We start from the raw sequence: 53196 nt of genomic DNA on the forward strand, positions 1-53196 counted from the left end.
AAAAACAGAGTAATTGGAATGGGTGGAGCTTTAGATAGTTCTCGTTTCAAATATTATTTATCAAAAGCATTAGACAAACCAGCTAATGATGTTCAAGGTATGGTAATTGGAGGTCACGGTGATACTACTATGATTCCATTAACACGTTTAGCATCTTACAACGGTGTTCCAGTTTCTAATTTCTTGTCTCAAGCAGAGTTAGATAAAGTAGCTGCTGATACTATGGTGGGTGGCGCTACTTTAACAGGTTTGTTAGGGACTTCAGCATGGTATGCACCAGGAGCTTCTGTGGCTTATTTAGTAGACAGTATCTTAAATGATCAAAAACGTATGATTCCATGTTCAGTATTTTTAGAAGGCGAGTACGGACAAGAAGATATTTGTATGGGAGTTCCATGTATTATTGGTAAAAATGGAGTTGAAAAAATCGTTGATGTACAATTAAATGATGTTGAAAAAGCATTGTTTGCTAAGAGTGCAGATGCAGTTCGCAACATGAATGCTGATTTGAAATCAGTATTGTAATTTTACATCAAAATAAAAATTGAAAAACTGTCAAGTAATTGGCAGTTTTTTTTTGTTATAATCATTTTTAAAATAATATTTTTGGTAGTTCTTTTTTGCTAAAAATTCGAGTTTTTAACAATATTTTCTGTTTTGTGAAATACTTTTTTATGTTGCAAGTATTTCATTTTTAAGGAATAATGTGTTTTTTTAGTGAAACTTAGGTAAAAAGGTTACTTTAATCGAAAATAAAATTGCTAAATCCTATTGTAAATTATATATTTGTCCGTTTTTATAAAATAGAATAAATAAATTTTAGAATAATGCAGAATAGAGGACTTATTAAATTTTTCACAATTATCTTTGCTTTGGTATGTGTATACCAGCTTTCTTTTACTTTCGTAGCGAATAGTATTGTTTCTGATGCAAAAGCTTTTGCAAAAGGTGATACAGCTAAAGAATTACGCTATTTAGATTCTATCGGTAAAGAAGAAGTATACTTAGGTCATACTTACAAAGAAGTTACTAATAACCAAATCAACAAAGGTCTTGACTTAGAAGGAGGATTAAACGTTATTCTTCAAATTTCAGTTAAAGATGTTTTAAAAGGATTGGCTAATGATTCTAAGAATCCAGCTTTCAATAAAGCACTTGCTGATGCAAAAGCAAACCAACAAGGAAATCAAGATTATATTGATGCTTTCTTTGTGGCAGCCAATGCTGCTAATGTAAGATTATCAGCTGCTGATGTTTTTGGAAACAGAAACTTAGATGAGGTTATTAAGTTTGATATGACTAACAAACAAGTTGAGCCTATTATCAAACAAAAAGTTCAAGAATCGGTAGAAAGTGCTTTCAAAGTATTAAGAGAACGTATAGATAAATTTGGAGTTACTCAACCTAATATTCAATTATTAGGAAAATCTGGTAGAATATTAGTTGAATTACCAGGAGCAAAAGATGTTGATCGTATTAAAAAATTATTACAAAGTACGGCTCAATTAGAGTTCTGGGAAACTTATAAAGTTGAAGAAGTAGGTCAATACTTAATGTCGGTTGATGAGGCATTAAAGAAAACAGAAGTAGCTGTTAAAGCTGCGCCTGTAAAAACTTCAGGAATCGATTCGTTATTAACAGATAAAGCAGATACTATTGCTTCAAAAAACAGTCCTTTTTTAGGTAAAATGGTTGCTCCAGGTATGCAAGGTTCGCCTTACATAGGAAGTTTTGCTACAAAAGATACGGCAGTTATTAATGGGTATTTAAAAAGAGATGATATCAAGGCTTTATTACCAGCTAATTTGGCTAATGTAAGATTTGCTTGGGGAAAAACTAATGCAAAAACACCTGAAGTTACTGAATTATATGCTTTAAAAGGAACAAGAGATAATGTTGCGCCATTAAGTGGTGGTGTAATTGTTGATGCAAGAGATACTTTTGATCAATTAGGTAAACCTGCTGTTTCAATGCAAATGAATGGAAATGGTGCTAGAAAATGGGAACAAATAACAGGAGCCGTTTCGCAACAAGGAAATGCAATTGCAATTGTATTAGATAATATTGTTTACTCTGCACCTGGTGTAAGTAAAGGAGCAATTACTGGAGGTCAATCAGAAATTTCTGGAAACTTCACAATTGAAGAAACAAAAGACTTAGCAAACATTTTAAGAGCAGGTAAATTACCAGCTGCTGCAGAAATCGTTCAGTCAGAAGTGGTAGGGCCATCATTAGGTCAAGAAGCTATCGATAATGGTATGTTGTCTTTCGTTATTGGTTTCGCATTAGTATTATTATGGATGTTAGTTTACTATGGTAAATCAGGATTCTATGCAAACTTAGCTTTATTAGTAAACATTTTGTTCATTTTTGGAACATTAGCAAGTTTTGGTGCTGTATTAACATTACCAGGTATTGCGGGTATCGTATTAACAATTGGTATGGCGGTAGATGCTAACGTAATCATCTTTGAAAGAGCTAAAGAAGAATTAGATAATGGTAAATCAGTTCAAGAAGCTACTGATTATGCTTTCACTTGGAAAGGTGCGATGTCATCTATTATTGATGCTAACGTTACTACTGCAATTACTGCAATTATTTTATTAGTATTTGGTACAGGACCAATTCAAGGTTTTGCTACTACATTATTAATTGGTATTATAACTTCTGTTATAACAGCCGTTTTTGTAACTAGAATGTTCTTAGATTGGAGTTTAAGCAGAAATGAAAAATTAGCATATTCAACTTCATTAACTAAGACTTGGTTTAAAAATTTAAATATCGATTTCTTAGGGAAAAAGAAAATTGCTTATGTGGTTTCAGGTATTTTAGTAGCATTGAGTATTTTCTCATTAGCAACTAAAGGATTAAATCAAGGTGTTGATTTTGTTGGAGGTAGAACTTATCAAGTACGTTTTGATAAACCAGTTTCTGCTCCAGATGTAACGGCTGATTTAGTAGCTGTTTTCGGAAGTGCTGAAGCAAAAGTTTATGGTGGAAACGACCAGTTAAAAATCACTACCAAGTATAAAGTTGACGAAGAAGGTGAAGGAGTAGATAAAGAAGTAAACCAAAAATTATACGAAGGTTTAAAGAAATATTTACCAGCTGATTTAACTTATGATAAATTTGCAAATCTTTATGAAGGTAAAAAAGTAGGTATTTTATCATCTGCAAAAGTTACTGGTACTATTTCTAAAGATATTAAAACAAACTCTTTATGGGCAGTTTTAGGTTCATTATTTGTAGTATTTGTTTACTTAATGATTAGTTTCCGTAAATGGCAGTTTGGTTTCTCAGCTGTAATTGCAGTTGCTCACGATACAATCATTGTATTAGGTATTTTCTCTTTCTTCTATACAATTTTACCATTCAACATGGAGATTGACCAAGCATTTATCGCTGCTATCCTAACGGTAATTGGTTACTCGTTGAATGATACGGTAATTGTATTTGATAGAGTTCGTGAGTACTTAGATTACAATTCATCACCAGATTTCAAAGGATTAGTAAACAAAGCGTTAAATACTACATTAAGTAGAACTATCAACACATCTGCTACAACTTTAGTGGTATTAGTAGCTATCTTCATCTTTGGAGGTGAAACGATTAGAGGTTTCGTATTTGCTATCTTAGTAGGTATCTTAGTAGGAACTTATTCTTCATTGTTCATTGCAACTCCGGTAATGCAAGATACAATTGGTGAAAAAGAAGGTCGTAGAATGGCTGAATTTAAAAAAGAAGACTAATCAATTAGTTTCAACATATAAGAAAGTCCTGATTTGTTTCAGGACTTTTTTTATATATTTATATTTCTAGAATTGATACTTATGAAAATTAAATTTGTTTTGATTACGCTATTGTTTGTGTTCTTGTCCTGTAATAAGAACAAAGTCTATCATGATTTTGATTCCAATTTTGATAATAATCGTTGAAATGCATCTGATGTTAGAGTGTTTGAATTCGAAAATACGAAATCAGAAGGTATTTGTGACTTGAAACTTCATTTCGGTCATGCATTGGGTTTCAGTTTGAAGAAGTGCCTTTAGAAGTCGAAATTAAGGTTCCTGATGGTGAAATGGAAATGCTTCCTGTTACAATTAAACTAATTGATGATTCTGGAAAGGATTTAGGTGATTGTTCTGGTGATATTTGTGATGTTTTTCAAACCATAAAAACCTAGAAAAAGGAAAATATAAAGTGGCTGTCAAAAGTAAGTTTGCAGGGCCTTATTTACCGAATGTTCTCGGTGTTGGGATTGTAATTGAAAAGCAAAAATAAAAAAGGCGGTTAGTATTTCTAACCGCCTTTTTGTATGTATTATTTCATTAAGCTTCTTTAACTTCTTTTGCTTTCCAAACAAAGTAAATTCCAATAAATATAAACGGAATACTCAGCCATTGCCCCGTGGAAAAGGCATTGAATATTGGATATTGCTCAAATCCACCTTGACTTTCCTTAACAAATTCCACCACAAAACGTATTGACCAAAGTAAAATTAAAAACAATCCAAATAAGTAACCCGCTTTGTTTCTTGCTTCTGTTTTCCAATATAAAAACATCAAAATAGCAAAAACAAAAACATAACAAATAGCTTCGTATAATTGTGCTGGATGTTTTGGGGTTACAGCAGCTAAATATTCTGCAAATTGAGGGTTGTTAGTAATAGCACTGTAGGCTTCGTTTTTATCTCCAATTTGTGTTATTTGCATAGCATCGTTTGCACTATATTTATCTCTTAAAAACTTAATTCCGAAAGCTGAAGTAGTTTCAGTTCCTACTATTTCTGAGTTGAAAAAATTTCCTAAACGAATAAAAATCGCACCTAATGAAACTGGAATTACAATTCGGTCTAAAATCCATAAAAATGAACGTTTGATTACTCTTCTTTGGATGTAAAACATGGTTATAATAATTCCAATTGCCGCACCATGACTCGCTAATCCAGCAAAACCAGTGAAATGTAATGTAGGTTTGGTGCTAATTGGTAATAAAATACTCAACGGGTCTTGATTAAATAATTCTGGTTGATAAAAAATTACATGTCCCAATCGAGCTCCCAACATAGTGGCTACCAAAGTGTAAACAAATAACTTATCTAAAGATTCTACCGATTCGTTTTCTCTTAAAAAAATAGGTTTCATTACATACCAACCTAATCCAAAAGCCAATACCCAAGAAAGGCTGTAAAAACGTAACATGAAAAATCCTAAATCAATCCCTTCAGAAGGATTCCAAACCATATTGAGTGCGTGAATCATAATTTTTTGTTTCTGATTAAAGCGTAAAAATAAATATTATTATTGGGAAACTTGTTAAAATTCCGATAAGAAATTTTTTCAAGAACAATGACAATTTCAAAAATCAATTTCAAACCTGAAACCTGAAGCAAATAATCAGGAACACAGATTAAAGAAATTTAAATAATTTTAAAAATTAGAATAGCAAAACGCTCTGTGAATCTCTATTAAACTCAAACAAAGTCAAAAAAAGCTCTGCGAACCTCTGTGTAATAAAATCAAGGCACTGGATCATAACCGCTTCTTCCCCAAGGATGACAACTAAAAATGCGTTTCAAAGCTAACCAGCCACCTTTAAACAAACCATGTTTTTGCAAAGCTTGAATGGTATATGTAGAACACGTAGGTTCAAATCGACAAGTAGCCGGTGTAAAAGGAGAGATGCCAGCCTGATAAAATCGCACCAATAAAACTAATGGGTATACTAACCATTGTTTGACTGTTTTTGGATATTTCGATTGGTGTTGGCTATACATAAGTATTGATTAAAAAAAGAACCTCAATTGAGATTCTTTGTATTGTTAAAAGGTAAAACTAGTTCCTTCTTTTCCGTCTTTTAATTGAATGCCTAAAGCTAATAATTGGTCGCGAATTTGATCCGATAAAGCAAAGTTTTTGTTCGCTCTAGCTTCGTTTCGCATGCCGATTAACATATCCACTACACCGCTTAATTTTTCTGTGGTATTTGAATTTCCTGAAGCTTCATTGCTAATTCCCAATACATCAAATAAGAAACTTGAAATGGTATTTTCTAAAAGTTGAATATCTTCCAAAGTTAACGATTCTTTTCCGTCGTTTACCAAATTAATATAACGAGCACCTTCAAACAATTGGGCAATTAAAATCGGAGTGTTAAAATCGTCATTCATCGCATCATAACAACTTTGCTTCCAACTTGCAATATCTAAAGTAGAAGTAGTACTAGCTTTCAACATCGGAATTAGCTTATACGATTCCATCAAACGAGAATATCCTTTTTCGCTAGCCAACATCGCATCGTTTGAAATATCTAAAACACTTCTGTAATGCGCTTGTAAGAAACAAAAGCGTACAATATTTGGTGCAAATGGTTTTTCAAAAAACGTATTTTCACCCGTAACCAATTCCATCGGAAGAATATAATTTCCTGTCGATTTACTCATGCGCAAACCGTTCATGGTTAACATATTAGTGTGCATCCAAAAATTCACAGGCGAATGTCCGTTACAAGCTTTTCCTTGCGCTACTTCACACTCATGATGTGGGAATTTCAAATCCATTCCACCACCGTGAATATCAAAGGTTTCGCCCAAGTATTTGGTGCTCATTGCTGTACACTCTAAATGCCAACCCGGAAAACCTTCACCCCAAGGCGAATTCCAACGCATAATGTGTGCTGGAGAAGCGTTTTTCCAAAGTGCAAAATCTTGTGGATTTTTCTTTTCACTTTGCCCGTCTAAATCGCGTGTGTTAGCAAAAAGTTCTTCGATGTTACGGTTACTCAATTCGCCATAATTCATTCCTTTTTGGTTGTAAGCAAACACATCAAAATAAACCGAACCATTGCTTTCGTAGGCAAATCCAGTATCAATTAATTTTTGAGTTAACTCAATTTGCTCTAAAATATGTCCCGTTGCAGTTGGTTCAATCGTTGGAGGAAGAAAATTAAATATATCCAAAACCTTGTGAAAATCCACCGTATATTTCTGTACAATTTCCATAGGTTCCAGTTTCTCCAAGCGAGATTGTTTTACAAAACGGTCGTTATCCACATCACCATCATCGGTTAAATGTCCGGCATCGGTAATGTTTCTAACGTATCTAACTTTATAATCTAAATGTTGTAAATAACGAAAAATCACATCAAAACTCATAAACGTACGTACATTTCCTAAGTGCACATTGCTGTAAACAGTAGGGCCACAAACATACATGCCAATATTTCCTTCATGAATAGGAGTAAAGGTTTCTTTCTCACTAGAAAGCGTGTTGTATATTTTTAACGTTTGATTTTTATGTAATTCCATTTTTGTGATTGCTCAATATTTGTGATAGCTTATCTTAAAATTCTGATTTTAGAATCCTAAATTAAAACTGTGTATTTAACTTTATATAGTCTAAAAATTCTCTACGAACTTTATCTTCTTTGAATTTTCCGCCAAATTCAGCAGTAACAGTACTACTTTCGATATCGCGAATTCCTCTAGAATTTACGCATAAGTGTTTGGCATCAATCACACACGCTACGTCTTCAGTTCCTAGTACTTTTTGAAGCTCTTGAACTATTTGAATATTTAAACGCTCTTGTACTTGAGGGCGTTTTGCATAGTAATCTACAATACGATTCATTTTGGATAAACCTACAACTGTTCCATTAGATATATAAGCCACATGAGCGCGACCTACAATGGGAAGTAAATGATGTTCGCAAGTTGAATACACTACTATGTTTTTTTCAACTAACATTTCACCATACTTATATTTATTATCAAATGTAGAAGAACTTGGTTTTTTATTTGGATTTAATCCGCCGAAGATTTCTTTTACAAACATCTTAGCCACACGATTAGGTGTTCCTTTTAAACTGTCGTCAGTTAAGTCTAATCCTAATGTGTTTAAAATGTGTTCAACATCTTTTTTTATCAACACAATTTTTTCATCATCGGAAATAGAAAAAGCATCATCTCTTAAAGGAGTTTGAGCACTTGTAGCAATATGGTCGTTTCCTATTTCGTCTTGAAAATCTTCGTTTGGTATCATTATGAAAAATTAATTTTAATAGCAATTTTAAGTATTGCAAAGATAAATAATAAACTTTAAAAATAATTTGTAAATGTTAATTATTAAAAAAAAAGTGCATAGCTTTAAATTTTTGTTAAATTTGTGGTTCTATAAACTAATAATCAAACTATAAAAATGAAAAAAGTATTACTTTTTGGCATCTTTTTGTTTTTTCAATTCGGTTTTTCTCAGACTAATTTGAATGCTAATGATGCACTTCTAAAAGGAGTCAAACTTGAAAAGTACCCAGACTCAAAATTTAATTATATTGATAATGTTAAGATTTCTTGGGATTTTTCTAATGTAGAAATTACCAATAAAAAGGTTTCAATTGAAGTTGTAACAATTTATGATTGTTTTAATGGAGAAAATGCCTCTGATTTTAAGGAAACAATTAATGTTTTAAATGAAGATAATTTTACGGTGAGTGGATTTCGTGACTTAATTCATTTAGATCTCCTAGCAAAATGTTTTAAATGGAGAATACTATCTGTTGAAAACGGAGAAACAAAAGTTTCTGAATGGTCTTATTTATCATTTTTAAAATAGTTAAATCATGAAATTATTTTACAAAATTTTCTTTTTATTTAGTTTAAGTTTTGCCTTTGCACAATCTCCAGATTGTTCAACCGCATCAGCAATGTGTTCTGGGCAAGGTGGTCCTTACAATAACACACATCCTGGAACACCAGGTGGAAATCAAACTGGTTATGGTTCAATAACTGCTTGTGGTGGAAGTGGAAGTCATGGGAATAATGGTTCACTTGGTTCAACACCTAGACCAGCATGGTTTACATTTCAAATTGGTCAATCAGGGCCTATAGATTTAAATTTACAGCAGTTTAATATGTCTGGTACGGGAATTGATGTTGATTTTGCCTTATGGGGTCCCTTTTCAACTAGCAATTTGTCTACAATTTGTACTAGTTTGTCTGGTTTTAGTGCTCAAACTAATCCTGCAAATAATCATCCAAGTGTTGGTTATACAGGTCCTTGTAATTTAGTAGATGCTAGTTATAGTCAAACTTTTAATGAAACTGTTCATTTTCCTAATGCTATTGCCGGAGAAACCTATTTGTTATTAGTAACAAATTATAGTACTCAGCAAGGTACCTATACAATCAATCAAATTAATGTTACTCCAACATCAGGTCAAATTTCTTGTAATGTTGTATGTGGTGTTAATTTAGGTCCAGATCAATTATTTTGTAGTCAATTTATTACGAGTCATATTTTGATTGCAAATTTCAACCAAGCTCCAACGACACCGGGTACACCTACCTATTCATGGTATTTAGGAGGAAATTTACAGGCTACAACTACTACAAATAGTTATACGGTAAATCAAAGCGGAACATGGTCTGTAAGTGTAACAAGACCAGGATGTTCTGATATTGCAACTGATGAAGTTGAAATCAGATTTGCAGCTCCACCAATACTTAATACGCCAAATAATTTAAATGCTCCAAACGGTGCTTGTAGTCATACGTTTAATTTGCGTGATGTAGAACTTGATATGTTGAATCCAGCATTACCATCTAACTATGTTATTAAATACTATTTAGATGAAGGGGATTGTTTTGCAGGAAATGGTAATTTTATTGTTGATCCTACAGCCTTTACTGTTAGTATTACAACAACGATATATGTCAGAGTTGAAAATCTTGGAAATCCTTCATGTAGTAATTCTGAACAATATTTTGATGTAGTTATAAATTGTATTCCTACAGCATGTTCAATTAGTTTGTCTTCACCAGCTGGAACTAACAATCAAAATATATGTCAAGGAGATGCATTGACTAATATTTTATATACAACTTCTGGCACAGTAACTAATGTAACAGTTTCAGGTTTACCATCAGGTTTAACTACTAATTTTTCTTCTAATACTTTTACAATCAGTGGTACGCCAACTCAAACGGGAACGTTTAACTATACAGTAACTACAGTGGGTTGTTCTCCTGAGTTGTCACAAAATGGTACTATTGTTGTTAATAGTATACCTTCAGTACCTGTTATTAGCACGACGTTGCCAACTTGCTCCTCTGATGGTGTAAGTACTATTACCAATTATAATGCAGCAGCATCATATGTGTTTTCTCCCTCTGGTCCTACAGTTGGAGCTGGTGGACTTATATCAGGAATGACTATAGGTACATCATACACGGTTACAGCTACTGTTGGAAGCTGTACATCAGCAGCTTCATCACCATTTGTTAATAATTTAATATTAGCTACACCTAATACACCTACTGTTGCTGTTCAATCTGAAACATGTGCTTCAAATGGATTAGCTACAGTAACAAATTATGATGCATCATTAACTTATACTTTTAATCCAACAGGTCCTTCTGTTGGTGCCTCTGGTGCTATTTCAGGTATGGTTCCTGGAACTAATTATACACTTGTTGCTTCGAATGGGTCTTGTACTTCAATTGCTTCTTCTTCTTTTAGTATTAATGCAATGTTGGTTACACCAGCTATACCAACTATAACTACATTGACTCCAACATGTGTTGTAGATGGTTCAAGTACAATTTCTAATTATAATTCAAGTTTAACTTATATATTTACACCAGCTGGTCCTTCTGTTGGCGCGGGTGGTGCAATCATTGGAATGGTTACAGGAACTAGTTATACCGTTGTTTCTAATAATGGGGTTTGTACATCAGTTTCTTCAGTTCCATTTACAAATGCATTACAATTAACTATACCAGTTATTCCGACTATTTCTGTTGCTGCACCTACTTGTTCATTAAATGGAGTTGCAACAATTACAAATTATGTAGCAGGTTTAACTTACGTTTTCACTCCTCCTGGTCCATCAGTTAATTCATCAGGTGTTATTTCTGGAATGTCTGTAGGTGTTAATTATATTGTTGCAGCAAGTAATGGAAGTTGTTCTTCGCCAGACTCATCTGTTTTTTCAATTGCAGCTATGTTAACAAGTCCTTCAACTCCTATTATTTCTTCTGTTTTACCAACTTGTATTCAGCAAGGAAGTTCTTCAGTTTCTAATTATAATACTTCGTTGAATTATACTTTTACTCCAAGTGGTCCTTCAATAGATGCTACAGGATTAATATTAGGAATGAATATTGGAACAACTTATACTTTAGTTTCTTCTGATGGTACTTGTTCATCATTAACATCTTCAAGTTTTTCTAATTTAGATGTTTTAAGTAGTCCTTCTGAGCCAACTTTATCAGTAGAAAATGTTCTTGTTTGTTCAGGAGAAAGAGCAATTTTTGTATTAAATGGAACTCCTAATAATGTAATTACTTATTCAATTGATGGTGGAAGCCAACAAGAAATAACACTAAATACGCAAGGTTCTGGAGTTGTTGAAGTTGTAACTTCAAGTGCAAATGTTTCAATTCAATTGTTAAATATAAACAATGGAAACTGTTCTTTAGCTTTAACAAATTCTGCAACAGTTGCAGTTCAGTTTTGTTCTATACCAAAAGGTATTTCACCAAACGGAGATGGCAAAAATGATGTTTGGGATTTATCTAATTTTGATATTAAGAAAGTGGAAATATTTAACAGATATGGAACTAAAGTTTATTCTAAATCAAATTATGAAAATGAATGGCACGGTCAATCTGATAATGGTAATGATTTGCCAGATGGAACGTATTATTTTGTAATCGATTTTACAGATTTAGAAACTAAGTCAGGTTGGATTTACATTAACAGAGAACATTAATATTAGTATAATAAATAGGCTCAGCTTATTATAAATATAAATAAAAAATAATGAAAAAATTATTTTTAGTAACAATTATAGGGTTGTTATCCTTTTCGTCTGATTTACAGGCTCAGCAAGATCCACATTATACACAATATATGTATAATATGAGTGTTATGAATCCTGCATATGCTGGTAGCAAAGAAAATTTATCAATGGGTTTGTTGTACAGAAAGCAATGGGTAGATATTGAAGATGCACCAACGACAGGAACTTTTTTTGGACATACACCTGTTGGTAAAAATTTAGGATTAGGTTTATCATTTATTAAAGATAAAATTGGTCCAGTAGAGGAGAATAATGTTTATGCTGATATTTCTTATACCTTGAATTTAGGTGGTGAGCATAAATTAGCATTCGGGATTAAAACAGGTCTTACTTTTCATAAAGTTGGTTTATTTGACGATGTATATCCTACATTGCCTGACGCTAATGATCCAGCATTTTCTGAAAATACTAGTAATTCTTATTTTAATATAGGATCTGGTTTTTTCTATTATACTAACAAGTATTATTTAGGTTTGTCTGTTCCTAATCTTATGAAGTCTAAGCATTTAGATTTTAATGGGCGTGAATACGGATCAGAAGTTTCTCACTATTTTTTAACTGGAGGATATGTATTTGATATTAATGAAAATTTGAAATTCAAACCGTTTTTTATGATGAAATCTGCCTTTGGAGCTCCAACATCATTGGATTTATCATCAAATTTTTTATTTAATCAAAAGTTTGAAGTTGGAGCTACTTATCGTTTAGATGATAGTTTCGGTGCTATGGTTAATTATGCATTAACACCTAATTTAAAATTAGGTTATGCATATGATCATATTATTTCTGATTTGAACGTAACAACTCCTTCTTCACATGAGATTATATTGTTGTTTGATTTGAATTTCCCAAGAAAAGTATCGAGTTCACCAAGATTCTTCTAACCTAAATCGAATAAATTCCAATGAAAAAATTATATGTAACATTAAGTTTTGTGTTGGCTAGTGGAATACTAAGCGCACAAAATCAATATACCAAAGTAGCTGATAAGTTATTCGATAGATATGAATATGTTGACGCAGCTAAAGAATATTTAAAACTAGCTGAAAGCAGTAAGGCTGACAATTATGTTTATAAGCAATTGGCAGAAAGTTATTACAATGTTTTTAATACTAAAGAAGCTGTAAAATGGTTTGCTAAAGTTGTAGAACAAAAACAAGATGCTGAGACTTATTATAAGTATGCCCAAATGTTAAAAGCAGAGGGGAACTTTAAAGAAGCTGATAAGCAAATGCAACAATTTGCTCAATTACAGCCAAATGATCAAAGAGCTAAATCATTTTTAAGTAAGCCTAATTATCTACCAGAATTAAAAGGGCAATCTAAATTATATGATGTAACAAAGTCAGATATTAGTAGTGATAAATCTGATTTTGGTGCTGTTCTTACAAATGATAATAATTTTTATTTTTCAAGCGCCAGAAACACTTCAAGAAGAAATAATGGTTGGAACGAGGAGCCATATTTAGATATTTATAAAGCTACTTACAATGCTAATGGAACAATTAGCGATGCTTTAGCAGTTGAAAGTTTAAATACTAAATGGCATGATGGTCCAGTAAGTATAACTAAAGATGGTACCACTATCTACTATGGAAGTGAAAGTTTTAATGAAAAGGAATATGTGAAAGACAAAGTAAAAAAGGCGAAGTTTGGTAAAATATTTTTGTATAAAGCTTCAAAAGAAGGTGATAAATGGGGGAACATAAAACCGCTTCCTTTTAACAATAAAGAGTTTTCTGTAAGAAATCCAAGTATAAGTAAAGATGGTAAGACTTTGTATTTTTCATCTAATATGCCTGGTGGTTTTGGTGGTGAAGATATATGGAAAGTATCTGTTAATGGGGATGAGTTTGGTACTCCAGAAAATTTAGGAGCTAAAGTAAATACTGAAGCTAATGAAAGTTTTCCATTTGTAACAGATGAGAACGTATTGTTTTTCTCATCAAACGGTAAAACAGGTTTTGGAGGATTAGATGTGTTTATGATGGATTTAAATAAGGGGACCGATCCAATTAACGTTGGGGAACCAGTAAATACTTCTAAAGATGATTTTGCATTTACATTTAACGCTGCAAAGAAAGTAGGTTTCTTTTCTAGTAATCGTGATGGTGTGGACAATATATATATAGCTAATCCAGTATGTAACGTTCAAGTATTAGTAAAAGTGAAAGACGCAAAATCTGGCAATGTAATAGATGGGGCTACTGTAGTATTAGTTGATGAAAAACAAAAAACTGTTTCAAATAAGACAACATTAGCTAACGGTGAATCTTCTTCAGGAGTTTTATGTTACACTTCTTATAGTGCACAGGTGTCTAAACAAGGCTATGAAAGCGGAGTTTTTGAAGTTGCAAAAGCTGAAAATTCTCAAGTTGTAGTTGAAGCATTATTGAACCCAATTATGCCAATAATAACAGAACGTGAAGTAATATTACAGCCTATTTATTTTGAATTTAATAAAAGTAATATAACTGCAGAAGGAGCAGCAGAGTTAGATAAATTAGTTGCCGTTATGAATGAATATCCAACGATGGTTATTTTTGCTAAATCACATACTGATAGTAGAGGAAGTGATAAATACAACATTAATTTATCTGATAGAAGAGCAAAATCTACAGTTCAATATTTAGTTAGTAAAGGTATATCTAAAGATAGAATTTCTGGTCAAGGTTTTGGTGAGAGCGAACCAAAAGTTGAATGTAAGCCTTGTACAGAACAAGAGCATGCACAAAATAGAAGAAGTGAATTCTTAATTGTGAAAAAGTAAAAAATATTTACAAACACTTAGTTCTTTAATTAAGAACTAAGTGTTTATTTATTTAATTAGTATTTTTATTTAAAATCTTAACTAAAAATAGTTAAATTTGATAATTAAACCAATCATAACTACAAATTATTAATGAAAAAATTATTACTTTTTATTATTGTTCTTTTTTCAACGTTTATTAATGCTCAAGTATTAAATGAAGGTTTTGAAGGAACAACTTTTCCACCAACAGGTTGGGTTACATTTGATAATGGTGTTGGTTCTAATTTATGGGTTAGAAATACAACAGCTTCACTTGTTTGTCAAGGAGTTGGTAGTGCTAGGATAAATCCTCAGACATTTCCTGTAGGTCAAACATCTGTTGATTATTTAGTAACACCCCAAATTACAGTTCCACCAAATGGTCAAGTTCGTTTTTATGCAAAAGATTCCCAATTGGGTAATTTTGGAAGTATATATACGGTAAGAGTATCAACTGCTTCGCAGACAAACCCTGCGGATTTTACTATTATTCAAACTTATACAGAAACTGATTTTGATTATCAAAACTGTATTCAAAAATTTATACCATTGAATGCTTATGTAGGTCAAAACATCTACATTGCTTTTGTAATGGAAAATAATGCAGGAGATAGATGGTTAATTGATACTGTTAAAGTTGATGAACAATGTTTGGCACCAACAGGACTAAATGTTACTCCTCTTTCAACTTCTGCACAATTATCTTGGACTAGTCCTTTTCCTGGCGGACCATGGGAAGTTGAGTATGGGCCCCAAGGTTTTACTCCAGGTACAGGAACTATTGTAACGGTTAATACTAATCCAAATACTACAATATCTGGTTTATCTCCACTTACTTCATACAGTTTTTATGTTAGAACATTGTGTGAACCTGATAATGTAAGCCCTTGGTCTGTAGTTCGTAATTTCACTACAACAGTAGCCCCTCCTATATGTGGAGGTAACTTTGTTGATCCTGGAGGTGCCACTGGACAGTATGCTAACAATTATAATAATACTGCAACTCCTGTTGTTATTTGTCCTACTAATCCAGGGGAATTAGTAACAGTTACTTTTACATCATTTAATACAGAAACTAATTGGGATGCATTATATGTTTATGATGGACCTAATACAAGTTCTCCATTAATTTCAAGTGGGAATCCAGCTGGTAATGTACCAGGTGGTCTTGCAGGTGGATATTGGGGAACTACAATTCCAGGCCCTTTTACATCTACCCACCCAAGTGGATGTTTGACATTTGTTTTTATAAGTGATAGTTTTGGTCCTCGAGATGGTTGGACATCAAACATTACATGTGCTCCAGCTCCAGATTACTGTGCTGGGGATCATTTTTATGACATTGGTGGCGCTACAGGAAATTATCCAAATAATATTTCCCCAACTAGAGGCTACAAAAAGATTTGTCCACCTGCTGGACAGTCTGTTAGTGTTTTCTTTAACTCCTTCAATATTGCTGATGATACTTTCTCTATATATGATGGCGATGATTTAGCTACTGCTCTTTTGGTGGGAACCTACACAGGGACTTCTATTATTCCATCTTACACTGCAAGTAATCCGGCTGGTAATGGATGTTTGATTTTTGTATTTACTTCAAATGCCAATACAAATGCAGCTGGTTGGGATGCTTCAATAGTTTGTGGACCTCCTTGTCAATCTATTTCATCTTCAATTGTTGGATCATCTCCTCCACGAGGAGCTGATACAGTCATTAGAGTTTGTCAAAACCAATCATTTACAATTGATGGAGCAGCAGTTTTTGGTAACGATGGTACTGGTGCTACATACCATTGGGATTTTGGTGATGGTAATACGGCAATCGGGCAAAGTGTTTCTCATTCTTATTCAGCGCCTGGCATTTATTCTATAAGTTTATATGCTAAAGATGCCGTTGGCTGTAGAAGTATTAATAGAATTAATCAGTTAGTTTATGTTTCAACTACACCTTCTTTTACTGGCACATTAGCGGCTGATGAAGAAATTTGTTTAGGTCAATCAACTATTATAACAGGAGCAGTTACGCCTCAACAATATGTTAGAAATTGTGCTCCTCCAGTAAGTGGTACAACTTTTTTACCTGATGGAAGTGGTGTGTCTTATGAAACGTCTGTTCCTGTTGATTGTTTTCCTTTAGGTACAACGCTTACATCAGCAAGTCAAATTACTTCAGTTTGTATCAATATGGAGCATTCCTTTTTAGGAGATTTACAATTACAATTAATAAGTCCTTCTGGACAATCTATTATCTTAAAAGCTTTTCCAGGCGGTGGCGGTACATATTTAGGCTGTCCTTTAGATGATCCTGCAACTACTTCAGGTATTGGACGTGATTATTGTTTTACTCCAACAGCCACAACGCTTTTAGTTAATGGGGCAACCTCAAATTGTGGGACTCCAAACGGGGCATCAATAAATGCAGGAAATTATCAACCTGTACAACCATTTACTAATTTAATTGGTAGTACGTTAAATGGTAACTGGACATTAAGAGTGACTGATAATTTAAATATAGACAACGGATATATTTTCTCATGGGGTATCAATTTTGATAGTGCTTTAATTCCAACAGATTATCAATTTACTCCTGTAGTTACAAGTTCGAACTGGTCTCCAGATCCTTCAATTACAAATGTTTCAGGAAATCAAATTACCGTAACCCCTACAAGTGTTGGAAGTCACTGTTATACATATAATGTTACAGATGATTTTGGTTGTCAGTACAGTCAACAAGTTTGTATTGATGTTAAACCAGGGGTTAATTTAGATACTTTAACAGCGGGTCCAGATACATGTGAAGGTGGCGATGGAGTTTTTAATTTTGTAGGTAGTCCAAATGCCATCGTAACTTATAATGTTACTGGAGGTGTGAATTTGACAAATCAAACAATTCAATTAGATGCTTCTGGTATAGCTGTTTTAACACTTCCTGGAATAAGTTCTACTACAACAGTAACAGCAACTTATATAACTGAACCTCCTGTTCCAGTTACTGGAAATGCTATAAGTGTTGCGGGTGGGGCAAACCCTAATAATGCTACAGGGCCTATTTTGCCAGCTGGTACTGCCGCCTCTGTTGTAAATTCTGCTACGATTAATGCTACAGCTGCTAATCAAAATATAATATTGACTTTAGGGCATGTAATACCTGCAGGTACTCCTGTTACTATTAGTATAGCTAGAAACAATTCATCAGCTTCAGTTAATATTGTTGATGGTGCAACTACACAAAATTTTAATACAGGTGCTTTAAACATTTTACAGCATATCACTTTTATTAAGGGAACAACTTCAAATACTATTCGAATTAATAGGGTAAATGGAACAACTTATTTAGATGGTGTTTCTTATGTGTTTAATCAACAAGGTTGTGATAGAAATTTAAATATATCAGCGACTCAAATAACAAATGCAATCCCTGTTATTGCTGTTACTCCAGCTACATGTACTTCGGATGGAGTGGCTACAATTACAAATTATGCTGCATCAAATACCTATGTTTTTGATCCTATTGGACCTACATTAAATTCATCAGGTGTTATTAGTAACATGATTTATGGTCAGTCTTACACAGTTGTTTCAACTAGTTCTGTTTGTCCTAATGGTAATTCTCTTCCATTTTCAATTGATGAAATGCTACCAACTCCTGCAACACCGATAGTTGATGTTACGGCACCAACGTGTTTTGCTGATGGATTTAGTACTATTACAAATTATGATCCAACATTGACTTATACATTTAATCCAGTTGGACCAACAATTGATGCATCAGGATTGATACAATCTATGGTATTAGGAACAAGTTATACAGTTACATCGACTAATAGTTCACTTTGTACTTCGATTGTTTCAAGTGCATTTGTAAATCAACCGATGTTGATAACTCCTGTAGCACCTATCGTTAATGTTACGGCACCAACATGTTTTAATAATGGAGAAGCAACTATCACGAATTATGTTGCTGGAGAAACCTATGATTTTAATCCAACAGGACCTACAGTTGATGCTTCTGGAGTTATTTCTAACTTAACCTTTGGCACCAGTTATGTTGTGACAGCTTATAATGGAAGTTGTACATCTGCTGCTTCTAATGCGTTTACTGTTAGTGAAATTTTACCTAAACCAGTTTTAGTTAGTATTATTTCAAATAATTCTGTTTGTGAAGGAACTGCCGGTAGTATAACGATTACAGCAACACCTAATTCAGTAGTTACTTATAATATTGATGGAGGTTTAAATCAAACCGTAAATATTGATGCTACTGGTTCAGCTACAATTGTTACACCAATTCTATTTATTAATAGTACTTATAATGTAGTATATGTACAATCATTAATAGCTCCATTTTGTGGTCAAGCTCAATCTGGAAGTGCAACAGTTGTTGTAAAACCACTTCCAAATGTTATTATTACACCTGCCTTAACAACAATTTGTTCTGGAACTTCTACAAGTATTAGCTTAACAAGTTCAGTTCCTGGTACAACGTTCTCATGGGTAGTTTCAGATCAGTCAAACGCAACAGGTGCTTTTGATTCTAATGGTGATTTTATTTCACAAGTTTTAACTGCAACATCTGCAACAAATAGTTATGTTGAATATTTAGTTACACCAACAGCTGATGGTTGCGTTGGTATACCTCAGTCTATAAGAATAAATATATCTCCATCACCTGAAGTAGTGGCAACGAATTTTAATCCTGTATTTTGTTCAGGGGGTTCTACCAATATTCAATTAGCAAGTAATGTACCCGGTGCTGTTTTCTCTTGGACTGTAACAGGAGGTAATGTTTTGGGGGCATCAGGGAGTACAGGAACAAGTATTAATCAAACATTAACGGTTAATCCAGGAACTACATCTACTGTTGAAGTTGTTTATTCAATTGTTGCTGAAGCAAATGGATGTTTAGGACCAGTACAAATTGTTAAGGTTTATGTTAATCCAATCCCAGATGTAAGTATCGCAAGTAGCACTGTACCATTGTGTTCTGGTGAAACTACAAATATTTCTATTTCTGGAACAGTTCCAGGAACAATATTTAACTGGATAGTAACTAGTTCAACTGGTGTTACGGGTGCTTCTAACGGAAGCGGAACAAGTATTCAACAAATGCTTACTGCTACCAGTTTATCACAAGGATCTGTAACTTATCAAGTTACACCAACGTTTAATGGATGTATTGGTACTCCACAAAGTGTAACTGTTATAGTTAATCCTAGACCAGAAATGTTTGCTACCCCAACCCATAGAGAACTTTGTAGTAACGAATCAACTTATATAACAGCTTCAACTTTTAATACAAATACGATTTTTGACTGGGTAGTATTCCCTGTTGGAGTTAGTGGAGCTAGTTCAGGTAGTTTTTCAGGAACTAATTTAATAATATCTCAATTGTTACATACTACTGGAAATACTCAAGGTTATGTGGATTATGTAATTACACCAAGATTAGATAGTTGTAAAGGAAATTCAATGACAGTTAGAGTGTATGTAAATCCTCTTCCAGAACCAAAATTAGTTGACGGTTCAATTTGTGTTGATTCATCTGGTGTTCCATTCCAAACGTACACTTTGAATTCTGGATTGGATAATGCTACATATGATTTTGTTTGGTATTTTAATGGAAATCCTATACCTAACTCTAATAACGCAACTTACACGGCAACTGCTGTTGGAACCTATGGAGTTATTGCAACAAATAGTGTAACAAATTGTCCATCTTCAGATGTATCAAATATGGTAACAGCTATTGTTGGTTCAACTACTCCTGCAACAGGTATTTCAGTAACTCAAACAGGATATTTTAGTGGAAATGCTACAATTACTGTTGATGTTACGGGAGGTTCAGGTACTTTAATGTACTCTTTGGATGAGGGCACATTACAAGCTTCTAATATCTTTACAAATGTTAGCTCTGGTCCTCACGTCGTAACCGTTATAGATACAGAAGGATGTACCTATTTTACTTATGATGTATTTATTATTGGATATCCACAATATTTTACACCTAATGGTGATGGATATAATGATGTATGGAAAATAGATGGTTTACAATCTACAGATGTGATTTTTATTTTTGATCGATATGGTAAATTAATCAAACAATTAAGAGGAGAAGAATTTTGGGATGGTTCTTATAATCAAGAACTACTACCTTCTACTGATTATTGGTTTACTGTTGATTATTATGAAAATGGAGCTAAGAAACAATTTAAAGCTCACTTTGCATTGAAAAGATAATTTTAATAAATAACAAAAAAGGCGAAAGAAATTTCGCCTTTTTTATTTTCAGTATAAAAAGAAAAGGGATACAATTGTATCCCTTTTCCTTTAATATTATAAAATTAATTGATTATAATTTGTTGTAGGTGTTTAATGCTTCTTTAAGAATTTTAACAGATTTAATTAAATCATCTTTCTTTAAAACATAAGCAATACGAACTTCGTCTAAACCAACATTTGGTGTTGAATAAAATCCTGCTGCAGGAGCAACCATTACAGTTTCACCATTTAAGTCGTAAGACTCTAATAACCATTGTGCAAATTTATCAGCGTTATCTATAGGTAATTTAGCAATACAATAGAAAGCGCCTTTTGGAGTAGCTACTTTAATACCTTCAATTTTAATCAATTCAGTAATTAAAGTATCTCTACGATCTTTATACTCTGAAATAACAGCATCAAAATAACTTTGAGGAGTTTCTAAAGCAGCTTCACTGGCAATTTGAGCATAAGTAGGTGGACTTAATCTAGCTTGTGCAAATTTCATTGCCGTTGCCATTACTTCTTTATTTTTAGAAACAATACAACCAATACGAGCGCCACACATGCTATATCGTTTAGAAACAGAATCAATCATTATAGCATGTTCTTCAAGTCCAGGTACATTCATTACTGAAAAATGTTTATCACCATCATAAATAAATTCACGATATACTTCATCGGCGATTAGAAACAAATCATATTTTTTTACAATTTCAGCTAATTTTAAAATTTCCTCTTGCGAATATAAATATCCCGTTGGATTACCAGGATTACAAATTAAAATAGCTTTTGTTTTAGGAGTTATTAATTTTTCAAATGCTTCTATTGGTGGTAAAGCAAACCCAGTTTCAATTCCTGATATTACTGGAACTACTTTCACACCTGACGCTGTTGAAAATCCATTATAATTAGCATAAAAGGGTTCGGGAATTATAATTTCATCTCCTGCATCCATAGTGCTTCCCATAGCAAAAAGTAAAGCTTCAGAACCTCCTGTTGTAATTATAATATCTTGAGTATCTATTGGTAACCCATGGTTTTTATAGTATTGAGAAAGTTTTGTTCTATAACTTTCAAAACCTGCAGAATGACTGTATTCAAGAACTGAAATATCAGCTTTTTTTACTGCTTCTAAGGCAACTTCTGGCGTTTTAATATCGGGTTGACCAATATTTAAATGATATACTTTATGACCTTTTTTTTTAGCAATTTCTGCAAAAGGTACCAATTTTCTAATTGGAGATTCTGGCATTTGTTGCCCTTTTATTGAAACTTTTGGCATGATTATTTTTTTATACGTACAAAATTGCGATTTTTTTTTGTGAAAAGTACATTAATTGATATTAAAATATGTTAAATAGATAATAGTTTAGTTTTAATTTCTTACATTTATACAAATGAATTAAAATGAAATTAGTAATTTCTATAGTGTTATTGATTACATTGCAAGTGACTTCATATTCGCAAACTAATTTTTTATGGAATCCAAAAAAAAACAAAATCAAAATTCCTTTCGAATTCATTCAAAATCTCATCATTATTGATGTCAATTTTAATGGAATTCCTCTTAAAATGATTCTTGATACTGGTTCTGATGATACTATTTTATTTGATTTACCCCAAGATACATTACTCTCTAATCTTGATGAAAAAGATAAAATATTTATTAAAGGGGTTGGAAATGGCAATGTTGTTTCGGGATATAGGCTAAAAAACAATTTGTTATCTGTAAATGAGTATGCAGATTCTAATTTTGATGTTCTTTTTTTACCTGATCAAGATATTAGCATTATTAATAAATTAGGATTGCCCATTAATGGAATAATTGGGAGTCGTTTTTTTGAATCATATCTAGTAGAAATTGATTACGAGCACAAATTAGTAATACTCCATAGAGAAGAACTTAAAGCTAATGATTCTCGTTTAAAAAGATTTAATACATTGCAAGTATCGATAATTAAAAAGAAACCATATGTTAAAATTCCAATAACTTTAAATGATGAAAGTCAAATATTTAACGTGCTCTTTGATTCTGGTTTAGGCGATGGACTTTGGTTGTTTGAAAACGATACCTTGAAATGTAATACTGATTTTTTTAATGATTTTCTTGGGGTTGGTCTGTTGGGTGAAATAAATGGTAAAAGATCTAGAATTGATAAAATTGATTTTAGTGGATTTGCTTTAAAAAAGGCTTTGGTTTCATATCCAGACACTACTGCTTTTAATCAAATTCTTGTTAATAATGGTCGAAATGGTTCTATTGGTGGCGATGTTTTAAAACGATTCAATTGGTTTTTAGATTATAAAAACAAGAAATTTTATTTCAAAAAAAACAATTTGTTTTCCCTTCCATTTGAATATAACATGTCGGGTATAGAAATTCAGCATGCAGGTTTACAATTAATCAATCAAATTGTAAGAGTTCAGCCTCCAAAAAGAACAGCAAATCAAAATGAAATTATTTTTGATGATGATTTAAAATTCACACAAAAATTTGAGCTAAAACCAATTTTTTCAATACATGCAATTCGTAAAGATTCTCCCGCAGAAAAGGCAGGATTACAAGTAGGAGATAAAATCCTTAAAATTAATAATAAACAAGCCCATCAATTGACGATGCAATGGATAATGGATTTATTTCAATCAAAAGATGGTAAATGGATTTCGATTTTAGTCGAGCGAAATGGTGAGCAGATAAAATATAAATTTCAATTGAAAAAAATTCTATAAAAAAAGTCCCACTTTTAATGGGACTCTTCTTTATGAATTTGGAAACGTTTTCTTTTTTAGAAGTGGACTAACTTCTTCCTTAACAACTACAGTTCCTTTTATTCTTAGTGGAATCATACCGTTTTCTTTGTTAGTAGCATTGGTTTCAATGGTAATAGTTTTACTTATTGGACCCGGATTCATATTATATTGAACCTTAATTTGACCTTTTCCTCCAGGAGCAATAGGTTCTTTTGGCCATTCTGGAACCGTACAGCCACAACTCGATTTGGCATTTTTGATAACCAAAGGCGCATCTCCCGTATTGGTAAATTCAAAAATACGTATTCCGTTATCTTTTCCTTTTTCAACTTCACCATAATTAATGGTTTCTTCCTTAAATTCAATTTTAGCACCAGATTGAGCAAAGGAAAAAATTCCTATCAGTAGGGTTAAATAAACAAGTAATTTTTTCATCATCTTATAAATTAATAGGTTGTTGTAAAAATAATTAAATATAAGCAACCAACAAACTACTCCTAACATTTTTTTTATTTTCGTTATATAGTTACTTTTGCAGTTAATAACACAAAAAACATACCAAAGTTTACGTTTAGGTATTTTTAGGAGCGAATGGCTCGGGACTTATTTGTAATCCATTTTCCCGCTGTCCGCTTTACGAGGTGCCGCTCCCATCGGGGCTAGAAAGCAAACTTTAGGATTTTTTGCAACCGTTGTTTCATGAAAATTAAGCAACAAACCATTAACAATAAACAATAAACGATATAATGATTCCTGCACAATTCAACGCTAAAGAAGTAGAACAAAAGTGGTACGACTACTGGATGAAAAACGATTATTTTACATCCAAACCCGACCACAGAACGCCGTACACCATTGTAATTCCGCCACCAAACGTAACGGGAGTCTTACACATGGGACACATGTTGAATAACACCATTCAAGATGTATTAATTCGTCGTGCGCGTTTAAAAGGGTTCAATGCTTGTTGGGTGCCAGGAACCGACCATGCCTCAATTGCAACCGAAGCGAAAGTAGTAGCCAAGTTAAAAGAAGAAGGCATCAATAAAAACGATTTAACACGCGAAGAATTCCTAAAACACGCTTGGGATTGGACTGAAAAATACGGCGGAACCATCTTAGAGCAATTAAAACAATTAGGTTGTTCTTGCGATTGGAGTCGTACTAAGTTTACTATGGATGACGATATGTCAGCATCGGTAATTCACTCGTTTGTAGATTTATATAACAAAGGACTGATTTATCGCGGTTACCGAATGGTAAACTGGGATCCAGAAGCGAAAACGACTTTATCTGACGAAGAAGTAATCTTTGAAGAACGTCAAGGAAAATTATACTTCATCAAATACAAAATCGAAGGTTCGGAAGATTTCTTAACTGTTGCAACGACTCGTCCAGAGACAATTTTCGGAGATACTGCAATTTGTATTAATCCAAATGACGAACGTTTTTCGCATTTAAAAGGGAAAAAAGCAATTGTTCCAATTTGCGGTAGAGTAGTGCCAATTATCGAAGATGAATATGTAGATTTAGAATTCGGTACAGGATGTTTAAAAGTAACGCCTGCTCACGATACCAACGATAAAGTTTTAGGAGATAAACACAATTTAGAAATCATCGATATTTTCAACGAAGATGCTTCTTTGAATTCATACGGATTGCATTACCAAGGTAAAGATAGATTCGTAGTTCGTGAAGAAATTGCGAAAGAATTAGAATCGATTGGAGCCTTAGCAAAGACTGAAACGCATTTGAATAAAGTAGGAACTTCTGAAAGAACCAAAGCGGTAATCGAACCAAGATTATCAGACCAATGGTTCTTAAAAATGGAAGATTTAGTAAAACCTGCTATCAAAGCCGTTTTAGAATCAGACGAAATCAAATTATATCCAAGTCGTTTTAACAATACCTATGCGCATTGGTTAAACAACATTCGCGACTGGAATATTTCACGTCAATTGTGGTGGGGACAACAAATCCCGGCTTACTATTTTGGTGACGGTAAAGAAGATTTTGTTGTAGCTGAAAACATCGAAAAAGCCCTTGAGCTTGCGAAAGCAAAAACTGCCAACGCAACACTGACCACTGCTGACTTACGTCAGGACGCTGATGCCTTAGATACTTGGTTTTCTTCATGGTTATGGCCAATGGCTGTTTTTGGTGGTGTTTTAAATCCAGAAAGTGAAGATTTTAAATACTATTATCCTACCAATGATTTAGTTACGGGACCCGATATTTTATTCTTCTGGGTAGCGCGTATGATTATTGCAGGTTATGAATATGCAGGCGAAAAACCATTTTCAAACGTATATTTAACCGGATTGGTTCGCGATAAGCAAGGTCGTAAAATGTCGAAATCTTTAGGGAATTCTCCTGAACCGCTTGGATTAATTGAAAAATTTGGTGCTGACGGAGTTCGTGTAGGGTTGTTATTAAGTGCTTCGGCAGGAAATGATATTTTATTTGACGAAGAATTATGCAACCAAGGAAAAGGTTTCTCTAATAAAATTTGGAATGCTTTCAAACTAATCAAAGGGTGGGAAGTGGCTGATATTGCACAACCAGAAGCATCTAAAGTAGCGATTGAATGGTACGAAGCGAAGTTGCAACAAACTTTAGCCGAAATCGAAGATAATTTTGATAAATACCGTTTATCAGACGCTTTGATGGCGATTTACAAATTGGTTTGGGACGATTTTTGTTCGTGGTTCTTAGAAATGATAAAACCTGGTTACCAACAACCTATCGACCGCGCTACGTTTGAAAAAGCAATTGAAATGTTAGAAAACAACTTGAAATTGTTACATCCGTTCATGCCGTTTTTAACAGAGGAAATTTGGCAACACATTACCGAAAGAACGCCAGAACAAGCGTTAATCGTTTCAGAATGGCCAAAAGCGAAAGCGTTTGATGCAAAATTAATTGCTGATTTTGATTTTGCTACGGAAGTTATTTCTGGAATTAGAACGATTCGTAAAGACAAAAACATTCCATTTAAAGATGCGATGGAATTAAAAGTGGTGAACAACGAAAAAGCATCAACGTATTTTGATTCAGTGATTCAGAAGTTAGGAAATGTAACGACTTTAGAATACGTTTCAGATAAAGTAGATGGCGCGTTATCGTACCGTGTGAAATCGAATGAATATTTTATTCCAATTACAGGAAACATCGATGTAGAAGCAGAAATTGCAAAATTAACCGAAGAGTTAAACTACATCAAAGGGTTCTTACGCTCAGTACAAGGGAAATTGTCTAACGAGAAATTCGTAGCCGGCGCACCCGAACAAGTAATTGCAAACGAACGCAAAAAAGAAGCCGACGCTTTAGCCAAAATTGCGACTTTAGAACAAAGTTTAGCGAGTTTGAAATAGCATTTTGTCATTCTGAACTCGTTTCAGAATCTAAATAAAGAATCCCGAGTGTGAGCTCGGGATTTTTTTTGTTTATAGTTTTAAAAGGATATTACGACATAAAAAGGGAGTCATGAAATTACAACGACGATAAATTTCTAAATTCTCACTTGAACTACTATTAACTATAGTTGTTTCTTTGAATATTCATACCAATCATTAATAAATAAGGACAAAATATCTCCAGATTTTAAATTTTGATTTTTATGACCAATATCTTTTCTGAACTCAAATAACATCTTTTCGAGTAATGCCATAACTTCAACTCCTGCATTTTCAGAATTATTATCAGATAAATTAATAGTTTTAATTCTCCATTCTTTATAAGCTTTTAATGAATTGTCTGAAAGCCATAATATTGATTTTTTATTTAAAGAATAAAACAAGTCAATTAATTCTTTTTCGGATAATTTTTTGTTACTCTTATTGTCTTTAAGAATTTTAAAAAGAAATTCTACAAATTCATCATAAACTGGTAATTTTTGTTCCCTGATTTGCTGTTCTATTAATTTTTTCTTTTCTAAATATCTGGAAATAAAATATCCTATAATTGTTACAGTAGAGCCAATAATTGCTACAAGAATATTTGGATTTACTTTTTCAATATTTTCAAAAACTAATTCAGAAAGTTTAAATAAGAAAAACCCAAATCCAAAAAGAGTGATTAGAGCAACAAATAAATTTATAATGTCTTTTATTTTCATGTAGTCTATAAAAAATACAGTTAAATTGTTTATGTGAATTATTAAGAAGGTATCTTTAAATATCTTAAAAAAAGAAGTTATCTAGTATTACATAATTTTAAAACATTTTGTCAATAAAAAATCTAAGCGTGAGCTCGGAATTTTATTTATATTCTTCTCTTTTTATCTGTTACCTTTTGCTCGGTTATGGTTTTTACATAACATCTCACAGTTCTTTATGTCCGTTGCGCCTCCTTTACTCCAAGCAGAAACATGATCAGCATCCATTTCTGAAAGTAACCAAATTTTCGTTTTATTTATGTTATTACCAATTGCACAAAAAGGGCAATTTGAGATACCTTTACTTTCTGCGTATAATTTTTGTTTTGTATAAACTGTTTTTTTTGTTACATCATCAAAAATACGAACATCAAGAAGTTTGTGGTCAGTAGATCCTCCTAATATATATTCAAAAATTCCTCTACGATTTTTTACATATGAATCACCATAAAGTTCTTTTACTTTTGCTGATACTTTTTGCGGGTCGTATGGTTGTCCTTTATATTTTTCATATAATCGCCCCCATTCTAACCCACACATTTCTTTTTCAACATCAATGAAAACGGTAGATACCCAATCAATTACGGTATTAAAATATGTTTTTAATTCATTAATATTTGTGTCCTTCCTATGTCGACTCATGTAATCGCTTATATTTCCTTTGCTAACCCAATTTAAAGCACATTCCAAAAAGTCTTGTCTTAGAGCCGAACCAGAAATATAAGCACTCCATTTTTGAACGTTTGAATTTTGACTATTGCTAAATTCTTCTTTGCCAAGAGTTACAAATGGTCCTGAATAAATTGCGTTTAATAGTTCTTGATTATTTAATGGAATTCCTGCAATATTAATTGTTTTAAACCATTCTTTAATTTCACTTTCTTCACCTTCACACTCATAAATTGTCAATTTTGTTTCTAATATTTTTTTTTGCTTATCACTAGCTAAACCAGTAAATATTTGTTCCATCCCGTTTTCGTCTTTTACGGCAAACTTATTAGTGACATAGCGACCAAAGCTTGTAATTCTTTGTTGTCCATCTAGAACCTCAAACATCTCATCTCCAACTTTAACAAAATATATAAGACCTAGTGGATAACCTTTTAATATGGATTCAATTACTGCTACATCTTTTTTTCCATCAGCATAAATGTAATTTCTTTGATATTCAGGCTGTATAGTTAATTTACCAGATAAGCCAAATAAACCTTTTCCTTCAAGTTGATTATACACAAAACCTTCGCAGATATCTTTTATTGTAATTTCTGTTTTTAAAGTTGTTTTCATAATTCTAATTATTTTTTGTGCTTAATAAGGAGTCTTTTGTATACGTTTTCGCCTCCTATTGTTACAGACATATTTATTGATTTGTCCCAATCAATTGGTCTTCCATAGTCATAGGAGCAACCTAATATTTCGAATTGTTCTGGATTATATTTGTCTAAAAATGTTATTGGTACTCCCATAACTCCATCATAATCGCTTGGAATAGAATCAGTGAAAGGAATTTCTATAGCGTCAAAATTATCATACTTTCGATATTCTTTTCCTTTAACATCTTTATGAGAACTATATCGTATATTATCTGCCATTGTCATTAAAGGTAATGGTTGATGTCTTTTTCCATGATCAAGATTAGTAAACCATAAGCAATTGTTAGTTGCCACAATCCTATTTCCTTCATTATCTATCTTAGCTTCTGTACCATACAATTGATAAGAATCAGGAACGATAAATCCAGAAATCCATCTTCCCATTCCAGTTCCTAGCCATATTTTATTTTCTCTAATCAAAGGAAATATTTCTTTATAAGTTATTGCATTGATGTTTGCTATTACTAAAAATTGTTTTTGGGCAACAAATATCCATTGCATAAATTCTCTGAATATTGAAAATGGTGGATTCGTGATAATAATGTCAGCTTCATCTCTAAGTTTTTTGACCTCATCTGAATTAAAATCACCATCACCATCAAGATATTCCCATTCAAGATCATTTATATCAATTTTGCCATCTCCACTTTTATCATGGTCGAGCTTGAAAATTTTACCTCTAACATTTGTTTTGTACTCATCAAATTTTGGATCATTTACTTCAAAAAGAGATGGTTGATATTGGTTGGGTAAAGACTTACTTTCTTGGGCATAACTAGTACTTATTAACTTTTTTAATCCAAATCGTTCAAAATTTTGAGCGAAGTACTTTGTGAAGTTACTCCATTCGGGATCATCACATGGTAAAAGAATGGTTTTGTCTTTAAATACGTTTGGATTATACTCTAAGTATGCATTAACTTCCTTTTCAATATCTATGTATTGTGTGTAGAATTCGTCTGCTTTTGATTTTTTAGCTTTAGCAAGTCCTTTATGTCTCATTCTGTAAATTATTTCTTTGTATGACTTGTATACAATAAGTATGTCTGATAAATATCAATTTTATATTTTCTCAAAAATAATAAAAATTTCCTACAAAAACATAAAACACTCATTAGTTTAACTACTAACTTATAAACAAAAAAAATCCCGAGCCTAAACTCGGGATTCCTAATTTTTAATGTTCTTTAATTTTATCTAAAGTCGTATCTAAAACACGTTGGATCTTTTCTAAAGCTTCAAAAAAGGCTTTTTCTGGGCTATCGGCAGTTGCGGTAACGGCAATCGGTTGTTTTTTTTCTACTCGGGCTTCAATGACACATTTTTTATCGTTTGGAGTGGATTTATTTCCATTTTCGTCAGAGACGTGTACTTCTATTCGGGTTACGATTTCGTCAAATCTTGCTAATTCATTTTTAATTTCGTTACTAAAGAATTCTGAAAAACGGCTTCCGCCTTCAATGTTTTTGTCGGTGTGAATTTGAACTAACATAGTTATAAGGATTATAATTAATAATACCTAAAGTTACGAATATTCGCTCAAATTTCCAACTTCCTAAAAGTTAAAAAAGCTATAAATTAATCTTGCGTATATTCTAAAATATCGCCCGGCTGACAATCCAACACTTTGCAAATGGCTTCCAGCGTACTGAAACGTATGGCTTTTGCCTTTCCGGTTTTTAAAATAGATAAATTAGCCAACGTAATATCCACCTTTTCCGAAAGTTCGTTGAGCGACATTTTGCGTTTCGCCATCATCACATCTAAGTTTACTACTATTGCCATAATTTACACTGTTAATTCGTTTTCTTCCTGAAGTTCGATACCGCGTTTGAAAATTTGAGCAATCACCAAAAGCGTAATTCCCATAAACAACCAAACATCGCCACCCGCAATTTTTAAATGCTGAATCGACGGAATAGAAACGCCTTGTTGCACCATTTTCTCAGAAAAATTAGTTCCCCAAATAGCAAAAAAAGCAATTCCTAACGTCAAATAAGCCACGCTAAAAATAAAACGATTGACATCTTTATTAAAAGGTTGGGCCAAATTGAGTTTTTTATCGTGTATGATTTTGATAATCAAATAAAACAGTATGGCTTTTAAAACCGCTACGATACTCATTAACGAAGTTAACGTAACAAAATGACTTTGGTTAAATTGATACAACGAAGACAAATCGATATGGTTCCAAAAATACGATGAACCTATCGGATTAATGAACAAGGTAAAAAAGGTGTTTACAAGAAATCCACCGGCATCAATACCAAGTCCAATAAAGATAATCCAAGCCAATACATACAATACATTTAGCATCTGTTGTGCACTAATTTTAATTTCCATAAGAGTAAATATTAAAAGTTAACGATGCAAATTTCAATAAAAATTTATTGAAAAACAATAAAAATATACTTTTTTTTGATAAATAACAATAATGTGTTTTAGGACAATTGTAAAATAATGCATAAAAAAAATCTCGAGATATACTCGAGATTTTAAATTTTAAAATACTATTTGCACTTTTCTAAGGCTTCAGCAAATTGTAATATGCTTTCAATATTGTTTCTAAATTCTTTTTTCTCCACCCTTGCCAATAAATCAGGACAACCGATGGCTAATTCTTCAAAACGTTTTTTAGGAGACATCATCCAAGAAGCACTAGCATTAGATTTTCCTTCAGATTCATTCGCTTTTTTAATAATGATTTCTCCATTAAAATATTGGTAAATTGCAATTTTTTTACCTACAAACATTTCTTTTGCAAATTTCTTGGTAGCACTAGACATTGTTAATCCTCCATTATCAACAGCTACTTTAAATAATACAGAGGCGTATTCTTCTCCATTGCTTAAGGTTAATCTGTTAATTTCGTTAGCTTTAAATGTTCTTTCAGAGAATTTTCCTTGAAAATCTTTTACTGTAACAGTGATGGCATCATTTATAGACAATGTTCTATTTTTATGAACATAGCCTGCAACTGTATCTTTCTTAATAGTAGCCAAATAAGCAATTATGTAATTAGGATCTGTATCAATACTATAGGGCGCAGATGAATTTGAGTAGCTTGAATTACTAGCAACGGGAGCAGTGTCTTCAAAAAAGAAGTTTTTAGTTTGAACTTCAAAGTGTCTAGTTTTGGTTTTATTAGCATCGAAAAGTTTGATTAATTTTTCGCAATCTTCAATATTATTTACACCATCACTTTTATCATAATCATTTGCAATAAGTTTATTTGACCATTCAATAGATTTTAGAGGTAAGTCTAAATAATTATAAATTTTAGCTAAATTAAAATAAGCACTATATCTAATTTTTCTGTGCGCTTTAGAATCCTCAGTATATTTTTTTTCTAAAGATTCAAAATATTGGATGGTGTTTTCAAGTTCTGTTTCAAGATTAGAAACTGGAGTATTTGAAACCATTTTAGCAAATGAATTTTTTACAGCAATGTAAGCATTAAATTCAGCAGCTTGTTCAGGATGCTTTTTGTTTGCAAGGATCCAAAGATAATCACTACCATTTTTTACATTATACCCATATTCATTATTTAATTGAGTATTCAATGTATTTACAACTTCCATTACAAAATTGCTGTAAATTGTTCTGTTAATATTATAGTAGAAAGATTCAGCACTTGAATAACTGTCGTATTCTTTACTTTTTAGAGTATTACCTTTAGTAAAATCTATTGTCTTTTGAATTTTGCCATCAGCACTCGTAATTTTTGCACTTCCTTTTTGATCGTAAGCAAGTTCGGCAGTATAATAGTAAGTGGTTCTTACATATCCATTTTTATCTTTTGAAGAACTAGTTCTGGTAGAAATATTTTTTTTTGTTATTGCTGGCGTAAACAAAGTGATATCTATGTTTATATAACCATTCTTTTCTTTTTTTTCTAATCCATTAATGGTTATTTGGTTTTGAAAAAAGAATTTAGATTTTTCATACATCAAATTTTTATCAATATTTGTTGTAAATGAATAATTTCTGTTTTTAACTTCAGATATAGGGGTACTTGGAAGTTGAACGTAAGAATAATTAAAATCTTGTCTGTCTAAGTCTGTTGATTGAGACATTGCAAACAATGAAATTAATAATGAAAGTAAAGAGAATGTTTTTTTCATTTTGTTAAAAAATTTATTAATGCTGTAAATGTACATTTTCTTGAAACATTTAAAAACATTTCGGTTATTTAATTATCAAATCATATTTAGTTAAAAGTCCAGCTAAATTTTCAGTTGAGAAAACGGCTCGTTTTAGTTTGTTTTTCTCAGGATCGATAATGAAATCATAACTGGTTGAAAAATCGGTTTTGTTGGCAGTTGTTCCAATGAAAACAGCGTGACGTAAATTGCAGTTGTCGAACATTGCTTCTGATAAATCACTTTCCATAAAATCAACGGCAATCATGCTACAATTGATGAATTGCATTTTCTTTAATTTCAAACTGTAGAATTGCGCGTAATCAAGCAAACTGTCTTTGAAGTGAAATTCATATAAAATTTGGTCCGTCATCGCAAAATTCACCGAAGTAAAATCACATTTGGTAAACCAAACATCGCGCAACGAAACATGATTGATTTTAGTTCCTTTAAAATTGCAATCGAAGAAATTACAATCGATAAAAGTTACGGCAACAAAGAAGCATGAAGTAAAATCGCAATTTGTAAATGTGCAATTTTCGTACTCTTTATATTTGATATCATTTTCTGAAAAGGTGATATCTGAAAAATTTTGGTCAATAATGTAATCTGCGTGCATAATTATATTTTTTAAAACCCTTCAAAAACGCCTAATCCAAATAAAGCAAAATCGTATTTTACAGGATCATTCGGGTCTAGTTTTCTTAAGTTATCGTCTAATTCAGCTAAGGCTTTAGCATCGTTTTGTTTTCGTGTTAGCAGTTCCAATTTCCGAGCCACATTTCCCGAATGGACATCCAACGGGCAAGATAATAGAGCAGGAGAGATGCTGTTCCAAATCCCCAAATCGACACCTTTGTTATCTTTTCGAACCATCCATCGCAAATACATGTTCATTCGGTTAATTAGGGTGGTTAATTAAAATGTACTAAATCTTCTTCTTTTAATACGATGACAGAGTGTTCTAAAGAATTTGACTCACTTCCTACATAATTTTCACTCCAAGGGTTTTGTCTGTCGATTTCCTCCTCAGTCATGCCTTTTTGTCTTAGCCAATCTTTATACTTTTCATCTACAACAATATTGTGGTGTTCAAACAAAGCGATTGCATTTTCCCTGTCCTCTTCAATTTGAGCTTGTGTATATGCTTCTTTTCTATATTTTGAAATCCACACCCATTTCAAAGCGAACCAATTTGTTATAAAAGTTGAAACTTCATCAAAACCACGATATTTAATATTGATTATAAAAGTACCCATTTTGCCATCTTCTTTTACCTGTCCAATTTTAATCCAATCAATTAGCGAGTGAATCATTCTTTTAAAGTCTTCAAATTCTTTCAGGTTAACATTCTCTGCAATTACTCTTTTTACGTTTTCTTTTGGACTAAAATTCTTCAATGTTGCAACTTTATTTTCTAAATCATCTACAATAATTTTCTGTCCTTCAAGCAATCTTTTTGAACTCAGATATGCTTTTTTAATGTTAATGTCTTCAGCAAAATCAGGATTTGTTAGCAAAGACAACTGGTGCTTATAATCTCTTTCAAAAGATGATAGTTTCTTTTTCTGTTCATTTAATTCGGATTGCAATGCTGTATAATCATTTTCTTTTTCAGGTAATTCCAATAGATGTTTTTCTAAATCTTTTGATTCAAAAAGATGCTTGATGAGAAATGTTTCTAATTTGTATATATTGATGGCTCTTGATTCAACACACAGATTATTAGGGTAGATTTTACCTTTGCATTTATATGAATTATCACCAGATGCGACCCTTTTTTTTCCAACCAGTTGTCTACCGCAGTGTGAACAAAAAATTATTCCGTTAAGTAAGTACTTGTAGTGCACTTTTTTTCCAACTTTTTTCTTATTCTCTTGCAAATTTGAAATTACTTTCTCCCAATATTTTTCTTCAATTATTGCTGGTACATCATAATATTCTTCCCCAAGTTTTTTCTTTCCTTTATTTATTGTATTTAATAATATATCGTGTACTACATTTCCTCTCCATTTCACATTGCTCTTACTATGGTAATAGACTTCTTTAGTATATGGGTCAATGCGCTTTATGTTACCATCAAAATTGTTGAACTTGGTAGGCACTTGTTTTTCATTAAGCATGTTTGCAATGGTATAGGAACCAATACCACTTAAAGACCACTCATACATCAATCGTACCCACTTAGCTTCCGCTTCATTAATTTTTATGTGATTCTTATCGTCATAGATAAACCCATATGGCAATTGTCCTCTAAATCGACCTTCTGTTGCTCTTTTTCTTATCGAAAGCTTTACACGTTGAGATGTTAAACTTGCATAAAGAGCATTGCTGGCACTTTGAACAGCAGCAATAAATCTATTATTGGGGTTGTCAAGGTCAAACAAAACCCCATTGGGGTAGTACTTACAATCATTAGTAAGCATTGAAGCTACAAATATCTGCCATATCAAAGAATTTCTTTCAATACGGTCTTGATTCAAAGTATAAACACCATGGTATTTTTTTGAATTTAGCTCCTTCAGCATCTTCGCAAATGCTGGTCTGTCAGTAATTTCCTCTTTTGTACCACTTATTCCTTCATCAACAAAAAAAACTGGTTTCAAACCCAAACTTAATGCTAGTTTAGTTCCTTCTTCTTTCTGGGTTGCAATTGATGTATCCTTGTCTTCACCTTTTTTACCACTAATTCGGCAGTATACAGCTAACATAATTTATTTTTTTACAAATATATTTATTTAATTACTTAATCGGTTAATTAAAGTGGATAGGTTGTTTTTTGAAATTTTATTATTTTAGGCATATTGTTATAAATTCATATTAGTTAAAACATGTAAAAGTTGAATATCTTCTTAGCCCTTTATTCATGAACTCTTAAAAGAGAAATTTAAAAAAAAAGAATACTTTAAGCCGTGGGTATTTTGCGAGTATTATTACAGAGTTCTTTTTTTTTGTTTAAAACCTCTGTTAAACCCAATAAAATCAAATATTCACATAGGCTTCAACTTTTACTAAAATCAATTATTAGTATTTTTGATGATTTATTCAAAGCTTAAATACTTCAACACTTCTAAAACTTTTCTTCTGTCAATAAGTTGCTCTACAGGTATTTCACAATCGGCAGTTGTGTATACTTCAAATTCCAGAGCTACTTGATTCATCACATCAATAACATCCAACGCATCCACATCTTTACAATACAACGCATCATATACATACAACGCATATATACCCCTTGTATTGAGTCTTTTTAATACTTCTGACATAATCCTTACCTCGTAATTAAATAATCGCTCAGAGGTCGCTTTGTGCTTTGATTTATTATAGCGTTTTTCGTGCATGATATCATTTAGCATATGAGGCTCTTTTAGCTTGTAATACTTATACAAAGGGCTTTGCTTCATTTGATTAATCTTCTCGTTGAAAAATGATAAATGAGCTTCTTTGATAATTTGTTTGTCCACTTCCAGTTCATCAGCAATCTTTTGATGAGTTATGAATTTTGAATTACCTCCATATAATTTTACTGCAATATTCGGATGCAAAGCTCTGTAGTCAACTTCTACAATATTACGTCCATCAATCTTTATCATTTTTCTAATCCAACTCGGCATCAGTGTAAAGCTATCCACAACTCTTCCTCCAGAACTTATATCACCTATATTCGGAATCAAGAAGCCATTTTGTGTTAAATAATTAAATAATTCTATATTTTCTTCAACAAAACTTCTTTTTTCAAAATCTGTAAAATAAGATTTGCTATGCTTGTTAAGCATGGTTAGTTTTTTTCCTTTTTTATTAGAATAACCTTTGGATATTAGCTTTCTAGCTTCTGTAATAATCTCTTCATGAGTTGGTAAAGTAAGTCTTGGATAAACACTCAACAGATTTGATGCTATAGGATTATCGGTAGCGCATTTTAATTCATTATAAAGCCATTCTTTTCTGTTGTTAATTAAATCTTTATCTTGAATAATATATTGCGTTAAACCAGCCTTAAAATAGTTATCAGACAACTTATAGCTTTTGGAACGTATTCCAATTTGATATGAATCATTTCCTTCTTCATTTTTTTGGATTTCAATCATAGCTCCATCTTTTTTAGTTCCATCAAGAAGAGCATTGATGATGCCTTTATAAACGTATGTGTTGCTGTTAGGCTTTTTAGCTTGTTGATGTAATATTTTTGAATTTAGTTTTTTCCATTTGTTTTCATGATAAAATGTTGATGTAAAATTGGAAATAAATACTAGACACTTCTCAATGGCTAAATCAATATTAGAATCAATCTTCCTCAAGAGTTCTTTTGAAACATATCTTTCAAGATTGCGTTTTATTTTCTTTGGAATTAGTATAGTATTTGCCTCTGGAAAGTACAGCGGATAGCTGGCATAAATATCTTTATCAATTTGGGTGTTAATTCCCTCTGTAATACCAGTAATATCAATACTTCTTTGTTTATTAATTTCTATGTTACTCTTAGTAACATAAATGATAGAAGGATTGATAAAGTTAGAATAAGAATTAGGTTGTAATGTTGAGTTAAAATTTAAATTAGTATTAATTAAATTAGAATTATTTGCATCACTTGATGATGAGTTATTTAAAAAGTTGTTCATTTATATTATAGTATTTATAAAAATTGTTATTGTAATAGAATAATCCCTCAATAAAGCCAAGATTGCGCTACTGTATAATAAATACTTCAATGTGAACTATAAGTAAATAGTAAATTGAAAAAAATATTAAAAAGGGATAAGTACACTAATGTGTCTAGAGGATACGGAGGTAAAAAATAAGTACTTTTTAAAAAGAAATTGTGATTGATAGATTAATCAACAATTTTTAACCAAACTCTTCATTGGATACCTAATATGAGTTACTATATTGAAGGTATTTCCATTTGGAACAATGGATTTTAATAATAAAGACAAAACAAATTGTCAAAAGATTAGCATTTAAAAATAAATGTTAATTAAGCTAACCAATGTAGAATTTTTAAATAATGTGTTTTTAAGAAAATGTTATTGTAGTGTCTCCTTTTGATGGCTGAGACCAACCCAACGCAACTGCATCGAGCGACCAGATATGGTTTGGAATGCATTCTTTCAAATATACGAAGAAACTACGAGAAATGCAATATTTTGGTTCTTGAATAAAGTGAAAAAACACCAAATTATGTTCCAGTAAGCAATAAATTGTACCCGTATCTGCTATTTAACCTTTAATAGTAAATACGGGGTTAAATAGGTTGTTTTAATAGTTTACTTTATTGTGTTCGCTTTAAATTACAGAAAATTTCGATAAAATGCGTAAAACCTCATTTTAATCATATTATTTTTTAGTAAATTGTGACCAATTTTATTTCAAACAATTCATGAAAAACGTTAAAGAATCAGCAAATTTTATCTGGTCTATTGCAGACTTACTTCGAGGTGATTACAAACAAAGTGACTATGGAAAAGTAATTCTTCCATTAACAGTTTTGAGAAGATTGGATTGTGTTTTGGAAGGAACAAAAGCAGAAGTGCTTAAAAAATACGAGCAAATGAAATCTACCAACATTCAAAATCTCGACCCGATTTTAAACAAGGTGGCTGGCTACAATTTTCATAACAGAAGTCCATTTGACTTCAACAAGCTAATTGCAGACCCGAACGATATTGCATCAAATCTGCGCAACTACATCAACGGATTCTCAGAGGATGCCAGAGAGGTTATTGAACAATTTGAGTTCGAGAATCAAATCAACAAGATGGACGATGCCAACTTGCTGTTTATGGTGGTGAAGCGTTTCCAAGAAATCGACTTGCACCCAGACCGCATTTCGAGCATGGAAATGGGATACATGTTTGAAGAACTGATTCGAAAATTTGCTGAGATATCCAACGAAACCGCTGGGGAGCACTTTACACCGAGAGAGGTTATCAAGTTGATGGTGAACATTCTATTCTTGAATGACCGTGAAATACTGACCAAAAAAGGCATCACCAAAACCATATTCGATTGTTGTGCTGGTACAGGAGGGATGCTATCAGTAGCCGAAGAATACTTGCACGAACTCAACTCAGATGCTCGATTGGAGGTGTTTGGTCAAGAATTGAACCCAGAATCCTATGCTATTTGTAAATCAGATTTGATGATTAAGGGGCAAAACGCATCCAACATCAAAAAAGGAAACAGTATCTCAGAAGACCAATTATCCAACGAAAAATTCGATTACTTAATAACCAATCCACCATTTGGGGTGAAATGGGAAAAGTTTGCAAAAAAAGTTAAAGAGGAACATGAACAGTTGGGTCATGGTGGTCGATTTGGTGCTGGCTTGCCATCCGTAAGTGATGGTTCGTTCCTGTTCTTGATGCACCTAATGAGCAAAATGAAACCAGCTGACCAAGGTGGTTCAAGATTGGCTATCGTATTCAACGGGTCACCGCTTTTTTCGGGTTCTCCAAGCAAAACAAAGAACGAGAGCAGTATTCGTCAGTGGATAATTGAAAACGACTTCCTAGAGGCTGTAATTGCCTTGCCTAACCAATTGTTTTACAATACTGGTATCTCAACCTATATCTGGGTAATTTCTAACCATAAACCAGCTAACAGAAAAGGAAAAGTACAACTGATAAACGGAGTTGATTTCTTCAAAAAAATGAGTAAATCATTGGGAGATAAACGTAATGAATTATCGGATGACCACATTGGGGAAATCACCAAAATTTATGGAGAATTCAAGGAAGGACAATACTCAAAGATATTTGATAACAAGGCTTTTGGATATGCTAAAGTAACTGTAGAACGACCAGAACGCAATGCTAAAGGACAAGTGGTGACCGACAAAAAAGGAAACCCAAAACCCGATTCATCATTACGTGATACAGAAAACATTCCGTTGCTGATGGATGTTGAGGAATATATGGAAAAAGAAGTATTGCCACACGTACCCGATGCGTGGATTGACCACAGCAAAACCAATGTAGGTTACGAAATCAACTTTACCAAGTATTTCTACCAATACAAGCCATTGCGCTCATTAGAGGAAATCCGTGCGGATATTATGGCATTGGAGCAAGAAACAGACGGATTACTTAAAAATGTTATGTTATGAGTTTACTTATTCTTTTAAGAAAATCAGCCTCAGTTAATCGTTTTCACAATTTACTCATTAACTCTATTGATAGCGGTGAAGGTGATAGTGCATTGTTGTGTTCTGGATTTTTCCAAGAGATGAATAATTATTCTGCATCTTTAGATTCTGGACTATGTTCTTCCCTTTTCAATAACAATGTTTCTCTCACAACGATTGGTGTTCACAATAGAATGTGGCTAAACAGATATAGAAGTTTTAGAGATATTTTAATTAGTAATGGCAATACCGTTAATGCTCTCATAACCAATAATTTTCATTGGCACGCAAAAATATTTATTTTAAAAAAACAGGGAGAGCCAATTTTCGGAATCATTGGAAGTAGTAACATGACTCGAAACGCTTTTGGTCACACAGCCCCTTTTAACTTTGAAGCTGATGTTGTGCTTTGGGATAGTTCAAATAATGCGATAAATAATATATGTCAATCCCAAACCGAGATAAGTGGTGGTGATTTTGATGATATTATATATGCAGATTATAATGTTGAGAGAAATAGAGGAAAAAATTCAATGGAGAAATTGAAGGATTTAGAAAACGAAATTATGAGTAAAACCCAACTAGATGAATTGCAATAATGAAGAAATACGATAACTACAAGGATTCGGGTATTGAATGGATTGGCAACATTCCAGAAAATTGGTCGTGTACGAAATTAAAATATCACACAAGAAAGATTATTGACGGAGCTCACTTTACTCCAACATATATAGAAAACGTTGAAAATGCAGTTCCTTTTTTAAGGGTTACGGATTTACATAGTCAAGAAATTGATTTCAATAATGTGAAATTTATTCCACAGGAAGAACACAAAGAATTAATCAAAAGATGTTACCCAGAAAAAGGCGACCTTCTACTATCTAAGAACGGAACTATTGGACTTATGAAAATAGTGGACTGGGAATGGGAGTTTAGCATTTTTGTTAGTCTTTGTTTGTTGAAATTTGAAAAGACATTGGAAAATCGGTTTTTTAAATTTTTCTTCGATAGCAATGTAGTAGATAGACAATTATTTGAGAGTAGTCAGAAAACTTCGGTTACAAATCTCCATTTAGAAAAAATAAAAGAACTTCGATTGACTTTACCACCAATCGAAGAACAAATCACCATCGCCAACTACCTCGACCAAAAAACCACTCAAATTGATGATTTAATTGCCAAAAAGGAGCGTTTGATTCAGTTGCTAGAAGAAGAGCGCACTGCCATTATCAACCAAGCAGTGACCAAAGGTCTTGACCCAACCGTTCCAATGAAGGATTCGGGTATTGAATGGCTGGGTGAGATTCCAGCGCATTGGGAGGTGAAAAGAATTGGTCATGTTGCAAAAGTTGTGAGAGGTGCTTCACCAAGACCAGCTGGTGACCCACTTCTATTTAATGGAGATTTTTTACCGTGGATTACAGTAAAAGAAGTTACAAATGCCGAAGGTAAATTTATTGTATCTACTGAAACTTATTTGACTGAGCAAGGTTCTAAAAATACCCGAATAATCGAGCCAGAAACATTATTATTATCAAACAGTGGAGCAACGCTTGGTGTTCCAAGAATCACAAAAATCAAAGGGGGAATTAATGACGGTTCTGTGGCATTTTTCAATTTACAAATTGAAAGAGATTACCTGTATTACTTCTTTATAACACATACAAAAATATATAGAGATGAGGTATCTGGTTACGGTCAACCTAATTTAAATACAGATATTATAAAATCTACTAAAATTGCCCTACCAAATAAAAAAGAGCAATTAGAAATTGTTCTTTTTATTGAAAACTATTTGGAGAAATTCGAATTTTTAAAGTATAAAACCCAACAGGAAATCGAGTTATTAAAAGAATACAAAACCGCATTAATCAGTGAGGTGGTTACTGGTAAGGTTGATGTTAGAGAAGAGAAAATAAATTAACAAGTTGCTATATGAATGAACTTGAGCTAAAAAAATTAATTGAAATTTTCAGAAATCAATCTTCTGAAACAGAATGTGTAGAATTTAAGGAAGCCAAAACACAATATGATTTTGGCAAACTTGGCAAATACTTTTCAGCACTTTCAAACGAAGCCAATTTGAAAGGGAAAGAATCTGCATGGCTTATTTTTGGCATCAAAGACAAACCAATTCCTAGAGCAATTGTTGGAAGTGATTACAGAACAAATAGAGTTGATTTAGATAGTTTAAAAGCTGAAATAGGCAACAAAACAACGAATCGAATAACCTTCACAGAAATACACGAATTACAATATTCTGAAGGGCGAGTAATTGTTTTTCAAATACCACCAGCACCAAAAGGGTTTCCAGTAGCATGGGAGGGGCATTATTATGGTAGAGATGGTGAAGATTTAGTTCCACTTAATTTAGTTGAAATAGAAACCATTCGTAATCAAAGTAACAGAACCGATTGGTCGGCTCAAATTGTACCCAATGCCACCCTTGATGATTTAGACCCAATAGCTATTGAAAAAGCGAGAAAAGAATACAAAGAGAAAAATCCAAGAAAAGCATCGGAATGTGATACGTGGGATGATATTACTTTTCTGAACAAAGCGAAAGTTACGCTACAAGGAAAAATCACCAATACCGCTTTGCTTATATTGGGCAAGGAAGAATCTTCCCATTTTCTGAGTCCAGCGGTAGCTAAAATCTCTTGGATTTTAAAAGATGAAAACAATGTAGAGTTGGATTATGAACATTTTGGAGTTCCATTTTTATTGAGTTCAACAGAAGTATTTAGCCGAGTTCGCAACCTTACTTATCGCTATATAAAAGACGATTCTTTGTTTCCTACTGAAATTAAAATGTATGATGCTTTTGTTATTCGTGAGGCATTGCACAACTGCATAGCACACCAAGACTATCAATTAAATGGTCGTATTACGGTTGTTGAAAAACCAGATGAATTATTGTTTACTAATGTAGGTGACTTTATCCCCAAAAGCATTGAAAGGGTTATTGAACAAGATGCTCCCCAAGAATACTATCGCAATCAATTTCTAGCGGATGCTATGGTGAACTTAAATATGATTGATACCATTGGTAGCGGTATCAAACGAATGTTTTTGAAACAAAAAGAACGTTTCTTCCCTATGCCAGATTTTGACTTATCTACTTCAAATAAAGTAGCTGTTAGGATTGCAGGTCGCATTTGGGATGAAAATTACACCAAACTATTAATGAGAAAAACCGATTTGGAATTAAAAACGGTTGTTTTATTAGACAGAGTTCAAAAAAACTTACCAATTGATGATGACGAAATCAAAGAATTAAAAAAGTTTGGTTTAATAGAAGGTCGTAAACCGAATCTTCATGTTTCTTCGGCTGTTGCAAAAATCACAAACGATAAAGCCTCTTATATCCGAAAAAGAGGAATAAACGATGAGTATTGCAAAAAGATGATTTTGGATTATTTGAAAGAATTCAAGGAAGGGAAAAAAGATGATTTTGAAAAAATACTTTTAGACAAACTTCCAGAGATTTTAGACATTTCTCAAAAGAAAAATAAAATTAAAAACATTCTTCAATCAATGAAGAACCAAGGAAATATAAAGGTTGAAGGAAAGATTTGGAAAATGTCTAAGTAATCATAGTAGATATTTTTTTAGACATTTTTTTAGACATTTTTTAGATATTATGGCAAAAGGAATACACACAGAACAGACCTTTGAGGAAGCAATCGAATCCAACTTATTGGAACACGGTGGCTACGTAAAAGGAAGTTCAACCGACTTCGAAGTGAAACTTGGGTTGTTCCCAAGTTACATCACCAACTTTTTGAAGGTATCTCAACCGAAAGCATGGGATAAAATAGCCAACATCCACAAAGATGGGGTGGAGCAAAAGGTAATTCAACGCTTGGTTAAAGAGATTGATTTAAGAGGCGTTTTGGATGTTCTAAGAAAAGGATTCACCGATTATGGTGTGAAGTTCCAGATGGCATATTTTAAGCCAGAAAGCTCATTAAATCCAGAAGCTGACCAATTGTATCAAACCAATCATTTGTCGGTAACCAGACAGCTGTATTACGAGCGTGTTGGCAAGAACTCTTTGGATATGGTGCTTTCTTTGAATGGATTACCAATTGCTACTATTGAGCTTAAAAATCAGTTTTCTGGTCAGTCTGTTGAGAATGCTAAGAAGCAGTATGTGTATGACCGAGAACCAAATGAACCAATATTCCAATTTAAAAAAAGAACATTGGTTCACTTTGCAGTAGATACGGATGAAGCTTTCATGACCACAAAGCTGGATGGAAAGAACACTCGATATTTACCATTTAATTTAGGATACAACAACGGAGCTGGAAATCCACCCAATCCAAACGGATACAGAACAGCGTATTTGTGGGAACAGGTTTGGACAAAAGATAGCTTCATGGATATTATTGGTAAGTTCCTTCACTTGAGTGTGGAAGAATTTGAGATGAATGGTGTCAAAAAGAAAAAGGAAACCATTATTTTTCCACGTTTCCACCAAATGCAAGTAGTAAGAACTGTTACTGCAGATGCACGTACTAGTGGTGCTGGGAAAAACTATTTAATCCAACACAGTGCTGGTTCTGGAAAATCTAATTCAATCGCTTGGTTATCATATAGACTTTCGAGCTTGCATGATGACCAAAACAATAGAGTTTTTGATTCAGTGATTGTAATTACTGACCGTAAGGTATTAGATTCACAGTTACAAAATACCATATACCAATTCGAACACAAAGATGGTGTAGTTCAAAAAATCGATAAGGATTCAACTCAATTGGCAAATGCCATCACCGCTGGGTCGCATATCATTATTACCACGCTTCAAAAGTTTCCATTTATTTTGGATAAAATTGGTGAAATACCAGCCAGAAAATATGCTGTAATCATTGATGAGGCTCATAGTTCCCAAGGTGGTGAAGCAACCAAAAAAATGAAAGAGGTACTTTCAGCAAAATCATTAGAAGATGCAGAAAGAGATGAAGCCTACACAGGACTGGAGGAAGATGCTGAGGATGAAATCAGAAAATCAATGCTTGCTAGAGGAAAACAGAACAACCTTAGTTTCTTTGCTTTCACAGCTACACCAAAACCTAAAACAGTTGAAGTATTTGGAACGATAGGAAAAAATGGCAAGCCAGAACCTTTTCACTTGTATTCTATGAAACAAGCCATCGAAGAAGGATTTATTCTCGATGTATTAAAGAGTTATACAACCTATAAGACATACTTTAAACTATCAAAACAGATTGAAGATGACCCAAAAGTAAACAAGAAAAAAGCATCCAGAGCCATTGGTCGTTTTATGTCATTGCATCCGCATAACCTTGCACAGAAAACAGAAGTCATGGTGGAACATTTCCGCCAAATAGTTTCAAAGAAAATCGGAGGCAAAGCAAAAGCTATGGTAGTAACCAGTTCAAGGCTTCATGCTGTTAGATACAAAGAAGAGTTTGACAAATATATCAAAGAAAAGGGATACAATGATGTTAAAACCATAGTAGCCTTTTCGGGTAAAGTAATTTACGATAACGCTCCAGAAGGTGTGACCGAGGTGGAACTGAATGGATTTGCTGAAAAGGAATTGCCAAGAAAGTTCGCATCGGATGAGTACCAATTGTTGTTAGTTGCAGACAAGTACCAAACAGGATTCGACCAACCGTTGTTGCATACCATGTATGTAGATAAGAAATTATCTGGAGTGAAAGCGGTTCAAACGCTATCTCGATTAAACAGGATGTGTGCTGGAAAGGAGGACACATTTGTGTTAGACTTCGCAAATGAAACACAGGATATATTGGATTCCTTCCAACCTTATTATGAATTAACTTCAATTCGTGAGAACTCAGACCCTAATCATTTGTATGATTTAAAATCTGAGTTGGAAAAAGCCAATGTAATTTGGGAAACTGAAGTCAATAATTTCTGCAACGTATTTTTCAAATCGAGCAAATCTTTAAGTGCATCTGACCAAGGAAAATTAAACTCGTATGTTGACCCAGCAGTGGAGAGGTTCAAGGCATTACCTACTGAAAAAGATGATGCAATGGGAACAATTACTAATCAAGATGATTTTAAGAACACTTTGCAGATATTTACAAGAACTTATTCATTCTTGACCCAAATTATGCCTTTTTCGGATGTTGATTTGGAGAAGCTTTTCACTTATGGAAGATTCTTATTGAAGAAATTACCAAGAACATCACAAAATGACAAATTCAAATTAGGTGATGAAGTATCGTTAGAATACTACAGACTACAAAAAGTTGCGGAACAAAGCATTCTAATGGAAAGTCAAAGTGTTTATGAATTAGAAGGTGGTGGACAAGCTGGAATACGATTAACCAAAGAGGAAGAAGCTAATTTATCAGAAATTATAAATGTTTTAAATAAAAAGTTCCATACAGAATTTAACACAGCAGATAAACTTTTATTTGACCAGATTGAAGAGGAAATGGTAATGGATGAGAAACTTGCATTGCAAGCAAAATCAAATACCATTGATAATTTTAAATTTGGTTTTGAAGAAATGCTATTGGATAAATTTATATCCAGAATGGAACAGAACCAAGATATTTTCACCAAAATGATGGATGATAAAGAATTTGGTGATGTGGTCAGAAGTTATATGTTGAAAAAGGTTTATGATAGGTTAAGTAAGTAAATTTAATTTTAAATAAAAAATAATGAAAATTAATATCGTATTGTTGGCTATTTTTTTTACACAATTTTCTTTTACTCAGAATAAAATTAAAAAAGAAATTGAAGAAACTTACAAAACATCACTAAAGTTTGGTAAACCTGTTAACGGTAAAGTTGAATCCAAAATAACAAAATTTTACAATGATAGTGGAAATGTTATAAAATTAATCACTGAGACTTTTGATGAATGGGCATTTAATCCAGAACCTATAATAACTAATCTATACAACACAGATAATAAAGTGGTTGAAACAAGCTACTTAAATCTTGATGGTTCTTTGATTCAAAAATCAATTTTCGAATATGACTCAAAAGGAAATAATATTGAATATAATATTTATAATTATGAAGGTGATTTAATTATTAAATGGGAATTTAAATATGATTACAATAATAGAATTATTGAAGAGTTAAGACATGATTCTGATGGAATTTACAAAGGAATTTATTCTTATGAGTCAAAAGAAAAAAAAGTTATTAAAAAATATCAAAATGATTTATTTTTCAATCAAGTTGAATACAATTTTGATAAAAATGGTAATGAAATTGAAATAAAAACATATAATTCTAATTATGAATTGATATCAAAAACAACTAAAAAATATGATTCAAATAACAATTTAATTGAAGAAATTAATTTAAATGGAAATGAACTTTTTAAATATACTTACAATTATTCAGCATTTAATAAATTTAATCAATGGACAGTTAAAACAATTTATATAAACAATAAAATTGAAAAAACGATAATTAGAAAATTAGAGTACAAATATTAAAAGCAACATAAAGCCCTGGATTTCAATTAAATAAATTGTTTTTTTATATTTTCATTCCAGACCTTTGCCTCAAGTTTCAGATTTAGATTATAGCTTATTAAAAAAGCAAAATTGAAACAACCGATTTCAACAAATCCATTTCAAAGCTTTCAAATAAATTGAGCATCTAAATTTAAAACGAAATTCAAACCATGTCCATTTTGTGCAAAATTAGATTTTAGTCATACACTGCACAAAACACATAAATAGGATTTCAATAAAATGCAATGTTAAACATGTGCAAAAGGGCATACCCTAAAATTGCACAATTTTAAGCAAAGGTCACCATGAAAAAAGCTCGTTACATTCGTCAATCAACAAAAAATCAAACCAACCTTCGTCAGCTTGCAAAAGCACACCCAGATGAAGAATTATTCATTGACATAATAAGTGGTTCAATTCCATTTGATGAACGTCCTGAAGGTAAACGACTCATTCAAGCAGTTGAAACTGGAAAAATAAATTATGTAAGCTTCCATGCCATCGACAGAGCTGGAAGAAATACTATCAATGTATTACAAACGCTTCAATATTTTTATGATAAAGGTGTGGTTGTAAAGATTGATAACTTGGGATTGGAATCCATGATTAACAACAAAGCTAATCCAGTGTTTAATCTTATTACAACCATATTAAGTGAGCTAAGTTCATTAGAAAAAACAAGTCTTCTTGAAAGACAAGCTGAAGGAATTCATCAAGCCAAACTAAAAGGTATATATAAAGGTAGAGCTGAAGGAACTTTTGATACGCCAGAACAAACACTTCAGAAGCATAAGCGTGTGGTTAGAGCCATTAAAATGAATCCAACGCTATCGCTTAGACAAATTGCCAAGTTGGCAAGTGATTTAGATTATAAGGTATCAGCCAATACGGTTAAGAAGGTAAAAGAATTAATGTTGAACTCAAATTTACAAGTTGCCTAATGATGCGAGTTGATTTAACCGCCATTCATAATTTAATGTTTAAATTTTATGGTAGCCGTAATATGCAAATGGACACAATTGTGGAAAGCAAGCACTTTTTGAGACCCAAAGAAATCATTATTAAATTTGATTTTAAGAAGGATTGCAATTTGGATATTGAAAAACTAACAAGAAGATTAGCAAGACACATTTGGAATGTTCATAATTTCTTTGTGACCGTGAAGGATGATACTATTGAAATTTGTATCATTTTCTATATAAACAAAAAACTCAAAGATTTTGACTTTGAGTTTAGTGAGAATTGAAAGTATTAAAATAATTTTCTCAGTATTATCTATTTCTATTTGAGGATTAATAGTTTTGATGGTATAAGATACACAATAATTTTGATACTTATTTGATATAAATCTCATTAAATTAATCTACAGTCTTAAACCTTTATTCGCTATTTTTAATAACACGAAACAACACTTTTGTCTTATCTGGCAATTACTTTTTAGATTAAAATTAATATCTCGATAGATTCATTTTTAAAGTTTTACTCATATATATTTAAATCTTTGATAAAACTCTTTGTAAACTTAATAATACCTAACAGCAAATCATATGTGCTTTTCAAACAGATAAATCACTGTTTAACTTAATATCAAAAAATCTACCAAACGGGGTTATATTATCAAAGTGTCAAAGAGCAAAAGTACCTAATCCTTTACACAACGAACCGAGTTGCCAAATCGCTTATAGGTGTAATCGATGTAGACGTTACCATTCATGTTATTCAAGTGACGGTACCATGCAGCGGATGTATTAGACTCTGACAAACTCCACCAGCTACCGTATCCGCCAATGCTGTAGAATGGCATAAGGGTGCTGCGAAAACCCGCTGGAAGACCTGTAAAACCAGATTCGTTGGTTGCAGATTCGTTTGGACTTTCCCATAATCCTGTTCCTGCTTGCAGGGTTCCTGTAGATTTCATCTTGCCTCCAGCTACCAATTCTCCTCCTAAAAAATCAGTTAGTTGTGTCCATTCTGCATCACTTGGAATATGCCATCCTTGAGGTGCTAATATCTTGTTTGGTGTTGAAGGGTCATTATCGTGTATTCCTGCCACCGCATACCAATTATACAACTTGCCATAAATGGCGTTGTTCGCTGGGTCATTATTGTAATAACACCAAGCTCCAGTGGTTAGGTTTGCCCATTGTGTTGGGTCGGTAACTTGAGGAATAGGTGTGCCGTCTCTATAAGTCTCAACATCTAAATTTTTAGATTGCCAAATTTGAGTACCTATAGTTACAAATTCAATATTTGAGTTATTACTTGAATTCTCATCACTTGAACATGAATAAAATGCAAATAAAGAAATAATAAACACGTTTAGTTTTCTCATATAAAAAGGAATGTTTCTATTTATAAATAATTAATCATAGAAAAAATTTAAAACGGATTAAATGCTGTAAAACTACCATTAATAATATTATAATTTTGTTGACTTGGATAATTTGGGCACGGTTGAGAAGTTAATGGATTTACACCTCCAGTATTGTTTAAATTATTAAATTGAAATTCTCCCCTAATATAATCTTCTGTTATTTCTGTTATTTTTAAAAAACCAGTTGATGATTGTTGCTTTTCCAATTCTAATGCACAAAAATCGATACCTGAAAAATTGTTATCATTATATGGAAAACGTCCTCCAATTGAATTAAAATTTTGTATTTGAATTATTTGATTAACCTGAATTTCACTATCTAAAGTAAAACCCATGCTTAACTCTACATAAGAATCTTGTTGAAAAAGAGGATTGCTTCCAACTCTTTGTACTAAACCACTAATTGAATAATCTATACTTCCATCATTATTTATATACTTATCTGTTAGTGGTACTCCTTCATAATTGAAATTATTAGGAATTTCAAAATTCATTACAATATCTGTATCATCAATTAAATCATTAGATTCTGAACTACAGCCTATGAATAAGTGTATAATAAATAAAACTAAAATTGAATATATTTTTCTCATAATTAATAAAATAAAAAACTGCCATTAATGGCAGTTTTAAGGTTTAACTTTAAAATTTATAACCTACTGAAAATTGGAAAACATTATTGTTTATTTTCAATGAAGTACTATTACCAAACTCATCTGTGTAATCTTTAGCAATACTAGATAAACCTAAATTATATCTTGCATCTATAAAGAAATTTTCAGTTATTGAATAACTTGCTCCAAGATTAAAGCTTAATGCTAATGATTTGTAAAATTCTTTTGCATCAATTGATTCAGAACCCGAATCTGTAATTCCATTATCATTTTCACTAAACTCAAAATCTTCCTTTGCACTCATTAAAATCCCGAATTGAGGTCCAGCTAATAATGCAAACTTTTCAGCAACATAATATTTTGCTAAAATTGGAACATTTAAATAATTTAGTTTTGTTTTTGATTCTTCACTGTATGAATAATCAACATCAGACTCCGAATATTCTGATTTTGCACCTTGCATTGAAAACAATAACTCTGGTTGAATAGCAAATTTTTCTGAAATGCTTATCTCTGCAAAACCACCTAAATGGGCACCGATTAGTGATTTTGTGTCTTCCACATCACCACTTAAGTTCGAAATATTTAACCCAACTTTTGCACCGAATTTAACATCTTGTGCATAAGATAATGCTGAAAATAAAAATACAGCTGATAATAAAATTTTTTTCATAAAATATTAGTTTTTAAATTATTTAACAAATTACCTAATATAATTTTTAGCTTTTTTTTAGATTTAGTTATCGTATATATTATTTGTTTAAACGTAGCTGAATCATGTAATTAGTATCTTAATTCCCTGCCTTACAATTACTGGAATAGAATTTTAAATGAACGTATTAATTTTTCATCTTTTATTGAATACAATGACACAAAATAAACACCTCTATTATTTCCTTGTAAAGAAACTAATTGTGAGTCTCTCATTGTTGTAGAATAAACCTGCTGACCTAAAACATTAGTTATTTTGACTATTATATCATTTAAATTCAAATTATTATTGATTTTAATATAAAAATCTGAATTTGTAGGATTTGGATAAACAGAAATATTGTTTTTTGAATGTAAAAATTCTTCTGAATTTAAATTTACTTGATTAATTACAAATCCTGAAGTATTTAAACCATACATATTAACTGGCCAAACATCATTATTTATACCTTGTGGCTTAATCCAAAATTCTACAGTAAGGTTAGTGGTGGGAATAGATTGGTTAATTTGGATTCTAGAATTTACTCCATTAAAAGAATATGAATTACCAAATTTTCCTTCAGAGCTCGTAATATTAAATCCACTGCCATTAACTCCAGTAGAAGCAGTTATTGTTGAATTGTTTTCTTCATCTAAATGCCATAAACCAATTGTGTTTGAATCACTTGAAAATGGTAAATTAGAATTAAAATAATTCAATATTTCAGTTGGCGTTCTGATTGTGTTTGAAATTCTTACTTCATCTATTAAACCATTAAACCAACCATTATAACTTGTATAAAATACAGCCCCTAGGTCTAATCTAGACCAAGAGTAATTTATATTAGCCCATGTTCCAGAATAAATTAATTGACCATTTTTATAGAGTTTTCCTTCATTGTTGATATCTTTTGTGAATACAATATAACTCCAATTATCAATATCTAAAACACAATTTGAATTATTTGCATCAAGTAAATTTGTAACTGAGCCTACAGTTGATTGAGAAAAAGTAAATGTTGAAAATGTAATAATAATACTTAATAAGAAATTTTTCATGTTTAATCAATTTATAATTAATAAACAAATTGATTAAAATAATTTTGAATATTATTTAAGTTTTATTAAACGAAGAAATAAATTATTTAACGTATTGAAATTTCAATTTTTATAGACGTTCCTTGCTCTACATTTAAAAAGCTGATTTTATTATATTTATTGTTTTCAAAAAGTTGAATTCTTTCTTCAACTAATTTTAAGCCTTTAGAAAATGTATTTGAATCACCCACACCCATACCGTTATCTGTAACTAAACAGATAATTTTATTTTTGTATTTTGAAAAATTTATTCTTAATTCTGGATTAGTAATTGAGTTATCAAATGCGTGAACAAATACATTTTCAACTAGTGGTTGAATAATCATTGGAGGGATTTCAATATCGTGAACATCAATAGTATCATTAATATCAATTACCCATTTCACTTTTATTTTTCTTCTAAAATTTTCTAAAATTATATACCGTTTCAAATAATCTACTTCTTCTTCCAAATTAATTGTAGTTTTTGAAGAATAATTA

At 32.2% G+C, this 53196-nt stretch carries 37 protein-coding genes and 3 pseudogenes; 18 read left to right on the plus strand and 22 right to left on the minus strand.

Annotation, left to right across the window (positions count from 1 at the left end):
* The 3 genes and pseudogenes from Q0075_RS04445 to Q0075_RS04455 form a co-directional block, all read left to right on the plus strand.
* Positions 1-525 (plus strand): annotated as a pseudogene (locus Q0075_RS04445) (malate dehydrogenase); the annotation flags it as partial.
* Between the two features lie 302 nt (positions 526-827).
* A complete protein-coding gene (gene secDF, locus Q0075_RS04450) occupies positions 828-3749 on the plus strand; it encodes a protein translocase subunit SecDF (protein ID WP_297868462.1) in 2922 nt (973 codons plus the stop codon).
* Between the two features lie 290 nt (positions 3750-4039).
* The gene (locus Q0075_RS04455) at positions 4040-4183 is read left to right on the plus strand and encodes a hypothetical protein (RefSeq protein WP_297868463.1); all 144 of its coding nucleotides are present in this window, start codon (positions 4040-4042) and stop codon (positions 4181-4183) included.
* Between the two features lie 145 nt (positions 4184-4328).
* Here the strand turns inward: Q0075_RS04455 and lgt are convergent, their stop codons facing one another.
* The 4 genes from lgt to folE form a co-directional block, all read right to left on the minus strand.
* Positions 4329-5261: a prolipoprotein diacylglyceryl transferase gene (gene lgt / locus Q0075_RS04460; protein ID WP_297868464.1), complete on the minus strand. Its 933-nt coding sequence runs from the start codon at positions 5259-5261 to the stop codon at positions 4329-4331.
* Between the two features lie 257 nt (positions 5262-5518).
* Positions 5519-5776, minus strand: coding sequence for a membrane protein insertion efficiency factor YidD (yidD, locus tag Q0075_RS04465; RefSeq protein ID WP_297868465.1), 258 nt, complete (start codon positions 5774-5776; stop codon positions 5519-5521).
* Positions 5777-5821: 45 nt separating this feature from the next.
* Positions 5822-7306: a cysteine--tRNA ligase gene (gene cysS / locus Q0075_RS04470; RefSeq protein ID WP_297868466.1), complete on the minus strand. Its 1485-nt coding sequence runs from the start codon at positions 7304-7306 to the stop codon at positions 5822-5824.
* A 61-nt stretch (positions 7307-7367) separates the two neighbouring features.
* The gene (folE, locus tag Q0075_RS04475) at positions 7368-8039 is read right to left on the minus strand and encodes a GTP cyclohydrolase I FolE (protein WP_297868467.1); all 672 of its coding nucleotides are present in this window, start codon (positions 8037-8039) and stop codon (positions 7368-7370) included.
* 156 nt (positions 8040-8195) lie between these two features.
* Here folE and Q0075_RS04480 point away from each other — a divergent pair, with 156 nt between their 5' ends.
* From Q0075_RS04480 to Q0075_RS04500, 5 genes are all read left to right on the plus strand, one after another.
* Positions 8196-8609 (plus strand): hypothetical protein, encoded by a 414-nt coding sequence (locus Q0075_RS04480; protein ID WP_297868468.1) that lies wholly within the window; start codon positions 8196-8198, stop codon positions 8607-8609.
* Between the two features lie 7 nt (positions 8610-8616).
* A complete protein-coding gene (locus Q0075_RS04485; RefSeq protein WP_297868469.1) occupies positions 8617-11769 on the plus strand; it encodes a gliding motility-associated C-terminal domain-containing protein in 3153 nt (1050 codons plus the stop codon).
* Between the two features lie 50 nt (positions 11770-11819).
* Positions 11820-12743: a type IX secretion system membrane protein PorP/SprF gene (locus tag Q0075_RS04490; protein WP_297868470.1), complete on the plus strand. Its 924-nt coding sequence runs from the start codon at positions 11820-11822 to the stop codon at positions 12741-12743.
* Between the two features lie 20 nt (positions 12744-12763).
* On the plus strand, positions 12764-14629 hold the full coding sequence (locus tag Q0075_RS04495) for an OmpA family protein (protein ID WP_297868471.1): 1866 nt from the start codon (positions 12764-12766) through the stop codon (positions 14627-14629).
* Between the two features lie 132 nt (positions 14630-14761).
* Complete coding sequence (locus tag Q0075_RS04500; protein WP_297868472.1) at positions 14762-20887, plus strand: PKD-like domain-containing protein; 6126 nt, start codon at positions 14762-14764, stop codon at positions 20885-20887.
* 112 nt (positions 20888-20999) lie between these two features.
* Here Q0075_RS04500 and Q0075_RS04505 read toward each other — a convergent pair whose 3' ends face one another.
* A complete protein-coding gene (locus tag Q0075_RS04505; protein ID WP_297868473.1) occupies positions 21000-22193 on the minus strand; it encodes a pyridoxal phosphate-dependent aminotransferase in 1194 nt (397 codons plus the stop codon).
* A 125-nt stretch (positions 22194-22318) separates the two neighbouring features.
* Here Q0075_RS04505 and Q0075_RS04510 point away from each other — a divergent pair, with 125 nt between their 5' ends.
* Positions 22319-23641, plus strand: coding sequence for a PDZ domain-containing protein (locus Q0075_RS04510; RefSeq protein ID WP_297868474.1), 1323 nt, complete (start codon positions 22319-22321; stop codon positions 23639-23641).
* A gap of 30 nt (positions 23642-23671) precedes the next feature.
* Here Q0075_RS04510 and Q0075_RS04515 read toward each other — a convergent pair whose 3' ends face one another.
* Positions 23672-24097, minus strand: a complete 426-nt coding sequence (locus Q0075_RS04515; protein ID WP_291110831.1) for a DUF1573 domain-containing protein — start codon at positions 24095-24097, stop codon at positions 23672-23674.
* A 308-nt stretch (positions 24098-24405) separates the two neighbouring features.
* Between Q0075_RS04515 and Q0075_RS04520 the strand changes: the two genes are divergently transcribed.
* Positions 24406-27036: a valine--tRNA ligase gene (locus Q0075_RS04520; protein WP_297868495.1), complete on the plus strand. Its 2631-nt coding sequence runs from the start codon at positions 24406-24408 to the stop codon at positions 27034-27036.
* A gap of 164 nt (positions 27037-27200) precedes the next feature.
* On the opposite strand, the gene Q0075_RS04525 is transcribed toward Q0075_RS04520, so the two are convergent.
* The 11 genes and pseudogenes from Q0075_RS04525 to Q0075_RS04575 all read right to left on the minus strand — a co-directional run bounded on the left by Q0075_RS04525 (position 27201) and on the right by Q0075_RS04575 (position 37952).
* Positions 27201-27779 (minus strand): hypothetical protein, encoded by a 579-nt coding sequence (locus tag Q0075_RS04525; protein WP_297868475.1) that lies wholly within the window; start codon positions 27777-27779, stop codon positions 27201-27203.
* 162 nt (positions 27780-27941) lie between these two features.
* A complete protein-coding gene (locus Q0075_RS04530; protein ID WP_297868476.1) occupies positions 27942-29105 on the minus strand; it encodes a DUF262 domain-containing protein in 1164 nt (387 codons plus the stop codon).
* Positions 29106-29113: 8 nt separating this feature from the next.
* Positions 29114-30193 (minus strand): adenine-specific methyltransferase EcoRI family protein, encoded by a 1080-nt coding sequence (locus tag Q0075_RS04535; RefSeq protein WP_297868477.1) that lies wholly within the window; start codon positions 30191-30193, stop codon positions 29114-29116.
* Between the two features lie 175 nt (positions 30194-30368).
* A complete protein-coding gene (locus tag Q0075_RS04540) occupies positions 30369-30683 on the minus strand; it encodes an HPF/RaiA family ribosome-associated protein (RefSeq protein WP_297868478.1) in 315 nt (104 codons plus the stop codon).
* An 86-nt stretch (positions 30684-30769) separates the two neighbouring features.
* Positions 30770-30976 (minus strand): helix-turn-helix transcriptional regulator, encoded by a 207-nt coding sequence (locus tag Q0075_RS04545; RefSeq protein WP_111565455.1) that lies wholly within the window; start codon positions 30974-30976, stop codon positions 30770-30772.
* A gap of 3 nt (positions 30977-30979) precedes the next feature.
* Positions 30980-31534 (minus strand): DUF2975 domain-containing protein, encoded by a 555-nt coding sequence (locus Q0075_RS04550; RefSeq protein ID WP_111565456.1) that lies wholly within the window; start codon positions 31532-31534, stop codon positions 30980-30982.
* Between the two features lie 167 nt (positions 31535-31701).
* Positions 31702-33315 (minus strand): hypothetical protein, encoded by a 1614-nt coding sequence (locus Q0075_RS04555; RefSeq protein WP_297868479.1) that lies wholly within the window; start codon positions 33313-33315, stop codon positions 31702-31704.
* Positions 33316-33379: 64 nt separating this feature from the next.
* Positions 33380-33952, minus strand: coding sequence for a pentapeptide repeat-containing protein (locus Q0075_RS04560; RefSeq protein WP_297868480.1), 573 nt, complete (start codon positions 33950-33952; stop codon positions 33380-33382).
* An 11-nt stretch (positions 33953-33963) separates the two neighbouring features.
* Positions 33964-34233, minus strand: a pseudogene (locus tag Q0075_RS04565) (DUF2400 family protein); the annotation flags it as partial.
* Positions 34234-34247: 14 nt separating this feature from the next.
* Positions 34248-36044: a recombinase family protein gene (locus tag Q0075_RS04570; RefSeq protein WP_297868481.1), complete on the minus strand. Its 1797-nt coding sequence runs from the start codon at positions 36042-36044 to the stop codon at positions 34248-34250.
* A 330-nt stretch (positions 36045-36374) separates the two neighbouring features.
* Positions 36375-37952, minus strand: a complete 1578-nt coding sequence (locus tag Q0075_RS04575; protein WP_297868482.1) for a hypothetical protein — start codon at positions 37950-37952, stop codon at positions 36375-36377.
* Positions 37953-38710: 758 nt separating this feature from the next.
* On the opposite strand from Q0075_RS04575, the gene Q0075_RS04580 reads away from it, so the two are divergent.
* The 8 genes from Q0075_RS04580 (at position 38711) to Q0075_RS04615 (ending at position 49186) form a co-directional block, all read left to right on the plus strand.
* Entirely contained in the window at positions 38711-40438 is a 1728-nt protein-coding gene (locus tag Q0075_RS04580) for a class I SAM-dependent DNA methyltransferase (protein WP_297868483.1), read from the plus strand.
* On the plus strand, positions 40435-41055 hold the full coding sequence (locus Q0075_RS04585; protein ID WP_297868484.1) for a restriction endonuclease PLD domain-containing protein: 621 nt from the start codon (positions 40435-40437) through the stop codon (positions 41053-41055). The genes Q0075_RS04580 and Q0075_RS04585 overlap by 4 nt, the downstream gene beginning before the upstream one ends.
* Positions 41055-42380 carry a restriction endonuclease subunit S gene (locus Q0075_RS04590; RefSeq protein ID WP_297868485.1) on the plus strand — a complete coding sequence of 442 codons (1326 nt, stop codon included), beginning with the start codon at positions 41055-41057 and terminating at the stop codon, positions 42378-42380. Before Q0075_RS04585 ends, Q0075_RS04590 begins: the two co-directional genes overlap by 1 nt.
* Positions 42381-42391: 11 nt before the next feature.
* A complete protein-coding gene (locus Q0075_RS04595) occupies positions 42392-44050 on the plus strand; it encodes an RNA-binding domain-containing protein (protein ID WP_297868486.1) in 1659 nt (552 codons plus the stop codon).
* Positions 44051-44099: 49 nt separating this feature from the next.
* Positions 44100-47105 carry a type I restriction endonuclease gene (locus Q0075_RS04600; RefSeq protein WP_297868487.1) on the plus strand — a complete coding sequence of 1002 codons (3006 nt, stop codon included), beginning with the start codon at positions 44100-44102 and terminating at the stop codon, positions 47103-47105.
* A gap of 22 nt (positions 47106-47127) precedes the next feature.
* Positions 47128-47919, plus strand: a complete 792-nt coding sequence (locus Q0075_RS04605; protein WP_297868488.1) for a hypothetical protein — start codon at positions 47128-47130, stop codon at positions 47917-47919.
* A gap of 326 nt (positions 47920-48245) precedes the next feature.
* Positions 48246-48881: a recombinase family protein gene (locus Q0075_RS04610; RefSeq protein WP_297868489.1), complete on the plus strand. Its 636-nt coding sequence runs from the start codon at positions 48246-48248 to the stop codon at positions 48879-48881.
* Entirely contained in the window at positions 48881-49186 is a 306-nt protein-coding gene (locus Q0075_RS04615; protein WP_297868490.1) for a hypothetical protein, read from the plus strand. The genes Q0075_RS04610 and Q0075_RS04615 overlap by 1 nt, the downstream gene beginning before the upstream one ends.
* A 396-nt stretch (positions 49187-49582) precedes the next feature.
* Here Q0075_RS04615 and Q0075_RS04620 read toward each other — a convergent pair whose 3' ends face one another.
* The 5 genes and pseudogenes from Q0075_RS04620 to Q0075_RS04640 form a co-directional block, all read right to left on the minus strand.
* Positions 49583-50272 carry a fibrobacter succinogenes major paralogous domain-containing protein gene (locus Q0075_RS04620; RefSeq protein ID WP_297868491.1) on the minus strand — a complete coding sequence of 230 codons (690 nt, stop codon included), beginning with the start codon at positions 50270-50272 and terminating at the stop codon, positions 49583-49585.
* Positions 50273-50319: 47 nt separating this feature from the next.
* The gene (locus Q0075_RS04625; RefSeq protein WP_297868492.1) at positions 50320-50907 is read right to left on the minus strand and encodes a hypothetical protein; all 588 of its coding nucleotides are present in this window, start codon (positions 50905-50907) and stop codon (positions 50320-50322) included.
* Positions 50908-50956: 49 nt separating this feature from the next.
* Positions 50957-51601, minus strand: coding sequence for a porin family protein (locus Q0075_RS04630; RefSeq protein WP_297868493.1), 645 nt, complete (start codon positions 51599-51601; stop codon positions 50957-50959).
* A gap of 137 nt (positions 51602-51738) precedes the next feature.
* Positions 51739-52677, minus strand: coding sequence for a LamG-like jellyroll fold domain-containing protein (locus Q0075_RS04635; protein ID WP_297868494.1), 939 nt, complete (start codon positions 52675-52677; stop codon positions 51739-51741).
* Between the two features lie 86 nt (positions 52678-52763).
* A pseudogene (locus Q0075_RS04640) lies at positions 52764-53196 on the minus strand (hypothetical protein); the annotation flags it as partial.

It is taken from the genome of uncultured Flavobacterium sp. (assembly GCF_937967675.1).
GTDB lineage: Bacteria > Bacteroidota > Bacteroidia > Flavobacteriales > Flavobacteriaceae > Flavobacterium.

What these genes read in the sequence shown, in the direction of transcription:
- Q0075_RS04630 (WP_297868493.1), bottom strand. Translation starts at nt 51,601, where the DNA reads ATGAAAAAAATTTTATTATCAGCTGTATTTTTATTTTCAGCATTATCT.
- folE (WP_297868467.1), bottom strand. Translation starts at nt 8,039, where the DNA reads ATGATACCAAACGAAGATTTTCAAGACGAAATAGGAAACGACCATATT.
- Q0075_RS04635 (WP_297868494.1), bottom strand. Translation starts at nt 52,677, where the DNA reads ATGAAAAATTTCTTATTAAGTATTATTATTACATTTTCAACATTTACT.
- Q0075_RS04580 (WP_297868483.1), top strand. Translation starts at nt 38,711, where the DNA reads ATGAAAAACGTTAAAGAATCAGCAAATTTTATCTGGTCTATTGCAGAC.
- Q0075_RS04550 (WP_111565456.1), bottom strand. Translation starts at nt 31,534, where the DNA reads ATGGAAATTAAAATTAGTGCACAACAGATGCTAAATGTATTGTATGTA.
- Q0075_RS04585 (WP_297868484.1), top strand. Translation starts at nt 40,435, where the DNA reads ATGAGTTTACTTATTCTTTTAAGAAAATCAGCCTCAGTTAATCGTTTT.
- Q0075_RS04570 (WP_297868481.1), bottom strand. Translation starts at nt 36,044, where the DNA reads ATGTTAGCTGTATACTGCCGAATTAGTGGTAAAAAAGGTGAAGACAAG.
- Q0075_RS04615 (WP_297868490.1), top strand. Translation starts at nt 48,881, where the DNA reads ATGATGCGAGTTGATTTAACCGCCATTCATAATTTAATGTTTAAATTT.
- Q0075_RS04555 (WP_297868479.1), bottom strand. Translation starts at nt 33,315, where the DNA reads ATGAAAAAAACATTCTCTTTACTTTCATTATTAATTTCATTGTTTGCA.
- lgt (WP_297868464.1), bottom strand. Translation starts at nt 5,261, where the DNA reads ATGATTCACGCACTCAATATGGTTTGGAATCCTTCTGAAGGGATTGAT.
- secDF (WP_297868462.1), top strand. Translation starts at nt 828, where the DNA reads ATGCAGAATAGAGGACTTATTAAATTTTTCACAATTATCTTTGCTTTG.
- Q0075_RS04620 (WP_297868491.1), bottom strand. Translation starts at nt 50,272, where the DNA reads ATGAGAAAACTAAACGTGTTTATTATTTCTTTATTTGCATTTTATTCA.
- cysS (WP_297868466.1), bottom strand. Translation starts at nt 7,306, where the DNA reads ATGGAATTACATAAAAATCAAACGTTAAAAATATACAACACGCTTTCT.
- Q0075_RS04480 (WP_297868468.1), top strand. Translation starts at nt 8,196, where the DNA reads ATGAAAAAAGTATTACTTTTTGGCATCTTTTTGTTTTTTCAATTCGGT.
- Q0075_RS04515 (WP_291110831.1), bottom strand. Translation starts at nt 24,097, where the DNA reads ATGAAAAAATTACTTGTTTATTTAACCCTACTGATAGGAATTTTTTCC.
- Q0075_RS04595 (WP_297868486.1), top strand. Translation starts at nt 42,392, where the DNA reads ATGAATGAACTTGAGCTAAAAAAATTAATTGAAATTTTCAGAAATCAA.
- Q0075_RS04505 (WP_297868473.1), bottom strand. Translation starts at nt 22,193, where the DNA reads ATGCCAAAAGTTTCAATAAAAGGGCAACAAATGCCAGAATCTCCAATT.
- Q0075_RS04500 (WP_297868472.1), top strand. Translation starts at nt 14,762, where the DNA reads ATGAAAAAATTATTACTTTTTATTATTGTTCTTTTTTCAACGTTTATT.
- yidD (WP_297868465.1), bottom strand. Translation starts at nt 5,776, where the DNA reads ATGTATAGCCAACACCAATCGAAATATCCAAAAACAGTCAAACAATGG.
- Q0075_RS04510 (WP_297868474.1), top strand. Translation starts at nt 22,319, where the DNA reads ATGAAATTAGTAATTTCTATAGTGTTATTGATTACATTGCAAGTGACT.
- Q0075_RS04590 (WP_297868485.1), top strand. Translation starts at nt 41,055, where the DNA reads ATGAAGAAATACGATAACTACAAGGATTCGGGTATTGAATGGATTGGC.
- Q0075_RS04530 (WP_297868476.1), bottom strand. Translation starts at nt 29,105, where the DNA reads ATGAAAACAACTTTAAAAACAGAAATTACAATAAAAGATATCTGCGAA.
- Q0075_RS04605 (WP_297868488.1), top strand. Translation starts at nt 47,128, where the DNA reads ATGAAAATTAATATCGTATTGTTGGCTATTTTTTTTACACAATTTTCT.
- Q0075_RS04625 (WP_297868492.1), bottom strand. Translation starts at nt 50,907, where the DNA reads ATGAGAAAAATATATTCAATTTTAGTTTTATTTATTATACACTTATTC.
- Q0075_RS04575 (WP_297868482.1), bottom strand. Translation starts at nt 37,952, where the DNA reads ATGAACAACTTTTTAAATAACTCATCATCAAGTGATGCAAATAATTCT.
- Q0075_RS04540 (WP_297868478.1), bottom strand. Translation starts at nt 30,683, where the DNA reads ATGTTAGTTCAAATTCACACCGACAAAAACATTGAAGGCGGAAGCCGT.
- Q0075_RS04535 (WP_297868477.1), bottom strand. Translation starts at nt 30,193, where the DNA reads ATGAGACATAAAGGACTTGCTAAAGCTAAAAAATCAAAAGCAGACGAA.
- Q0075_RS04495 (WP_297868471.1), top strand. Translation starts at nt 12,764, where the DNA reads ATGAAAAAATTATATGTAACATTAAGTTTTGTGTTGGCTAGTGGAATA.
- Q0075_RS04545 (WP_111565455.1), bottom strand. Translation starts at nt 30,976, where the DNA reads ATGGCAATAGTAGTAAACTTAGATGTGATGATGGCGAAACGCAAAATG.
- Q0075_RS04600 (WP_297868487.1), top strand. Translation starts at nt 44,100, where the DNA reads ATGGCAAAAGGAATACACACAGAACAGACCTTTGAGGAAGCAATCGAA.
- Q0075_RS04525 (WP_297868475.1), bottom strand. Translation starts at nt 27,779, where the DNA reads ATGAAAATAAAAGACATTATAAATTTATTTGTTGCTCTAATCACTCTT.
- Q0075_RS04610 (WP_297868489.1), top strand. Translation starts at nt 48,246, where the DNA reads ATGAAAAAAGCTCGTTACATTCGTCAATCAACAAAAAATCAAACCAAC.
- Q0075_RS04560 (WP_297868480.1), bottom strand. Translation starts at nt 33,952, where the DNA reads ATGCACGCAGATTACATTATTGACCAAAATTTTTCAGATATCACCTTT.
- Q0075_RS04490 (WP_297868470.1), top strand. Translation starts at nt 11,820, where the DNA reads ATGAAAAAATTATTTTTAGTAACAATTATAGGGTTGTTATCCTTTTCG.
- Q0075_RS04485 (WP_297868469.1), top strand. Translation starts at nt 8,617, where the DNA reads ATGAAATTATTTTACAAAATTTTCTTTTTATTTAGTTTAAGTTTTGCC.